The sequence below is a fragment of the Sphingobacterium olei genome (assembly GCF_005048855.1).
GTDB classification, from domain to species: Bacteria; Bacteroidota; Bacteroidia; order Sphingobacteriales; family Sphingobacteriaceae; genus Sphingobacterium; species Sphingobacterium olei.
This window is the reverse complement of the sequence record NZ_SUME01000004.1, coordinates 115,343-173,013: the sequence shown is the minus strand read 5'-3', so window position 1 is coordinate 173,013 and position 57,671 is coordinate 115,343. Positions and strand designations below refer to the sequence as shown.

The window sequence follows — 57,671 nt, the reverse complement described above, 5'->3', positions numbered from 1 at the left end:
GAACTATGCCGTCTCAAAATACGAGAGCGAGTTAGAAGTATGGAGAGGGATTACCGAAGGATTGGATGCCGTAATTGTTAATCCATCCGTAATAATGGGAATAGGATCTGGAAAAATAAGCTCCAATATCATCTTCAACCTAGTAAATAACGGAATCAAAATTTATCCCCCCGGCTCAGTAGGTATAGTAGATGTGCAAGATGTCGCGAAAATTATGATACAGCTGATGAATACATCCAAAATTACCGGTGAGCGGTTTATCCTAAATAGTGAAAATATTTCAAATCGTCATCTTTTACAACGCATAGCGAAGCTTTTGGGAAAGAAAGAACCTTCAATCGAAGCTAAACCTTTTATGCTTGATATCGCATGGCGGGTTGCAAAATTAATAGCTTTTATAAAGAACACCCGGCCTGCGTTAACCCAGGAATCTACTCGCGCCTCTGCAGCAAAACTAGCTTATTCAAATGAGAAAATAAGGAATGCTATAGGCTATACGTTTAAACCCTTAGATCAAACACTTCAAGAAATCACTGAAACACACTATAAAACAACAACCTAAACAATCAGATGAAAAACTATTATATCATCGATTTTGACAGTACATTTACGCAGGTAGAAGCATTGGACGAATTAGCACGTATTTCTCTTGACGGTCATCCTGACCAAGAGAAAATATATAATGAGATTGAACGTTACACCAATTTAGCAATGGAAGGCAAGATTTCATTTCGTGAAAGTCTTGCAGGCCGTGTCTCGCTTTTACAGGCAAATAAAACACATTTAAATAAACTCATTATCCACCTAAAGAAACGTGTTTCTAAATCTTTTGATAGAAACCGTGAATTTTTTAAACAAAATGCCGATACAGCATGGATTGTTTCAGGCGGATTTAAGGAGTTTATTACGCCGGTAGTTTCTCCCTACGGTATAAAAAAAGAAAACATTTACGCCAATACATTCAAGTTTGACGAGGAAGGCAATATCATCGGATATGATGAAACAAATCCCTTATCTGATGAAGGTGGAAAAGTAAAACTGCTGAAAGAATTAAAAATCGAAGGTACGATATATGGTATTGGAGATGGCTACTCGGATTTTCAGCTAAAAGAATCCGGCTTAATAGAAAAATTCTTCGCCTATACGGAAAACATCTCCCGTCAAAGTGTCACCGATAAAGCAGATCACGTTACGCCAAGCTTCGACGAATTTTTGTATGTCAATGACCTACCTAGAGCGATATCCTATCCAAAAAACAGAATTTTATGCCTTATCGTAGGGCAAGTACCCGAAATATCTGCCCTTATTCTAAAACGCGATGGCCTATCCATTCGCGTGAAGGAGACATTAGAAGAAAAATATGTCAAAGATGTCGGATTGCTATTATTGGGTCCGGATGTTGTAATTTCGGATGACCAACTATCTCGTGCAGATAAGCTGAAAACCATCGGATTTTTGGGAGATATTAAAGGCCATGTCAACAAAACTATTTGTAACGAGAAAGGAATTGTGGTATTTGACGACAAGAAGAATAAAATTCGCAACGCAGAATACATTCCCAGACGTATGGCAGAATTCATTAACAATGGCGATACAGATCAAAGCCGTAATTTCCCAAATCTGATCTTACCCAAGAAAATCAAAGGACATCGATTGTTGCATATCCACAAAAACGTGCCCGGTATTATGGCACAGTTAAATAACATATATGCAGAAAATAATATCAATATTATTTCACAATTTTTGATGACACGCGGTGATATTGGTTACGCTGTTACAGATATTGAAGCCGATTATGATAAAGGATTATTGAAGCAACTGAAGCAAATTGACCAAACTATAAAATTCAGGATTTTATATAAATAATATAACGACAACGAGCTGTTGATGGCAGCTCGTTGTCGTTAATAAAAGTTATAGGTTTTATCTGGAGTCACACAATATTTTAATGGAAAGTCCCATTCTTCAGTGTCTACAATTTGCTCCACTAAATCGAAATAACTTAACCCGATAGGCCGAACATCATCTCTGCATTTTGCTAAGAAACGGTCGTAAAATCCTTTTCCATAACCAATTCTATTTCCTTTTTTGTCGGCCACCAATAAAGGAACCAGTACACTATCTACCAATTCTTCACTAACAATCTCCCCTCCCACAGGCTCTAAAAGACCCCATTGATTTTGCGCGATAAATGTATGCTCATTCCATAGATAATTGATCATTGATCCGTCAGCCAGATCTGTTTTAGACATCACCAGCTTTATATGAGGATGCTGATGCCGAATCCAATGAATAAATCCTGAGGTATCTGGTTCGTTATATTTAGGCAATGACAAAAAGACATGTAGATAATTGCACTTGCTCCAGTCTAATCTAATAAGTTGATCAAAAAGTCCGCTATCTAACTGTTCACGATACCCTTCATCTAATAAAAGACGTTTTTCTCTATATACTTTACGGAGCTCCCTTTTTGTCATCATAATATATCGAACTAACAAACTTTCACAAAAAACGGCCTTGAAGCTGAGCGCTATCAAGACCGAATAATCAACCTAAACCTAAATTCTTATTATTTTACACGTTCGATATAGTCACCTGTACGTGTATCAACTTTTACTTTATCACCTTGATTAATGAAAAGAGGAACTTTAATATCTACACCTGTTTCCACAGTAGCATTTTTTAATGCATTTGTAGACGTGTCTCCTTTCACAGCAGGCTCCGTATACGTAATCTCTAACTCTACATTTGTGGGAGCTTGTGCCATGATGGGCTCATCGCTTTCGAAAGCCACTATCACGTTCATACCTTCTTTCAAGAATCGTGCCGAACTTCCGAAAAGTGCTTTAGGCACATTGAATTGCTCATATGTATTGTTATCCATGATAACAAAAAAATCAGCGTCATCATATAAATATTGATAATCATTGGTCTCCACACGTGCTATCTCCACTTCCTCATCTGTCCTGAAACGATATTCTACTAATTTTCCAGTTTTTACATTACGCATTCTCGCTTGATAAAAAGCACGTAAGTTACCTGGAGTACGGTGGATAAACTCTTCAACAGAGACTAATTCGCCATTAAAACGAAGAATGTTTCCTGATTTAACGTCTGAAGCTTTTGCCATTTTAATTTAGTTTTTTTGTATGAAGTGACAAACTTAGACAAAATTGCTTTTTTTAACAAGTAATCGTGTTCATTAATTACTTATAATCTACAATCGAAATAAATTCATCACAAAAATGATATTCCTTTTTTTGGTTAGATCCGATAATAAGCAGCCGATCGGTTGACATCGTCTTTTCAAGCAGGTCGCCGTACCAATTTTCGCCCTGCACATCCATATTACTCATAGGCTCATCCAATAATACGATATCAGAATCGGAACAACAAGCCAACACCAATTTGACGCGTTGCTTCATCCCGGAAGAAAAATGTCGAATTTCCTTATCAACCGCTTTTTCCATCATTAAAAGAGAAATGATAGACTCTTTAGTAAATCCCTTATAATAAGATTTAAATTTAAAGTGGAAATCCAATAACTCATTGAGTGTAAACTCCTCTATCAATTCAACGTAAGGAGCAGCAATAGTCAGATCGGTATATATATTTTCCACATCAATGTCTTGCCCATCTTTCTCAAAAGCAATTTTACCTTCACTAGATGTAAGATTGCCTGACAAGACTTTGATGAGGGTCGATTTTCCGGCTCCGTTAGGCCCTAGAATCGCGTATTTTTTTGAGGAAGAGAACGTATAATCAATATGTCTAAAGATCCATTCTTGGTTATACCTCCTACCAATATCAAGTAAAGTTATATTCAATAATCAATAAATTAAATTAAACACCCGTTTTACCTTGGTTGAAACCCTTTACTACCCCCCGGTTAGAATTACGGACAAAAGTTAGAATTTCATCACGTATTTCTGTAGCCTTAAACTCAGCTTCCACCAAGTCCAGCGCTTTAGATAGGTTTCTATTCTGAACGAAGAGTACCCGATAAATATTTTGTATTTCAGTAATCTGCTCTGGGGTATATCCTCTCCGACGCAATCCCACTGAGTTTATTCCGGCATAGGCAATAGGTTCCCGGGCAGCCTTAATGTAGGGAGGCACATCTTTACGAACCAATGTACCACCAGTTACAAAGGCGTGAGAACCAATTTTACAAAACTGATGTACCGCAACCAGTCCGGCTAGGACTACATAATCGCCGACTGTGATATGTCCGGCTAGTGTACTCGAGTTGGAGAAAATGCAATGATCGCCAATGATACAATCATGTGCAATATGACTATATGCTTGAATCAAGCAATTTTTTCCAATAACTGTTTTATAACGATCCTTAGTACCTCTATTGATGGTAACACACTCACGAATAGTCGTGTTGTCGCCTATCTCCGCAGTAGTGACTTCGCCTTCAAATTTTAGATCCTGAGGCTCACCCGAAATTACAGCACCGGGAAAAATCTTACAGTTTTTTCCAATTCGCGCTCCATCCATAATCGTCACGTTAGAACCTATCCAGGTTCCTTCGCCGATCACTACATCCTTATGAATAGTGCTAAAAGGCTCAACGACTACGTTTGCAGCTATTTTAGCATCCGGATGTATATATGACAACGGTTGTATCATTATTTTTAATTTATTTAACTTTAACTATTTGAGCCATCAATTCGGCTTCACTTACTATTTTATCTCCGACCATTCCAACACCTTTCATACGTGCGATACCCCTACGAATAGGTTCTAGAAGCTCACAACTAAAGATAATGGTATCACCGGGGTGAACCTGATTCTTAAAACGCGCATTTTCGATTTTCAAGAATAAAGTCAACCAATTTTCTGGATCGGGAACTGTATTAAGCACTAATATCCCCCCCGTCTGCGCCATCGCCTCGATTTGAAGAACCCCGGGAAAAACAGGAGCTCCGGGAAAATGCCCCATAAACAAATCTTCATTCATCGTCACATTTTTCAAGCCGACCACATGTGTCTCAGATAATTCCAGAATCTTATCCACCATCAAAAACGGTTGACGATGAGGCAGAATATTCATGATCTGAACGGTGTCATATACTGGTGCAACATTGGGGTCATAAGCTTTTACATTCTTACGGCCTTTATCCTTTTTTATCTGGGTTTTAATGCGTTTTGCAAAAGCCACGTTCGCAGCATGCCCCGGTCGTGCCGCCATAATATGACCTTTTAAAGGACGTCCTACTAACGCCAAATCACCTATCATATCAAGTAATTTATGTCTTGCGGGTTCGTTTTGATATCGCAATTGTATATTGTCCAGAATCCCTTCATCCGCTACAGTGACCTCTTTGTTGAAAAGTGATTTCAGCTTCGATAGTTCTTCATCACTGACCTCTTTGTCTACTATAACGATAGCATTAGACAAATCGCCACCTTTAATCAAATTTTTATTAACCAAGGTTTCCAATTCGTGTAAAAAACAAAAAGTACGTGAAGAGGAAATCTCTTTAGTGAACTCGTTGATCGTACTTACAGAGGCATGTTGGCTTCCTAATACAGATGAATTAAAATCTATCATGCAAGTAAGGCGATAACCATCCAAAGGCATCGCTACGATTTCGACCTTTCGATCCGGTTCGCCATAGTGGATATTTTCTTTTATTTCGTAAAAATCACGGTCAGCATCTTGATCAACAAACCCTGTCTCGTTTAACTTTTGAACAAAGATTGCAGAACTTCCGTCTAATATAGGCACTTCAGGTCCGTCAATATCAATCAGAATATTATCCAATTGAAGACCGATCAATGCGGCCATTAAATGTTCAATAGTACTTACAGAAGCTCCATTCTGTGAAATAGTTGTTCCGCGAGAAGTATCTGAAACATTATCGGCATCGACAGCAACAACGGGTTGATCTTCTAAATCTACTCTCCTAAATTTAAACCAATGATTTTCAGGAGCAGGTATCAGCGTCATTGTAACATATTTCCCCGTATGCAGACCAACACCCGATATGGTAATATTAGATTTAATCGTCCGTTGCTTCACGTTCATATCCATCATTTTATTGCAATATTTGGTTTTATTTATTTTTTAGTTGTTTTTCCAGCTCTGCGATGCGTTTTTCTAGTTCAGGTAATTTTGAGTACAATACTTGCGAGCGCAACTGACTTGAATAGGGTGTCGAAGGCGATCCACCCCATTTTTTATTTGCATCTTTAATACTTTTATTAATCCCTGACTGCGCCTGTACCTGAGAACCGTTTGCAATCGTGATATGCCCAACTACTCCCACTTGCCCTCCTAATACAACGTGTTCGCCTACTTTTGTACTTCCTGAAATTCCAGTTTGAGCAGCGACCACGGTATTTTTACCAATCTCTACGTTATGCGCGATCTGGATTAAATTATCCAATTTGGCTCCTTCATGAATCACAGTCGATCCCAATGTAGCCCTATCTATTACTGTATTTGCACCTACCTCCACATTGTCTTCGATGACTACATTCCCTATTTGAGGAATTTTATCGTATGTTCCATCCTCTTTTGGTGCAAATCCAAAACCATCACTGCCGATAACAGTGCCAGAATGGATGATTACATTTTTTCCAATAACACAATCGTAATATATTGTTACCCCCGGAAATAACGTTGTGTCATCACCTATCGTCACATTTTCACCAATATAAACCCGCGGATATATTTTGACATTTTTACCAATCTTCACCTGCTTATCGATATAAGAAAACCCTCCAATGTATCCTCCTTCACCAATGATCGCAGTATCATGTACAAAAATATTCTCATCCCGCCCACTACGTTCTAATCGCAAACTATTATAGAGCTTAAGCACTTCAGTAAAAGCAGTATAAGAATTCTTAACACGAATCAACGTTGTTTTAACAGGTTTCTGAAGCACCAAGTTATCATTCACAATGACAATGCTTGCATCTGTATCATAAATGTAGTGCTCGTATTTAGGATTAGACAGGAACGATAAGCTACCGTGAGTTCCTTCTTCAATCTTTGACAATTGAGAAACAACTTCATCTGGATTTCCGTCTACCTTCCCTTCTAAAAATGTGGCAATCTGTTGTGCTGTAATTTGCATCTAATTACAAATGTATCTTTTTCTTAATTAACTTTAACTTTTTTATTTTCAATATCATACTGATCCGACAATGAAATTTCCTTAGGATATGATATGGTATATTTTACGACCCGCTTTGAGAGTGCTTCCAAATTCGACAAGTCGGATGCTTCCGCAATATCCGTAAGATCCCCTTTATTATTTACGATCTTAATGGGACTACTTTCTGCACTATAAGCACTGTTTTGAATAACCTGATGGTAAAAGAAATAATCAATTTCATTATCTTTCAATCTAAAATAGCTTTTCACTTGTTTCTTAATTTCATCCAATTCGATATCCGTAAAATCATAATTACGCATTTCCGTACGGAAAAGATCACGTTGCATCAATTTACTACACAATGTCCGAAGAATAAAATCATCGTGATCACACCAGGTTTTTAAGGCCGACATAATATCTGTATCATCCAATTTTGTAAACCAAGCTAGATGAATGGGGTCTTCTTCAAAATTAACTGCTGTTATTTTATTTCTCAAAAAGTGATTCAGGGCCGGTGTGGCAAATAGTTCTCTTCCCTCATTGCTCAATTCTTTTGCTCGTGCTAATGCTTTTATAAGCATTTGTTCTGCTGCAATCACAGTCTTATGCAAGTATACTTGCCAATACATCAATCTACGTGCAATAAGAAATTTCTCTACCGAATAAATACCTTTTACCTCGACGACTAATTCATCGCCTTTTACCGTCAACATTTTTATAATACGATCAAAAGAAATTACTCCCTCGGAGACACCTGTAAAAAAACTGTCTCTGTTGAGATAATCCATCCTATCAATATCCAGTTGACCCGATACCAGCTGATGTAAGAATTTTCGGTGATATTGGTCATTAAAGATTGTAATCGCTAGATCCAGCCTGCCCCCAAATTGTGTATTCAATTTGTTCATCAATAATGCGGAAATAACCTCATGCGAAACACCTTCTATGATAGTATGTTCTAATGAATGTGAAAAAGGACCGTGACCAATATCATGTAACAGAATAGCTATCAGAACCGCTGCCTCCTCTTCCTCCGTAATCAATACCTCTTTACTTCTTAACGTATCTATGGCTAACTGCATCAAATGCATAGCACCGACCACATGTTGAAATCGTGTATGCAAAGCTCCGGGGTATACCAAATGAGTCATACTCACTTGCTTGATATACCTTAGACGTTGCAAAAAAGGATGCTGTATAAGATCAAAAATAAAACCCGACGGGATTGATACAAAACCGTAAACAGGGTCATTAATTATTTTTTTCTTATTCAAAAAGTATAAATTTTAGTAAATCTTATCTAGATTTAGACTTGCCTACTAAAATGACAGTATACAAGTAATCTAAGATAGGGCAAAGATACATAGAATGTAGTTAATTAATGTTAAAAATAAGTCTTAAAGCACCTATTATGGGTATGTTAGCGTCACTACGAAGATTTTCAAGACGTTTCATTTTTTATTTTTACAAACAGCTTACTTTCTATACAGACTAATAGAACGAAAAACACTGGAATTATGGCGAAAACACATATACTATGGGCAGATGATGAAATAGAGTTCTTAAGACCTCACATTCTTTTACTAGAGGAAAGAGGATACAAAGTAAAAACTGTAAATAATGGCAATGATGCTGTTGAAAATTTTAAAAATGAGCCCTTTGATTTGGTGTTTTTAGATGAAAACATGCCTGGACTCACTGGTTTAGAAACATTGAGCATCCTAAAAAGCATTAACCCCTCTATTCCAACTGTTTTGGTAACCAAAAATGAAGAAGAGCATCTTATGGAAGATGCTATCGGTGCCAAAATAGACGATTACCTTATAAAGCCTGTTAATCCTAAACAGATATTGTTGACCATCAAAAAATTCACTGAAAACAAAAGACTGGTCAGTGAAAAAACGTCGATGGCATACCAACAGGAATTCCGCAACTTGGGCTCGATCATGAACAATGATTTGGATTATACCGAATGGGTAGATGCATATAAGAAATTAATTTATTGGGAATTGTCTTTGGAAAAACTGGAGGACGAAAGTATGCATGAAATTCTTACTATGCAAAAATCAGAAGCCAACACACTCTTTTCCAAGTACATTGAAAAGAATTACACGTCATGGATTGCAAATCCGGATGAGGCTCCAATACTATCCCATCAGCTGTTCAAAAAGAAAGTGTTTCCTTCCCTTCAAGAAGACAAACCTACTTTCTTTTTTCTAATAGACAATTTACGCTACGATCAATGGAAGATAATCAATGATGTGATCACCGACTATTTCCGACTGGAGGAGGAAACCAGTTATTATAGTATATTGCCTACCGCGACACAGTATGCGCGAAATGCGATATTCAGTGGATTAACTCCTCTTGAAATGGAAAAAAGATTTCCTGACCTGTGGCAAAATGATGAAGATGAGGGAGGTAAAAATCTACACGAAGATAAGTTTCTTGCAGACCAAATAAAGAGATTATACAGACGGGATATCAAACACAGCTACACAAAAGTGTTGACACTGGATCAGGGCAAAGATGTTTTTGATAACATCAATAATCTCATGCAAAATAACCTGAATGTACTGGTATATAACTTTGTCGATATGCTTTCACATGCCCGTACGGATGTCGCGATGATTAGAGAATTGGCAAACGACGAAGCAGCATATCGGTCCTTAACCCTATCCTGGTTTGAACATACTCCATTATTAGACGTATTGAAATGGCTTGCACAACGTCAAGTTCGCGTAATTGTAACCACTGATCACGGAACAATCCGTGTAAAAAAACCAAGTAAAATAATCGGCGATCGCAATACAAATACGAATCTGAGGTACAAGCAGGGTAAGAACCTCAACTATGTGGGAAAAGACGTATTTATGATCAAAAACCCACATGAAGCACAACTTCCAAAACTGCATATGAGTTCGACTTTTGTTTTTGCAAAAGACGATTACTACTTTGTTTACCCTAATAACTACAATCAATTTGTCAATTACTACAACGGAACATTTCAGCATGGTGGAATATCTTTGGAAGAAATGATCATTCCGTATGCTACATATACCACAAAATAGATAATTTTGTGGTATGATCATACCTGTACATTCGCTAACCGAATTGAGCATAGCGGCTCAACAAATAATTTCCACATTTGCAGATGAAAGGATTTTTCTTTTTTATGGTCAGATGGGTGCCGGAAAAACAACTTTTATAAATGAGCTCTGTCTTGTCCTTGGTGTCCATGACCACACTTCAAGTCCAACTTTCTCCATAGTCAACGAATACCATTCAGACAATGGCCCTCTTTACCACTTCGACTTCTACCGGTTGAAAAACGAGTCAGAAGCATTCGACTTGGGGTACGAAGAATATTTTTACTCCGGGAATTACTGTTTTGTAGAATGGTCAGAAAAAATCCCCAATTTATTGCCCGAATCCTACGTTACCGTAGAAATAAAAGTTTCTGAAAATCAACATCGTACAATATATATCGAAAAAAAATAATTTTTTACTGCATACCCATGCAACCTTTTTTCCATCTTTCGCGTCTTCCTCATAAATAACTTAAAAATTGGAAAATATTAATCTAAATAAAGTGTGGGAAGATTGCAAAGTGCAAAATCGAAAAGCACAATCTCAACTTTATCACTATTTTTCAAAAAAGATGCATTTGGTGTGCATGCGATATGCACATACCACGTTGGAAGCCGACGATATCATGCAAAATGGTTTTGTAAAGGTATTTACCAAGCATCATCTTTTTGACGGGAAAGGTTCTTTAGAAGGATGGATTAAAAGAATAATGATTAATACCGCTATTGAGACGCATCGCAAAAACAAATTGAACTATGCAGAAGCGTTGGATGAAGATCAACATATGAAATTAGTCAGTCAACTGGGAGCAGATCAAACTTCTTACAAAGATTTACTCACTATCATTCAAATGCTTCCCGTAGGTTATAAGACGATCTTCAATCTGTACGCGATCGAAGGTTATACGCATAAAGAAATAGCTGACCTATTGGAGATCAGCGAGGGGAATTCAAAATCACAACTCTCAAGAGCTCGACAATGGCTTCAGCAAAAATTAATAAAACTAGAACTGAGATAACATGGAAGAAAAAGATATAGACAAATTGTTTCGAGATGCTTTCGAGCAGGCAGAATCTAATCCACCTTCCGATATGTGGAAAAGAATCGAAGCCGAATTGGATAAAGAAGATAACATCGCTATTTTATCTAAAAGGAATAAGTTCAGCTTTCTAAAGTACGTTGCAGCGGCTGTCTTACTGCTCAGTATGGGTATTGCAGTTTATTTAAACCAAGGAAAGGAGAACACAAGGTTAACAAACAACTCCAATCCAAAACAAATAGAAAAAATAGAAATTGCTCCCATGCCTGAAACTACAGAAAACGAGAAGGATACCAGAATAGCGCAAACAAGTACGGCGGAAGAACAAAATATAAAACCGTTAAAAAAAGTATTAGCGCAAGCAACTCTCAACAAAAAAGTGGTATCAGCTAAACAAGTCAGCGCACCACATACTGTAACACGGAAAACTCAAGACCATGTAGAAAATGTATATACTCCTGAAGAGACAGAAGAAAAATCCTTTCAAATAGCGACCCACGACGTCGATGTGCCGAACAAGGATATCTCCAATCAAATACCTGTCCGACAGGTAACAGAAGTAGAACAGCTAAAACCACTGATCGAGCCAGAAGAAGAAGTTGACAACATGTATGCCTCCCAACCTGTTGAAAAGAACAACACCGTCGTGACTAACATATTAAATGCGATCTCTGAAAATATCGAAATCAGTGCAAAAAAAGATGTCAGATTCCGTTCGGACGATGAAGGTTCTATTCGGATAGATTTTATAAACTCATTAGTAAAAAACCGTATTAAAAAAAGAAAATAACATGATACAAGCGATTATTAAATTTGGAATTTTTGGAGCGATCTTGTTTTCAGGCATAACAGCTTCGCGCGCTCAAGAAAAAGATAGTATCTTCTCCCTAGATACCGCTGAACATAAAACGAAGTTGAGCATCAATTTTGGAGTGGACGACAAGGACAAGAAAGAGGCTATAAAGTACCCACGATTCTTCGGTGGAATGACATTTACGAGAATAGATTGGGGGTTTTCAAGAATAATGGATGATGGCAAATTCACATTATCGGATGATAACCAATTTTTAAGCTACAAAAAAGCTTCTAACTTCGGGTTTGACATATTACAGGTCGGATTGCGATTCAGTGACAATTTCAAAACCTATCTTTCAGGTGGTTTTGAGTGGAATTACTTAAGGTTAGAAAAAAATATTCTACTAACGGAAAATAGCTCAAGCTTATCTTACCAAATAGTCGATGAAAACGATGTCAGGTACAAAAAAAATGTATTGACCTCCACCTACTTGCGACTTCCATTGGCTTTCGAATGGCGCAGTAATAAGCTTCGTAATGGCGATCGTGTAAAAGTGGCTTTTGGTGCGATGACGGGCATCTTACTGAAGGGAACACAGCGATTAAAAAGCGATGCCAATGGAAAACAAAAATTCAGAGACAACTATAATTTAAGTAGCTTCCAATATGGGCCATTTGTACGGATCGGATACGACGATTTTGGATTATTCGCAAAATACTATGTAAATGACGTATTTGAAAACAGCCCTGCACAAGCAGGTCTAAACAATTTTACATTCGGTTTTACCTTAGGATTTTAAAAGAAATACCTAATTTCCGCTATAAATAAATTTTAAAATTTATCTAAGTTTTAATGTAATTTTATGCCGAACAAAAAGTTCGGCATTTATTTTTATGAACAATAACTCGGCTTCCTGCAAATACATTCCTACAGATATTCAAAAAGAGGGTTTGCGCCTCATTCATGGAGAAAACATTTCCTGCATTTTTGAAGGCAAAGAGGATGTAGTCGCTGTAAATCATGTTGATTTTTCTATTGAAGAAAACACAATTACAGCTATCATCGGAGAATCCGGATCGGGTAAGAGTACTTTATTGAAATTAATCTACGGACTTCTGGAGCCCGATACCGGAGAAGTACGATACAGGGGCTGGCTTGTACCAACACGTAAAGACAAACTGATTCCTGGACATGACGCCATGAAATTGGTTTCACAGGGATTCGACGATCTTAATCTATATGCGAAAGTATGGGACAATATCGCATCCCAGCTTTCCAATACAGATTTGGAAAATAAAAAAAATAAAACCCAGGCTATTCTGGAAAAACTTAAAATCGACCACTTGGCACAGCACCGTGTTGCGGATCTAAGTGGTGGCGAAAAACAACGTGTCGCTATTTCCAGAGCGCTTATCAACGAACCGGAAGTTCTTTTAATGGATGAACCGTTCAATCAAGTAGATGCAGCTTTTCGTGATTCCCTTCAACATGATATCCGGCACATCGTAGAAGAAACAGGTTTAACTGTAGTTTTAGTATCGCACGACCCCGCGGAGGTACTCGGAATGGCTGACGCGCTAGTTGTAATGCGTAATGGAAAAATAGTTGATCAAGGTATTCCTAAAGATTTATATTATTCTCCTAATGATCCCTACACAGCTCTTTTATTAGCAAAAAGCAATATTTTAACACCATCCCAATCTCCTGTATTTGGCCTGAATACTTCTACGAAAGTAGCTGTCCATCAGGAATGGATAGATGTTACAGCAGACCAATCCGGCGAATTCTGGATAAAAGAGATAATATTTCGTGGATTTTATAGCGAATACCTAATCGGGAACAATAACATATCGATTAGAGCTATTGCCAAGCAGTCTATTCCATTACCGAGAAACACCCAAGTACATGTGAGCTTTAGTAACTACATTACGTTTTAAGTTCACAACTTCTCCAACCAATTTATCATGTCATCAAGCCAAGAGCGTGTGTCCGTCTTATTGACCATGCCGAAACCATGACCTCCGGTATCGTATACAAACAATTTACACGCTACCCCATTTTTCTGAAGGGCTTCTAAATATCTTTCTGCATTTTGAATAGGCACAACCTTATCATCTATTGCGTGCATCAAATAAGTAGGCGGTGTATCTTTGTTGACGTTCAGCTCGTTGGAAAAATGTGTTACATCTGATTCCAAAAAATCAGGACCGATTAAATTTGTCTTCGATCCTTTATGCGTAATATCATCGTCCAAGGATATAACAGGATATAAGAGCACCGAAAAATCGGGTCTTAACGTGGCGGAAGACAATCCCTTATCCAAATAATCCTTCTCGAAATGTGTCGATAACGTTGACGCAAGATGTCCGCCGGCAGAAAAACCCAAAACGCCCACTTTTCCCTGTTCTATACCTAACGATGTACTATGGATACGAATATAAGAAAGTGCCTGTTGAGCGTCTTGAATTGGCCCTATTCGCTTATCCAACATCTGATCCGCCTTGGGTAGTCTATAACGTAAAACAAATGCAGGATAACCCAGGTCCGAAAGGGTTTTCGCAACATCATGTCCTTCATGTTTCATTGCAACGTGGGAATAACCGCCTCCCGGAATAATCAAAAAAACAATCTTATGCTTTATTTCCGTTGGTTTATAAAAATACAATTCAGGTATATTTTCACCAAGGTCCGCCCCTTCCTTAGCATTCGGGAGATTACCTGTATATAATTCGAGCTTTTCTTGCCCTATGGCAAAAACAGTAAATATCATCATCAAAACTAAAAATAAAGAAGTACTTTTCATATGTGTATTATTTGACTTTCAATTGCCATATGGAATATTCATGTGTGTTTGTATTTTTGGAACATGAGTATTTCATATGCATTTAATTACTTGGTGAGCTCGCAAGCTCGGTTATTCATTTACACTTGTATTCAATGGAATTCATGAATGCTTCGCATTTTTTAATGCTAAGTTCATCCATTAATCGATAAAGATCAACCCAGTTCGTTGTTATTGATTTGCAACGATCATTAAATCCAAATTTTTAAAGGGTAGTTTAAATTTATCGGCCATATCCTTATTCGTTAGACTACCTTGATAAAGATATACCGCATTACGCACTCCCTGATGCGACCAAATTAGGTTGCTCAACCCTCCGCATTCGGCAATGTGTAACAAGATTGGCGTAAAGATATTTGTCAACGCATAGGTGGCAGTACGCGCTACTCTCGACGCAATATTAGGAACACAATAATGAATGACGTCGTATTTTCTAAATATAGGATGATCATGGGTCGTAATCTCAGAAGTTTCAAAACAGCCTCCTTGATCGATGCTGACGTCAATCAACACAGAATTCGGTTTCATCTTCGATACGGTATCTTCGGAAATTACACAAGAAGATCGACCATTTTTTGCGCGGAGCGCCCCAATTACCACATCACTGGCAACAACAGCCTTGTTCAAAATAATGGGTTGCATCACAGATGTAAAAACCCGGGATCCTACATTATTTTGTAATCTTCTTAATCGATAGACAGAACTGTCAAAGACTTTTACCTGAGCTCCCAAAGCAATCGCCGTACGGGCAGCAAACTCGCCTACCGTTCCAGCACCGATAATGACCATTTCCGTAGGGGGTACACCGGTCACTCCTCCCAACATCAAGCCTTTCCCTCCAAATACATTTGACAGGTATTCTGCAGCAATTAACGTAGAAGTAGCACCTACAATCTCACTCATGGCCCTCACTACTGTGAGATGTCCTCCTTCGTCTTGAAGATATTCGTACGATAAAGCTGTCACTTGTTTCTTCATTAAAGCATTTAACACCTGCTGCTGTAACAAAGAGGGTTGTTGACTGGAGAACAAGATTTGCTTATTTTTCATCAACGCGACTTCTTCTAACGTCGGACTGGCTATTTTAATAATAATATCCGCTTTAAATACAGATTCCCGATCGGATACGATCTGTGCTCCTTGCTCACTATAGTGATGGTCCAAAAAATTTGATGCTTCTCCTGCTTTAGATTCTAAAATCACCTTATGTCCGTTCTCTATTAAAAGAGCGACGGATAATGGTGTCAATGCAACTCGTTTTTCTTGAAAAACGATTTCCTTGGGAATACCAATCACCAAACTATTTTTTTTATTCCCAATAGGCATAAATGCCTCTTGAGTTTGCGAAAAAGCTTGTTGGGCTATCTTTGATAGATTACTCATTACTTTACGTGATAATTATTAAACTTAGATAAAGTATTTATAAACGAAATATATAAAATAATTAGCATTAAAAATCACTAATTTAATTTATCTTGCATATAAGTTAGAACGAAATCGCTATTTGTTTTACTTTTGTAATTTATTTACTTATTGATAATAATGAAATTATTAAAGCTAATCAATCATATTAAAATTGTTCCAAGGTGGATTATATTTTTATTAGATTTAATGGTTGCCGCTGTCGCTTTTACGGTAGCATATACCTTGTTTAATAATTTTAATTTTTCCGGTCTATCTGCTCGTGTTTTTGCCACCCAATTTTTGTATGGTATGCTTATCACAGGCATTTCATTTTGGGTATTCCGATTACATGCAGGAATTATCAGATATACAAGCGCCGTAGATTCAATCCGCATTTTGTCCACCATTCTTTTTACAATTATTATTCTATTCACACTGAAGCTGATCGCCCTAGCTTTGCAGCTGCCTACTGTTCTAGATTCAAAATTAATAATTATTTATGCCTTATTTCTATTCGCAGCATTAATTACCTATAGAACTTCTATCAAAATTTTCTTTCAATACACAAAAACATCTAGAAGAGTAAAGAGAAATGTATTAGTTTTTGGTGCGGGCGATCTAGGAATAGCGGTTAAAAGAACCTTTGATCATGACCTTTCTACAAATAAAATAATCGTTGGGTATCTAGACGACAATACATCCAAAATAGGTAAATCTATCGACGGCGTAAAAATTTACGGCACTACTGAGCTCTCCAAATGGCTCAAAAAATTGACTGTCGATGAATTAATTTTTGCTACTCATGCGGTTAGTCCGGAGAAAAAATCAGAGATCATCGATGTTTGTCTAGAAAATGATGTGCACGTACTGACCCTTCCTCCCATCAAAAATATCATGAACGGGGACTTAACTCCCAATCAGATTAAGAAAGTAAAGATTGAAGATCTACTTGAACGATCTACCATCAAAATAGACAATGACTCTATTTTAGAGAAGATAAAAGGGAAAAGGGTATTAGTAACCGGGGCTGCAGGCTCTATTGGAAGTGAGATTGCCAAACAATTAGGCAAGTACGAACCCCAATTAATTATATTATGTGATCAGGCCGAATCGCCGTTACATAATCTACAATTGGATTTGCAGGAAAACTTTAAGAATCAAGTCTATCATTCATTTATCGCAGATGTAAAAAATCTAGACCGCATGCGTGCACTTTTCGAGACGTTCAAACCACAATATGTATATCATGCTGCGGCCTATAAGCACGTCCCAATGATGGAAAACCATCCCATAGAAGGAGTTCGAACGAACGTGATAGGTACTTACAACTTGGCGAATCTCTCGGTTGAATTTGATGTTCAAAAATTTGTATTCGTATCAACCGACAAAGCCGTCAACCCAACTAATATTATGGGAGCCACCAAAAGAATTGCGGAAATTTATGTGCAGTCTTTAAACAATACTTTACAGAAAAATGGAAAAGACGGCACGAAGTTTATCACCACGCGTTTTGGAAATGTACTAGGTTCAAACGGCTCGGTAATACCTCGTTTTAGAGAACAAATTGAAAAGGGAGGCCCTCTAACTGTCACGCACCCCGAAATAACCCGTTACTTCATGACCATACCTGAAGCGTGCCAACTGGTAATCGAAGCTGGCAGTATGGGAAATGGCGGAGAAATCTTCGTCTTTGATATGGGAAAATCTGTCAAAATCGTGGATTTAGCCGTAAAGATGATAAAACTCTCAGGTTATATTCCTTATCAGGATATTGATATAAAATTCACAGGGTTGCGTCCCGGTGAAAAACTATATGAGGAGTTATTGAATGACCTCGAGAATACACTCCCCACTCACCATCAAAAGATCATGATCGCAAAAGTTAGAGAAAACAACTTTGATTCAATCAACCAACAAATTTCTATTTTATTTGAGGTAATTAAAACACAGAACAATCTGAATATTGTACGTCAAATGAAAGCAATCGTCCCTGAATTTAAAAGTCAAAACTCAATTTACGAACAATTAGACCAAGAACAGGTCATTCAATAAGTAAAAATCATATTATTAGCAATTTATGCAAATTACCCTTGTAAGTATTTGAGAAAAGTGTAATTTTGCGTTCCGTATTATATTTAAATAAAACTAATGTCAACGAACAACAATACAACAGAGAAAAAAGGTTCATTTTTTCAGGATAACCAAAAAAGTATCACCTTCATCATTGGTGGTATATTAGTCCTTATATTATTATATATTGGTTATCAAAAATTGTATCTAGCGCCACGAGCTGAAACTGCTGCAGATGCGATGTACAAAGCAGAGGAATATGCTTTAATCGATTCACTACAGAAAAAAGCTATTGACGGAGACGGTTCGTTCTTAGGTTTTAAAGAAATCGCGGACGAATATTCAAATACAAAATCTGCAAACATAGCCAACGCCTACTTAGGTGGTTTATATTTGCGCCAAGGTAATTTTCAAGAAGCGATTAAATATCTTCAAAAATATTCTGATACAGGAAGCGAGATCCTAGACCCACTGGTTACGGGTATGGTAGGTGATGCATACTCAGAAAGCCACGATTACAAGAAAGCGGCTGACTTGTATAAAAAAGCAGCCAATAAGGCTTCTAATTCTTACACAACACCGCTATTTCTGAAAAAACTAGGATTAGTGCAAGAGCAGTTAAATGAATACAAAAGTGCTGAAGAATCGTATACACGTATTCGCAACGATTTTCCTGAAAGCCAAGAAGCAGCAACTATTGACGCTTTAATTGCTCGCGCTCAGGCCAAACAATAATTTAGAAAACGTATTATAAATCAAGGCTGCTTTACGATAAGCAGCCTTTTTAATTAGCATAAATATGGCAAGTGGATTAAAAAATTTATCTGATTTTTCACACATTGAAGTAAAAAGTGCTACGGGCTTTCACTTTGGAATTGTTGTGGCACAATGGAATGCTGCAATTACCGGCGCGCTATTAAACGGAGCATTAGATGGTCTAATTAAACATGGGTCTTCTGAAGATTCCATTACAGTAATTGAAGTTCCAGGTAGTTATGAACTAATCACCGGAGCAGACATTATTCTACGCGATAGTAAATTTGATGCCGTCATCTGTTTAGGTTGTGTTATTCAAGGTGAAACAAGGCATTTTGATTTTATTTGTGACGCTGTAGCTAATGGAATCAGTAATGTTAGTATCAAATACAATAAACCTGTTATATTTGGCGTATTAACTACGGATAATCAACAGCAAGCTGTTGATCGTGCAGGGGGCATACATGGCAATAAAGGTGAAGAAGCCGCTATTACTGCTATCCAAATGGCACATATTCATAAGGCTTTTTAGGTTGGTATCATTTTTGAACTTTATTAGATATGAAGCATTTTTCACTCATTTTATTAGGACTGCTTATTGTTGGCACAACGATACTATCTTCATGTGGCTCACACGCCACTTGTGCTGCATATAATACTTACCCCAAAAAGAAGTCAAGAACACGATAATAAATTTGTATCGTGGGCTACTCACCCCCTATGGGGAATAAATTCCAAAATATGAATTATCTAAAAATCATGTTGGTATTGCTCTCATTACTGGCGGAACGTTCTACGAGCCTAATCGCTCAAGAAAACATCAGCCTGCCATCGGTATGGGAAGGCGTAGGAGGTAAATCAAAATGGGAATCTACAAAATTTATTCTTTTCACCTCTCAAGGTAACGAGATTACAAAGTACTTATCATCCGAAAGAACATTTTTGATCGATAAATCTGATGGACGCTGTAGATTTGAAGGTAAGACTAAATCTAATCACAGTATAGTTTTACTGTTCAATTATAAAAGCAAACAATTAGATAAATTGTATCTAAATGGAGTCGAAACAAAGGCGTCCTCAGCATTTAACTCATCCCATTTTCCAGAAATAATAGAACAATTTTTTCAAGACTCGAGATTATTATTTTTACCGTCGTCTTTTGACCAGAGCAATACAACGGCCGGATCACCGTCTCAAAAGATAATCAATGCGGAGAAGACCACCGTATTTCCAATATCTAGTGCACAGTTGTTTGACGGATCTACATTTAACGGAAAAATAGCATTAAACACCACTAGCCAAATCATTCGATCAGAGACTAATCAAAGTACATATATCATTAGTGGATATAAGGATGTCGGCGGCGGACTAAATCTCCCTACCGTCTTTAAACACGCCACCTCGCCTTCAAAACATTGTATATTTACCACAGTTGCCGCATTCACAGACATGGAAGAAGGCAAATTCACAACTTTATAATTTACAACAATCATGAACTGGATTACACTTTCGACAACAGATCAATTGGATACAATCTATGCGAACGACGAAACCGTGGTATTATTTAAGCACAGTACCCGGTGTCCAGTGAGCAGTATGGCAAAAAGAAGTTTAGAATTTGAAAAAGAACTCGTTCCAGCGGGCGCGAAATTCTATTACCTGGACCTAATAGCCAACCGATCGTTATCCAATAAAATAGCAGAATTATGGAACGTACAGCACGAATCTCCCCAAATATTGGTTACCAGGGGTAATGTCTGCTTATATCATGCCTCCCATCAGGATATTGAAATGAGCGAGCTGATTAAATTTCTATAAAAAGTTAAATTATTTTTTGAATATTATTATTTAAATTCTATATTTGCACACCGAAACAATAATGGCCCGTTCGTCTAGGGGTTAGGACGTTAGATTTTCATTCTAGAAACAGGGGTTCGATTCCCCTACGGGCTACTAAAGATTACAACAAAAGGTCTGCAAACCAAGCTTGCAGACCTTTTTTATTTTCTTACAGTCAAAACTCTTTTTTTTAAGCATTCTCACTCCCCCCTCTTGAGCTTGACTGGTCGACAGAAGCAGTCGCCACGTTATAAGCGTTGATTTCCCAAACACATTACGGCGCCAGGGGAATTACCATATTCCACGTCTTGTCGAACTGATAGCTTCCAGAACCACTCCCCGTCGCGGCAAAAAGATGGGTAGGCCTCCCGTCCTCGAACAAAAGAAATGGTCTTTCGAAGTTCGCCTGAACGGTTTTTGTTCCGTCGTCCCATTTGATATGTTTTGAATAAGCTTTAACCGGATCAGACAATTCCCATTTGAGCCCATCTCGCGAATAGGCATGAATCCCACCTCCCTCTTCTCCGCAGATATGTCCAAAGCGGTCTTTCATGATTAGTTCATAACGGTCCCCTGACCACCATACAAACGGATCCTCAACATCATTTTCGGCTCTATCTTCAGTATGGAAGGAAAAGATTGGTTCATTCGATAATCGTTCATAGGGACCGCTGAACGTTTTAGCTTTCGCAGCACCCAAAAGAAGCGGAGGATCATAGTTGATCGCAGAAGATTTATAGATCAGATAGACCTCCCCGTTGGGCAGGACCACGGGAGATGGATTGGAAGTTATGGAAGCATCCCACTTACCCGGCCTTGGCTGGATGATAGGTCGCTCCGTTCGCACCCACGGACCATCCAAAGATATCGCATAGGCCATCCCTACCCTCTTGGCCATCCACGCCTTCTGTGCAAGACCCGTTGACCAAACATCCTCCTCGAATGAAGGAGCGGGATCCTTATAGGTATTCCCGAAATAGTACAGGACATAGTATTTTCCGGACTTTACAATACGTGGGTTATGGGTCGTACAGCCATCGAAAAATTGTTTTCCCCTAGCCGGAAGAACAACCTCCACAAAAGAATACGGTCCTTCTGGGCGATCGGAAATTGCCCGAACAACCTCCGAATTTGTCACCCAGTTTCCGAAACCATATCGCTTGCTCCACCTAGAAGCAAACATGTGGTACTTGCCATCTGGGCCTTTGATGACCGATGGATCCCAGATCCAATAATCGTCCATTGCGAAACCTCCGCCTTTGATAGCGGGCAATAGTCGGTCAATAAACGCCCGTTTGTCGGCGATGGCCAGCTTTCGTGAGAAGCTCCTTCCGACAGAAGGGGCTACGAGAGATAGCCCGGCCACTGTTCTTATGAAATTTCTTCGATTGTGTTTATTAAAATCCATAGTTTGAGCTGATCTTGATTACTGTTAGGACAAAAGATGTTCCAAGCAAATTACAAATTGTATTTTTTCTATTCCACATTATTCAATTATATTTCCTCCGTAAATAGATTCTCAAAAGCCGAAGCGAAGAGAACCGATGTTAGGTTCGCGAATGCAAAGCTTTTTATTTAACTTTATTCTTAGTAAGATACTAAACAAAACTTCACCAATGAAAAAATATCATTATACAGAGGGTAATAATTCTTATGGACCATTTACCCTAGAAGAGTTGAGTGCTAAAAATATAGGTCCGAATACCTTGATTTGGACAGAGGATCTTGTTACATGGACGAAAGCCGGTGAGGTTCCGGAATTAAGAAGCATACTCAAAAACGATTCTATAAACCCACCTTCCATTCCTCGATCAGAGGAATTTGAATCGACAACACAGCAATATACATCCTCTCAGTCATCGGCAGCCAATTACCAAAGACCACCGAAAACCTACTTGGTCGAAACAATTTTGACGACGATCTTTTGTTGCTGGCCTTTGGGAATTCCTGCTATTATTTACGCGTCACGCGTAGAGAAAAAATTCTATGCAGGAGATATTATAGGAGCAGAAGCAGATTCAGCTAATGCGAAGAAATGGATGTTGATTAATATCGGTGCATCTGTATTACTGTGGATAGGTTATTTTGGCATATTTGGGTTAGCAATATTTACAGGCTTGTCTGATGGCTTCTAAAAGATTATACTTTTTCGTATTGATATTTTTGGGGTTAGTTGGGTTACTTTTACTCTATAAATATATTAATCCCGTTGAACATATGTTGTTTCCTAAATGTCCCGTCAAGCATATGACAGGATTAGATTGTCCTGGATGTGGAGGACAGCGTGCTGTACATTACCTCTTAAATGGACAGTTTAAACAAGCTTTCGCACAAAATCAATTGTTGTTTTTTCTGGCACCTTACATTGCTACGGGTTTTTACTTACAGCTTGTGCCCAAACCTACACTCAATGAACTGAAATTGCGTAAATTTTTATACGGACGGCGTGCCATACAGATTTTACTAGCGTTGATAATAGCCTTTACAATTATTAGAAATATGGCATAAAAAATCCTGTTCGACTAGTCGAACAGGATTTTATGATTTGAATGCTCTAATATACTACATCATTCCGCCCATGCCGCCGCCCATTGGAGGAGCACCAGCACCTGGATTTTCATCCGCTTCGTCCGCTAATACACATTCTGTGGTTAACAACATAGAAGCTACAGAAGCTGCATTTTCTAAAGCGACACGTGAAACTTTTGTAGGATCGATAACACCTGCACCAATCAAATTTTCAAATACATCAGTGCGAGCATTGTATCCATAATCACCAGTACCTTCTTTTACTTTTTGAACAATAACAGCACCTTCGATACCTGCATTGAAACAAATCTGACGTAAAGGTTCTTCAATAGCACGTCTGATAATATCAATACCGATATTTTCGTCCTCATTAGCTCCTTTAAGTTCTTTTAAAGAATCAGTAGCGCGGATGAAGGCAACACCACCTCCAGCTACAATGCCTTCTTCTACAGCTGCACGAGTTGCATGTAAAGCATCATCGACACGATCCTTTTTCTCTTTCATCTCTACTTCTGTAGTAGCACCTACATACAATACCGCGACACCACCAGAAAGTTTAGCTAAACGTTCTTGTAATTTTTCACGATCGTAGTCAGAAGTAGTTGTCTCGATTTGTGTACGAATTTGAGCAACGCGTCCTTTGATATCATCTGCATTACCAGAACCATTGATTACTGTAGTATTATCTTTATCAACCACCACTTTCTCTGCTTGGCCTAAGTATTCTAATTCTGCATTCTCCAACTTGTACCCTCTTTCTTCAGAAATAACAGTACCTCCTGTAAGAATAGCGATATCTTCTAACATTGCTTTACGACGATCTCCGAAACCAGGCGCTTTAACGGCAGCGACTTTCAATGAACCGCGGATTTTATTCACTACCAACGTTGCTAAAGCTTCTCCATCTAAATCCTCTGCTATGATCAACAACGGTTTACCTGTCTGAACCTGCTTTTCCAAAATAGGCAACAACTCTTTCATGTTGCTGATTTTCTTGTCGTAGATCAAAATGTAAGGGTTTTCCAATTCAGCTTCCATTTTATCAGAATTGGTAACGAAATATGGAGATAAATAACCACGGTCAAATTGCATACCTTCTACAGTTTTTACTTCTGTTTCTGTACCTTTTGCTTCTTCAACAGTGATTACTCCGTCGTTACCCACTTTTTGCATAGCTTCTGCAATTAATGAACCGATTACATCGTCATTATTCGCTGAAATAGAAGCAACTTGTTTGATTTTGTTATTATCTTGCCCTACTACCTGAGATTGAGATTTTAAGTTAGCCACTACTGCAGCTACTGCTTTATCAATACCACGTTTTAAGTCCATCGGATTAGCACCTGCTGCTACAGATTTGATACCCGGAGCTACGATAGCTTGCGCTAATACAGTAGCTGTAGTCGTACCATCACCTGCTTGATCGGCAGTTTTAGATGCAACTTCTTTAACCATTTGCGCACCCATGTTCTCAATAGCGTCTTTCAATTCGATTTCCTTCGCAACCGTAACACCATCCTTAGTGATCGCTGGAGAACCAAATTTCTTCTCGATAATTACGTTACGTCCTTTGGGACCTAATGTCACTTTTACTGCATTTGCTAACGTGTCAACACCTTTTTTAAGGGATTCACGCGCTTCCACATTATATTTTACTTGCTTTGCCATTTTATGTTAGTATTGAGTATAAATTGGGGAGCAAACTCCCTAATCCTTAATCTTTATTCCTTTATCCTTAATCTTTATAATACAGCGTAAATATCAGATTCACGCATAATTAAATATTCTTTTCCTTCATAAGTGATTTCTGTACCAGCATATTTACCATATAACACTTTGTCACCTACATTAACTGTAAGAGGCTCTTCGGGTTTTCCAGAACCCACTGCTACAACAATACCCTGAGATGGTTTCTCTTTCGCTGTGTCAGGAATGTACAATCCTGATGCTGTTTTTTCTTCTGCAGGAGCAGCTTCAACTACTACTCTGTCTCCGATAGGTTTAATACTTAATGCCATAATTATATTTTATTATTTTTTTACTTGATTGTACTTTTAATTATCACCAATTATGCCAACTCCATAAAAAAGCAATTTTGTTGACAATTTTTCACGAACACTGAAATTTTATGACAGCAATGCACATCGTCAATGTGTCATCCTGACAGAGACACAAGAATAACAAAACCTTCATGAATCCTATATCATCAACAGCTATAAAGATTCATGAAGGTTCTTGAGGGCTCTTGTATACAGAGACTTTCAGAAAAAAAAGGCCTCGCAAGCTATCTATGCGAGGCCTTTTAAATATTTTTTTAGTTAGTTTGCCGAATCGGGAGCTGTCGCTGGAGCCGAACCTGTAGCGGGAGCTGCATTATTCAAATTCAATGAAGGGCTACTTTGTACCGGTGCTTCAATCTGATCACTTAATCCGCCTCTATTTCCAACTGCTGATGGGCCGACAATATTAATTGCTAAACAAAAAACCATTAAAGCGATAACTAAAGTCCAAGTTCCTTTTTCTAAAAAATCGCCTGTACGTTGTACGCCCATTAAATTAGATCCTCCTGAAAACCCTGATGATAAACCGCCCCCTTTTGGATTCTGTATTAACACGAAAAATGCTAATAAAACACTTACTAAAACAATCAGGATAATGAATAAAGTCGTCATTTTTTTATTTCTATTAAATTATATATTTTTTTCTAGTTCTTTAATTCGGCTCGCAAAATACGATTTTTTTTCTGGATATTTCAAAATTAACTTCTTGAATACCTCAATCGCTTTCAAGTATAGGTTTTGATCCGCATAAACATTAGCCAATGTCTCTGTAACTAACGTATAGTTATCTTCAGCACTCCGCCGGGCTTTGTTTTCCGTATTCAATTGCTCGGGAGATGGTGGATGTATAATCGGATCCTCTCGAATAAACTTTTCAATGACTTCATCTACCTTTTTAGGTGCAGGATTATACGGCACCCTCTTCATTTTTGTTGCCTCACTAAGCTTAACCTCAGGATCCTGCAGATGGAATATGTTCTCCTTAATCTGCTGGTCTAATACAGCTTCATCGATTTTTTGAGGGTTAAAGGGGCGCTTATAAGGTTCCGGAAACATTGGACTCGCAAAGGGTTGGTAAGTGTCAGCATATTCCAATCTTGTCTTGTGCAACCACCACCTGAAACTATAGGGCAACAGCTCATCATTATACAAACTAATGTTCTCTTCTTCTTGAGCAGCAGCTTCATCCTTTTGTACAGGCAAATCTTTTTCTACGTCATTTTTGCTTTCAAAAACAAAAAAATCGGCGGAAGAAGCTCCTCCTTGAATAAGCTTCTCTAAAGTACGATCATCTGCAACCTCTTCTTCATCTTCGGTATCGCTATCTTCAACGAATTCGGAAAAACTCTTTTGCCCTTCCAATTTATCCGTATTTTGCTTTTCCTCAACGTCAACAAACGGAATGTATTCCTCTTCATTTTCTATAAGCAGATCTTCTATAAGCAAATCTTCTTCTTGCCGTACAGGACGATTCACAAAGTCCCATAGCCAATTCACATTGGATGCAAACAAAACCGCTGTAAGCTGACTATCAGAAGCGTCGGACAACAAATATCTCCTTTTTGCTAATGCAAAATGAAGAGGTTGCGAATACGGATATCTAGCAATTAACTCCTGTAAAGCAGACTCCTCGATCTGTATTGGATCTTTGAGCGCCTGAACATAGAGTGGATGATATACTGTATTAAGATTTTCCATGCATAAAATATCTTTCTACCAATTAGCAAACGCCCGATTGTAAATATCTTCCGTCAACATTTTAACAATATCTTCATTTAATGTCGCCTCTTGCGAAGTAACATCTGTTCCAGAAAACTCTTTAAATTGCGTAAAAGAATCTTCGAAGTTACTATCCCCAGTTGCGTCCAATTTATTCGTGTATTTTACTTTTACTGTAATAGATAGGCGATTTAAAGCAGCTCTGTCTAACCCACCCGCTTCCACCGCAGCTGGGGTAATGGTATAATTGGTGATGAAACCCTCAAAAATCGCATCTCCATCATCATTTACCTGGCTTAAAGAAGACTGTGTACGTATACGTTCTTTTAGGCCCTCCGTAAAATTTTGGCTCAATGTTGCGTACACCATCGGTGATATATTCTCAAAATACAATACGGTATAGGTTTTCATACCTTGGGGAATCGATCCTCCGGTAAAACTATATTTTACCCCACATCCCTGTATGCACAAAATAAGCACTGCGGCAAACAAACTCTGTAATACAATCCTAATAGTAGCTTTTGACATACAACTAAATTACTATTCTAAATTTAAATCTTTAATCTTTCTATACAATGTTCTTTCCGAAATCCCGAGCTCTTGCGCAGCAGATTTTCGCTTCCCTTTATGCTTTTTTAATGCCTTTTTGATCAAATCGGACTCTTTATCTATCAGCGAAAGAGATTCTTCTACTTCCTCCGCATCCTGCGTATCTATTGCCATGTAGGGATTATTCGTATTCGCATTAGCTGGATTATGGATAGTTAGTGTGGAAGGATGTTTATTTTCCTCTTTATATAATTGCGGTGTATTAGGCACCACTTCTTGATAGAGCTGATTAATGTAAGGTGAATTTTGATCAAAAGTAGTCGGACTAGCACCATTTTGAAGCAATTCCACGACGAGCTTTTTTAAATCCACCATATCCTTTTTCATATCAAACAGTACCTTATATAGCAGATCCCGTTCCGAAAAATCATCCTTATTTTGATCTTTCACAAACATCGGGAGGTTCGTAGCATTTGATTCGACAGGCAGATAATTCCTCAAGATTGTGCCACTCACTATACGTTCCTTTTCCAAAACGGCTATCTGCTCTGCAATATTCTTCAATTGTCGTACATTACCCGGCCAGCTATAATTTGTAAGTAGCTCCTGTGCTTCCGGTGTTAGTTGGACTCCTGGCGTCCGATATTTATCCGAAAAATCGACCACAAACTTGCGGAATAGCAAATAGATATCCTCTTTACGTTCACGCAAAGACGGTGTACGCAATGGCACAGTATTCAAACGGTAATACAGGTCCTCACGAAACTTTCCTTTTTTCACTGCCTCAAACACATCCACATTTGTCGCCGCGACCACCCGAACATTTGTCTTTTGAACCTTTGAAGACCCAACACGGATATATTCTCCAGATTCCAAAACACGTAGCAATCGAGCTTGCGTATTCATTGGGAGTTCACCTACCTCATCTAAGAAAATAGTTCCTCCATCAACCACTTCAAAGTAACCCTTACGCGCTTCATGTGCTCCTGTAAAAGACCCCTTTTCGTGACCAAACAACTCCGAATCAATCGTTCCTTCGGGAATAGCACCACAATTAACCGCAATAAAAGGCCCATGTTTACGTGCACTCAATTGATGAATGATATGCGAAAACACTTCTTTACCTGAACCACTTTCGCCTTGTATTAAAACAGATATGTCTGTCGGTGCAACTTGTTTCGCAACATCTATCGCTCTATTGAGCAGAGGGGAATTCCCTATGATACCAAATCTATTTTTTAAATCTTGATTGTCCACAGTATTCTCCTTAATGATTAGTTAATCTACAATTTTTCCGATTAAAGTAGCAGAAGTACAGCTTTGGCCCAACACATGTACATAGTCACCCACTTTGTATCTTTCATCAACGGGGAATACAACCATCGTATTTTGATCGTTACGACCACAATAATCTTTATCCGATCGTTTGGAGAATCCTTCGATCAATACTTTATGCACTTTGCCCACGAAATGTTGCAGTCTGAACAAACTGTGTTCGCGCTGTAAATTTACCACTTCCGTCAGACGACGCTTTTTGATCTCCTCCGGAATATCATCTTCATAACGCTTAGCTGCTAATGTACCCGGACGTTCCGAGTAAGCAAACATATAAGCAAAATCATATTTCACATACTCCATCATGGATAAAGTTTCCTGGTGTTCTTCTTCTGTTTCTGTACAGAATCCGGTGATTACATCTGTAGAAATTCCACATTCTGGGATAATGCGACGGATGGCATCCACACGGTCTTTATACCACTCTCGGTCGTAGGTTCGGTTCATTAATTCCAACACACGGGAATTTCCAGATTGTACCGGAAGGTGAATATAGTTACAAATATTTTCGTAACGTCCCATGGTATACAATACCTCGTCTGTTATATCCTTGGGATGAGAAGTTGAGAAACGTACGCGTAAATCAGGACTTACTTCAGCTACTAAAGCTAATAATTGTGCAAAGTTAACCGTAGAAAGTGGTTCTTCTCCTTCCGGAACATTCGGAGTATACTTATAAGAATCAACATTTTGTCCTAACAAGGTTACTTCTTTATAACCTGCATTATACAATTCACGAGCCTCACGCACAATAGAATGTGTATCCCGACTTCTTTCACGACCCCTCGTAAATGGTACCACACAAAAAGAACACATATTATCACACCCTCTCATAATAGATATGAAGGCTGAAATACCGTTGGTATTAAGCCGGACAGGGTTAATGTCAGCATAAGTTTCTTCACGGGACAATAATACATTTACAGCCTTGCTTCCATCATCTACTTTCTCAATCAGATTAGGTAAATCTCGATATGCATCAGGACCAACTACAACATCAACCAATTTTTCTTCCTCTAAGAATTTTGATTTCAGACGTTCTGCCATACACCCCAATACACCGACAATCATCCCTGGATTCTTTGCCTTTGCAGATTCAAATTCCTTCAGGCGATTGCGCACACGTTGTTCAGCATTCTCACGTATAGAACACGTATTAATAAAAACAACATCTGCCTCCTTATAATCCTTAGTCGTTTCAAATCCCTTATCCAACAAAATGGACGCAACAATCTCACTATCAGAAAAATTCATCTGACATCCATAACTCTCTATGTACAACTTTCTCCCGTTAGAAACCTTTACGGTAGATGGTAATGATAAAGCTTCACCTTGACGATCTTCATCGTGCGTTTTTGTGCTGTGTATTAAATCTAACATATCTTAATTAAAAGTCTACAAAGTTAACAAATTAAAATTAGATATAATGACACTTTGTCAGCGTAATGTCTCATTAAAATAATGAGGATTTGCGCATTGAAAAGTAGCGAATAAAGCAAACAAGGTGTTCCTCCTGCGAGCAACACCTTGTTGTTATATTAATGAAGAGGTCCGTTTATTGACCGGCTTCTGCCTTTGCTTCTTTCACCATTTGATCACCTGCTACGATAACAATCTCTACACGACGATTTTCAGCACGTCCTGCATCCGTATCATTTGAGGAAATTGGCTCAGAATAATTTTTACCTTGTGTTTTTACACGTGCTCCCGTGAGACCTTGTGATACCGCATACGATTTTACAGCAGCGGCACGCGCTTCTGAAACTTTTTGATTAGCCGATAATGAACCGATATTATCCGTATGTCCAATGACCAAAATTTCAGTTCCGGGTTCTTTATTCAACGTTGCTACTAAATTGGCAATGTTGGATCTTGCTGCAGTTTTTAGGTTCGAACTGTTAAAATCAAACAATATACCCTCATCAAATTTCACGATAATGCCTTCATCTGCTTTGATTACTTCTGCACCTGCCACCGTATTTTCGATTTCTTTAGCCTGTTTGTCCATTTTCTTACCAATCAATGTTCCAGCGGCACCCCCAATTACAGCACCGGCTATAGCACCTACAGCAGTATTACCTGCTTTACCACCGATTAATGCCCCCACGGCACCACCAGCGGCTGTACCGATTACAGCACCTTTAGTTGTACTACTTGTATTTTGAATTGTTGAACAGCTCCCCAATAACATTGCTGATGTAGCCAAAGAAAGACCATACACAGCTAATTTTTTATTCATTTTCATAACCAATAATTATTTTAAATTTCTTACGTAAAGTACTAAACAAAGCAAATGCCAAAAGTATAGCCTACTTGCTCAATCCTGATTTAAACACTAAAAAAAACACTTTTTATTTTGAAAGTGTTTGTTCTCTATGACCATCAAGAACCTTCATAAAACTATCACAGCTATGGATGTCACCATTAATCACGAAGATTTTATCTTGATTGAGGTGGAATATTCAATTTAGGTAATTTCTGAGAAGCTGGCCTACCCTGCTCATTCCACGATTTTAACGAACGATTTACATAATCCAAAAGATCATATTGTCCCCAGGCTTGTGCCATAGAAAGAGAAGGTCTATAAAGATCCATAAAGTTTTGGAGATCATCACCACTCAATCCCGTAATTTCTGCAATTTTAGCTTTACTGAAAATCCGATCCACTTGTATTTCATCAACCTCTCGATCCATAAATTTTTCAAACCTCTTCATATTCTTTGCTTCACGACCAAATAGGTTATATAACGCAGTGGCAGGACTACTTACATACGTCCCCACTTTATTCTTTCCACCATTATATATTCCTTTCTTTTCATAGTCGCGTAGGATATCTCCCATTTCCTGTTCTCGAGACTTTCGACTTACGACTACCGTCTCTAAGTGAATTCCAGACTGCATTTCCAAAAGCAAGTCTTCCATCGTGTAGATAATGGTTTTAATAGATCCGTAGCCCGTTTTTGTAAGGGACAAGCTATCTCCAACTGATGCCTCGATATAAAACACGCCGTAACTACTTGTTGTAGTACGTTTTTTTGTCCTTAGATTAACGATATTTACGTCTTCTATTCTGCTTCCATTATCTTTATCCAATACTAATCCGGAAAGCGAAGGCATTTCTATCTGTTGAGCACGCCCCTCCATCAATGCTAGTAACAGCACAAAAAGACAACATATAGTTTTTATTATTTGTTTTAACATCCGTGGCTAAAGTAAAGAAATAGTTAGACTATAAAATGTTAAAAAGTTTTAAACTATTCATCATTCTTATTTATAGGGATAAAAAACAAAGTTTGCACCTTCCGGTACGACTACAAACAGACACATAAAATTTTCAGCCTTTTTGAAATGTTTCTCGAAATAAGCTCGCTTCTCTTCTTTTATTATCCCTCTATCTACAAATTCTTCTACCGAACTCACGTTGATAGACCAATTTGTCCCCAAATCAGACTTATCGAGTAATACCTCCCCTATCCTCACTTCATGTTGATGAGCAATGAAAATAGGGTATAATGTATATCCTTCAATGATCATTTCCGTAGAAACCTCTTTTATCGAATCGCTATAAAAATCCAAATCAACTTTTAAGCTCTGTAATGGGCTACTTTCAGCGGAGGATTGACCATCTTCGTCGGACGGTTGATTATTAAGAAGATCTTCTAAGTTCATATCACCTTTTATATCTTTATTTATGCTTGTTCTCTAATCTTCAATAGCACCACATTTTCAACATGTTGTGTATGAGGAAACATATCAACGGGTTTGATCCGTACCACATCATATTTTTCAGTAAGTATCTGCAAATCCCGAGCTTGCGTCGCTGCGTTACAGCTTACATAGACTATTTTTTCTGCTTCCATTTCCAAAATACGTTGCACGACATCTGCATGCATACCTGCACGTGGCGGATCAGTAATTACCACATCGGGCTTACCATGCTGCGATACAAAGTCAGAAGTAAGTACATCTTTCATGTCTCCAGCATAAAATTTTGTATTTCCTATTCCATTGATTTCTGAATTGAGCTTAGCATCTTCAATAGCAGAGGGCACATATTCCACGCCTACGACCTCTTTAGCCGTTCGGGCAACAAAATTCGCAATCGTGCCAGCTCCCGTATATAAATCGTAAACTAATTCATGACCTTTTAGATCCGCAAACTCACGCGTGATTTTATACAATTCATACGCCTGTTGAGAATTCGTTTGATAGAATGACTTAGCACCTACCTTAAACTTCAGTCCCTCCATTTCCTCGTAGATAAAATCACGTCCTTTGTAAACCTGAATATCTTGATCAAAAATAGTATCGTTGCGTTTTTGGTTGATGATATATAATAAGGACGTGATATCTGAAAACCGGCCATCTATAAACGACATTAACTGCTTTACTTGCCCTTCTTCCGGATAAGCAAAAACAACGATAACCATCACTTCTCCCGTTGAAGAAGTACGAATAATAAGATTACGCAACGCTCCCTCATGTGCGCGTAGGTCGTAGAACGTAATACCTTCTGCTACTGCAAAAGTACGGACTGCATTACGCAAATCATTGGAGGGATCTTGCTGCAAAAAACAATGATCGATATCCAATATTTTATCAAAACGACCCGGAACATGAAAACCCAACGCATCCATATTATCTGGAGACACCTGTTCATCTACGGACGTAAGCCATCTTTTATTGGAAAACGTGAATTCCAGTTTATTTCTATAGTACGCTGTCTGTTGTGACGGAAGAATACTTTCCATGGAAGAAGTATCAACTTTTCCGATCCGCGAAAGCGCGTTATCTACAGATTGCTGTTTGAATTGCAATTGCGCATCGTAGGTCATATGTTGCCACTTACAACCGCCACATACACCAAAATGCGGGCAAAATGGATCTACACGATGTTCAGACTTTTGAATAACATTGACCACCCTGCCTTCTGCAAAATTCTTTTTCTTCCGTTGTAATTCAACATCTACTACATCCCCGGGAACTCCTTTTTCAATAAAAAGCACTAAATCATCTTGTTTAGCGACACCTTTTCCCTCTTCTGCGATATCAATAATAGTAACGTTATTCAGGATTTTTTTCTCCTGTGGTATTCTTCTTCCCATGATTTGGCAAAAATACGCTTTTTTTGGAAGTATTAAGTATTGGGTAGTTCGTATTGAGATACGCGACGTACGAATATGCAAATTCGCGTATTCAGCTAAAGCAACGTCGCTGCTACCAGATGAGGCAACATCTCCTTCTGGAAGGAGATAAAATTTTTCTTTACATCTGCATCCGTTACTGCAGTGAAGGCGAACGAAAAAACAATATTTTTACTTGTTTTGATTAGGAAAGTAAGTTTATCCTCAGAAATAGTAGATCCTATGGTTTCATTTTGGATAAAAGAACTTAGCAATAAAAATTCCAAATCATCTGAAAGTGTTTTCAAATACTCCTGTGCATTCGCAGATTCCCGAATAAATTCCCAACCAACAAATTCATTGCAGACTGTATAAGTCACACGGCTTACACGAAGAATTGTATTTGCCAAGAAAGTAGGTAGATCTTTTTCACGCACGCCTTTATTCAGGATATCCTGCACATTCTCCTGTATATACTCCATCAATACGGCATGAAGAATCAATTCCTTGGAAGCGAAATGTTTATAGAATGTCGCTTTAGAAATATGGGATTGCCTAGCTAATTCATTGACACTGGTTTTATTATAACCATATTTACGAAAAAGCTCACGAGCGGCTTTCTTAATAGCTACGGTTATTTTATCTTGCTCCATCGGTTAATTATTTCCTACAGTATATGAATTTCCAAACGAACTTACATAGTAAGGCTTAAGGGGGCATTCAGCTACATCAATCGGTGAGCCATCTTTTAAAAACCATTTCGCTCCACTCGCTGGATCTTCCACATAAAATGCATTTGAGATCACTACTTGATTCCGTTGTTCGGGGTTCACCGGACTACATCTATCATATGCGACAAACTTATACGTACCGGCGACATTTGAAATATTGTATACGATCAAACCGCTAACTCCTCCCGAAACATAGTCGCTGCCATTCGGACGAAACGCATTGCTTGCCGTGGCTTGCGAAAATGTTTGATTGAAAGCAACATTAGGAACCACATTACAGCCGCCTTTGTCACATGCAACAGCAAGTAAAGTGAACAACGAGAAGAGTATATAGTTCCTAGTGATCCACATTATATTATATTATTTCAGTTTCAAATTGAGATAAGAAACGAACATCATTTTCGGAGAAAAGACGCAAATCTTTAATTTCGTATTTCAAATTTGTAATACGCTCGATACCCATTCCAAATGCAAAACCTGAATATTTTTTACTATCTATTCCACAGTTTTCCAACACATTGGGATCGACCATACCACATCCTAAAATTTCTACCCAACCCGATCCCTTACACAACTGACATCCTTGCCCTTTACATATCGTACAGGAGATATCCATCTCTGCCGATGGTTCGGTAAAAGGAAAATAAGAGGGACGGAAACGCACCTTTGTACCCTCTCCATATAATTCCTGTACGAAGTGAAATAACGTTTGCTTTAGATCGGCGAAAGAAACGTTTTCATCGACATACAATCCTTCAACCTGATGAAAGAAACAATGTGCACGTGCCGAAATAGCCTCATTGCGGTACACTCTCCCCGGCATAATTGCACGAAACGGAGGTTTGCCAGCTTCCATAAGACGCACTTGCACTGATGAAGTATGTGTACGAAGTGCAATATCGTTTCCATCCTGTTTTTTAATAAAAAATGTATCTTGCATATCCCTAGCAGGGTGCTCAGGAGGAAAGTTTAACGCCGAGAAATTGTGCCAATCGTCTTCGATTTCAGGCCCTTCCGCCACAACAAATCCTAATTTTTTAAAGATTTCCACGATCTCTTTACGCACCAGAGAGAGCGGATGACGAGATCCCAGTTGAAATCCTTCGCCCGGCAAGGTTAGATCCACTTCATCACGTTTCGTAGCCGTGACATTGGATTTGCCAAACAGTTCTTGACCTTCTTGGTATTTATTTTCCGCTAGTTGTTTAAATTCATTCAATACTTTACCTAAAACACGTTTTTCCTCAGAAGAAACGGTTTTAAATTCCTCGAACAAACCCTTTATCACACCCTTAGAAACTAAAAATTTTAACCTATAATTTTCTACATCTGCAGCGGATGATAGCGTAATCTGCTCAATCTCTTCGGTATACTGCTTTATTTTATCTTGCAACATAACGCCAAAGATACAGCAAAATATTAAAATTCTATGTCAGGATATTCTAATTAATATGGATTAAAATGGCAAGCCATCTTCCTCATCATCATTCTCTTTAAAGTCAACAGACTGTTCTTGTTGGGTTGTCGTATTTGAACTTGTATTGGCATTAGCCTGATTCCCAGAAGGATTTTCAAAATCCGTCCGTCGTCCTAATATATTGAAACTCTCGGCTACAATTTCTGTTGTATACCGTCGAATTCCTTCTTTATCTTCATACGAACGTGTACGCAATTTACCTTCAATATATACGAGCCTCCCCTTGCTCAAATACTTTGCGGCGACATCCGCCAGTCCACGCCACATGACAATATTATGCCATTCGGTTTGTTCGATTTTCTTTCCGTCTTTATTATACGTTTCGGAGGTGGCTAAAGGAAAACTCGCTACACTAACATTTCCGTCTAAGTAACGCAACTCAGGATCTTTACCCAAGTGTCCCACTAAAATAACTTTGTTTACGCTTGACATACTATAATTTAGGGTTTATTCAGCTAATATACTTATTTAAAAAAGAAAAAATAAGTTTATGTTTAGCTAATTTATCTAAATTTTCTGACAAAAAATAATTCCATTCTTCTTTTTTTTCTTTTACCTCAGGTAAATTTTCTAACCGATAGAATCGAGCATAAATATTCTGATGACTCAAAATGTGTTTTACTTGTCCATTTATAGGCAATAGATCCGCTCCCTCAAAATGCGTCATAAATTCATCTAGTTGCATCAACCCTACCAAATCTAGATCATCCTCGGTTTCTATCAAAGGCAATTCGAATAAATTGGACCACACATCCCCATCTCCTCGCTTAGACATCAATATAGATTCGCCCTTTTCATGAACGAAGTAATGAAAAAATCTATTCCTGCTTGCTTTTCCTTTAATCTTGACCGGTAATTCAGAAACTCTGTTCTCCTTATAAGCTACACACTCCAATCTAAAAACACAAGTTTCACACAGCGGCACCTTTGGTTTACAGTGTATTGCACCAAAATCCATTATCGCATGATTATACACCCCTGGATTATTGTTGGATATTAATTCTTGTGCAAGACTTTTGAATACCTTTTTACCTTCCCCGGAATTAATGGGTATAGCGATACCAAAATAACGCGCCAACACACGAAAAACATTCCCATCCAACACGGCCTGCTTTTCATTGACTGAAAAAGAGGAAATGGCTGCTGCAGTATAATCCCCAACTCCAGGCAACTGAACGACATCGGCATATCGTGTTGGGAAATTTCCTTGAAATTCAGCGACAACAAGTTTTGCCGCCCGATGCATATTACGCGCCCGTGAATAGTAACCAAGTCCTTGCCAAAGCCTCAAAATATCCCCCTCCTCAGCATCCGCAAATTTCCGAACATCTGGATATTTTGTTACAAAAGAATCAAAATAAGGCGCGCCTTGTTCGACGCGCGTTTGCTGAAGAATAATTTCGGATAACCAGATGATGTAGGGGTCATTTGTATTGCGCCATGGCAACTTACGGCCATTTTTTGTATACCAAGAGATTATTTTTTCCGAAAAAGACATACTGCAAAAGTGCACATTTTTAACAAATTTTAACGAGTATATTCGATCGTTGGCCTCCAACGGATTGAGCATAACTCACCTATTTCATTAAATTTGCGACACACCGTGAAAAAGTATTTAAAAGTATTTACGTAATCAAGTATGTTAAAAAATAAATCTTCTGTGCGTATCGTTAGTACGGATGGCACATCAGACAAAAATCTGATGGTGCCGACAGTCCTTCTTAAACACTGGAAAAAAATCGGCATTTCTACTCTTTCATTTATCTTTATTTTATGCGGCAGTATAGTCTATTTTGCCACAATTAAAAAAGAACAAGATATTACTAACAAATATGAAGCCACTCTAGATGAGGTAAGAGCAATGAACCGACAGTTGAGTTCAGATCAAGACGAAAGTGCGCGGGATATTCATCAAGTGAAGCAATCATTCAATAAAATAGACAGCACCTTAGAACGCATTAACGCAAAAATGAAAAAAAGGGGTTTAAAAACCATTGCCTTACAAAATGCAGGAGGACCGGTAGAACTAGATGAAGAAAACATCGAACTGTTAAGCGAATTTTATGCGGATGCTTTAAAAGAACTAGACCGTAAGTTAGCCGGTATTCCAATTGGAATACCCCATCCGGGGAAAATTACATCAAAATTTGGCTACCGTCGTAACCCCTTTACAAATAGAGGTAGGGAAATGCACTCAGGAATTGATTTAAAAGGGAGAACGGGCGACCCTGTAAAAGTAACTGCAAATGGCAAAGTCATTTTTGCAGGATATGAAGGAGCATATGGGAATGTCGTAAAAGTGGACCACCCCAATGGCTTTCAAACCCGTTATGCACACCTTTCAAAGACGAAAGTAAAAAAGGGCCAAAATATCGAAGTCGGTACGGTTGTCGGATTATTGGGCAATACGGGCAGAAGTACTGGTTCACACCTTCACTACGAAATTTTACAAAACAACAAGAAGCTTAATCCTGAAAAATACTTTAATTTTTAAACTAGCAATCACATAATCCCGGAGGTCGGGTTCAAAGAAGTAGACCCTTCGCTACCTATTTGAAATTTTATTTTCTAAAATTAAGCGCGCTTCATCGTCGTCTAGTCTCTCAATTTCATCCGTTAGCTTTCTTATTAGTTTTCGCTGAACGGATCTATATTTTGGATTATTGTACACATTTTGCATCTCTTTCGGATCCCGTGCCATATCAAAAAGCTCCCAACTATCTATACGCTTATAAAAACGGATTAATTTGTATCTCCCATCGCTTACACCAAAATGTGGAGAGACAGCGTGTTCGCCATTTTCATAATAATGATAATATACCGCATCCCGTATGGATTTAGATGTTCCTTTCATTACATTCAAAAAAGATCGACCTTGGATATCTTCCGGTATCGACACTCCTGCGAGTTCGAGTATAGTAGGTGCAATATCTACGTTCATTACCTGAGCTTCAATTTTTGATCCGGGTTTTATAACATTCGGCAATCTTGCTAACATAGGGGTACGAAAAGACTCCTCATACATAAATCGTTTATCAAACCAACCGTGCTCTCCCATATAAAAGCCCTGGTCAGAAAGATATATTACCAACGTATTTTCCTCTAAGTTGTTCTCTTTAAGATAATCCAAAACTCGCCCAATATTTCTATCTAAGGATTGGGCTGTGTTTAAGTAATCTATCATATATCTTTTAAATTTCCAGATAGCCAGCGCTTCACCATTCAAATTGGCATCATCTAATTCATTTTTTATTCGGCTATAGTAAGACCAATACTTTTGAATCTGTTCTTCGTTCATCCGCTTAAAGTTTCCCTCTTTGCGCATATCGTCCAAACTGTCGTACATCTTAAGATCATACTTGAGGCGCATATCTTTCATAATACTCATTTCTTGTAACGCTGCTGCATTACGCGTCTCATGTTGATCAAAATAAGTATCAGGAAGATCAATTTGTACACTATCATACAACCCAAAATCGCTTGTATCAGGCATCCACGTCCGATGAGTCGCTTTATGACCAATTACAATACAAAAGGGGGTATCCTCTTGCTCATCTATCCAATCTAACGCTTTATCAGTCACAATATCAGACACGTAACCATTTTCCCGGGCATTGACCTCAGGACCTTCATCGGTAGCCGTAATAAAATCTGGATTATAATAATGTCCTTGTCCAGGAAGAATACTATAATAGGAAAAACCTTTTAAATTATGTCCCAAATGTAGCTTACCCACCCAAGCCGTTTGATAGCCGGACTCTTGCAAACGCTTAACAAATAAATCTTGCGTGTGATCAAAATTAGATGTTTCGTTGTCTTTAAACCCATTTTTGTGACTATATTTTCCAGTTAGTAATGCGGCTCGACTGGGACCGCATATAGAATTATTAACATATGCACGATTAAATACAGCCCCTTCATGTGCCAAACGATCAATATTTGGTGTATTACCATACGTAGCCCCATACGCCCCGATAGTTTGAAACGCGTGATCATCTGATATGATAATTATAATATTTTTTCTCGCCTGTCCATAGGTATTAAATACATAGATAAGACATATTAGACTAATAATAAATTTCATTTAATAAAAATAAACATTCACAAACATTATTCTCCCTCTTTTTGCAAAATATGCATCTTTCTATTTAAATACCATTATACAATTTCTATAATTGCGTATAAAAGCAAATATATCTAAGTTTGTGCGATGCAACAATCATTCTCGGTCCATACCCTACACAGAGGTAAATTTATGTCAAGCTTTTTGCTGATGCTCTTTTTAGCTGGCGGCTTGAGTTCTCTTATTCCGTTTCAAGAAATTGTAAAGATTATCATTATATTATTTACGATCCCAGTCATACTATTTGTAAGCGTGAGAATGAGTCAAAATCCTTCCGTATGGCTCCTTACTGAAGAGCACCTAATTATTACCTTTCGAAAAAAGGAGATTTCCTATCCTCTTGCCGAAATAGATTATATCCAAAGTCTTACCCGTTCGGGTGGAGCTTTGTACGTCATTCATTTCCATAAGAAATCACCTAGCCGGTATTGGCGCAACAAGCTGTTCCAAGAGGAAGATGACAACAAGCTTCTTCATCATGCACTTATTGACTCCGCTGTAGAATATTATAAGTTTTAAGTTACAATTCACCCAACTCGCTTCAATTTTTGTAAGTTTGACACAAAGAAACCGAGCTTAGCCACCTCCGGTAGGTCAGGCCAGCTCATGAAGTAGTTATTATATATAATATGAAATTAAATTATATCCTGTTTTTAGCTATAGTAATATATTGTTGCAATCCCTTATTTGGACAACGTAAAGGATATTGGCAACAAGGTGTAGATTATAATATGTCCATTGATGTGCATGAAAAAACCTATCAGTACGATGGAAAGATGACGTTAAAATACACCAACAATTCGGGTCAATCACTGTCAAAAGTGTATTTCCACCTCTATTTTAACGCCTTTCAACCTGGAAGTATGATGGACTATAGACTTACATCTATTTCCGATCCAGATCCGCGGATGACAACCAACCTGGGCACAAAAGAAAAACCTATTTACCAAAGTCGCATCGCGCCACTTACACCTGATCAAATAGGTTATCAGAAGATAAAATCACTTACATTCAACGGCATTAACACAACCTATAAAGTGGACGGCACCCTATTAGAAGTGACTCTTCCTTCACCTATTCTAGACGGCGCTACGGCTACATTCCAAATGGAATGGAATGCACAGGTCCCGGAGCAAATAAGACGAAGTGGCCGAAATTCGAAAGAGGGTGTTGCCTTATCGATGACACAGTGGTACCCCAAGATGGCACATTTCGACGAATTCGGGTGGCATCTTGACGAATATGTTGCACGGGAATTTATCGCACCTTTTGGTAATTTCGACGTTAAAATCAATATCCATAAAGATTACGTACTGGGCGCGTCGGGAGTACTTCAAAATCCCGCTCATGTAAAAGGTTACCAAAAGAAACCCACAGTCAAGCCAATAAACAATAAGGTACAGTGGCATTACAAAGCGGAAAACATTCATGATTTTGCTTGGGCTGCGGACCCTAAGTTTGTAGTGGACTCTGCTAAAAGCCGTGGTGGAATAAACGTATATACAGTATATCTACCCAATGATAAGCCTACGATAGCTAACTGGCGGCAAGCGCTCGGATTGGCAACTGATTTTTTTGACTTCTGTGCCGATAAATTTGGAGCTTACCCATGGCCAAGCTACACGATTATACAAGGCGGTGACGGAGGTATGGAATACGGAACAGCTACTTTGGTAACGGGAGGTAGAAATATCAAAAGTTTAGTGGGTGTTATTTTTCACGAAGCCGCCCACTCTTGGTACCAACATCTTTTTGGCATCAATGAAACAGTCGACGAATGGTTTGACGAAGGATTTACAAGCTATGTAGAAGAGTTAGCCTTCCAGCAACTTTTTGAAAAAAAGGGTGCAGTAGACACTAACCCGGTTATTGCAGCCTATCGTGCTTATTACAAGCTCGCTCTTTCAGACAAGGAAGAACCTATGAGTCTTTTGGCAGATTATTACAATTCCAACTATGCATATAGTAACGAGGCCTACAATAAAGGCGCCGTCTTAGCCCAGCAATTGGGCTATATCATAGGACAGGAAAACTTGAACAATACATTTTTAACATTTTACGAACATTGGAAATTTAAGCATCCTACACCGAATGATTTTAAACGCGTAGCAGAAGAAGTGTCAGGAATCAATCTCAAATGGTACTTTAATCTATTTATCAATACGACACGTAAGATTGACTACGCAATTACAGAAGTAACTTCGAATAGCATTGTGCTTAAAAACAAATCCGACTTTGCGATGCCGCTAGACGTACTGGTTGAATATGAAGACGGTTCCAAAGAGTTATTTTACATTCCGCTTCGAGAAATGCGCGGAGAGAAAGCAGCAGAAAACTTTGACATCTATCAAGGCATAACCCGTACAATAGTAGAAGATTGGTTCTGGACTAAGCCTGAGTATGTGATTACAACAAATAAGCCTGCAAAAAAAGTTTGGATTGATCCATCCCAACGGCTAGCAGATGTAGAGTCATCAGACAATACTTTTGAAAGATAATTGAAGGAAGGCGGATTTAAGATCCGCCTTTTATATTTGCATTAGATATCCAAATTGAATCAAAACCGTACGTTGTCGATTGATTAGAAGCTTCAATCACCAGTTCCCCTCCCGCTGCTAGCTCCTCATGCTTCATCCAGACCCTACCCAAATCCTTACCATTTAACTTGACGCTTTTTATATAACGATTTCTATCCGAAAAATTCAAGACTTTTATAACTAGCGGTTTACCATTATTAGCAAGGGTTACTTTTGAAAAAAACGGCACATTAAGGTAATAAATCGGCTCTCCTACTAACGGCTGATGAAGGCCAATAGCCGTCATCACAAACCAACCAGACATAGCACCTGCATCGTCATCCATTGTACGCACAAAAGCTTTAGGTTCATTTTTGTAGATCCGGTCAATGTGTGCGTCGATTCCTCTACTGTTATCGTTAAAATAATACTGTATCACCGTATCCAAAGCGAGTTCATGCACTAAAGATTGATATCGCCAAGGCTTTGCACTAGCGTAATATAAAGTCGGCGACTGCATATCCGGTTCATTCGCACGATTGAAATAATGATTATCAAAAAAATCGTCCAATTGCTGTGTAAAAGCCGTCTTCCCTCCTGCCAATTTCACCAATCCTGACACGTCGAATGGGACATTCCATCGATACTGCCTTATGGTCCCTTGATACATATCTCGTGCGGACATGCGATCCACGTCGTTTCTTTTTAGATCCTTAAAATGCTTTTCCCAAACCTTTTTATAGGTCATCGCACGATTAAAATAATGATCCGACTCCTCTCCCTCAAACAACTGACTCATCGTCCACATATCATAGGCAGCTTCCAGATACTTATCTGGCTTTGAGAAATCAAAACGAGATGTATCTTTGATCAATGAGTCGCGTATTTCATCCAGATGTATTTCATAACCCTTGCCTTTAGCATCCAGCAATACTACTGCAGCGTGTTCGGTTCGCACCGAATTCGCCGGTTCATGAGGCCCGGCAAAATCATATTTACCATAGCGGTACAAATCAGAAACAGAAGATACAATAGCTTGATAGTACTGAGGGAAAGTCAATTCCAAAAGAGGAAGTTGGGTTTTATAGTTGTCCCAGATGGCCCATCCATGAAATCGGGGGAGCTCATCCTGATGAATCTCACCGTCAGTACCCCGATACTTCCCATCAGCCTCGGATATCTTATACGGAGATTGCATTGTCCGATAAAAAAGCGAATAGAACAATTTTTCACGTTCAGGATCACCTTCCACTTGTATGGCAGACAGGTATCTGTCCCAATTCGCTACCGTTTTTTGTTTTAATCTAGCATAGTCTATCGTATTATGATCCTCTAGTGTTTTCCTGGCGTAAGCGATATCTACCGCAGAAAAAGCGATTCGAAATTCGCTCTTTTCTACATTGTCTGCTAAGTGCATGCGCAGTTTATCACCTTCGACAGCCATGTCTACAACATGATTTAATGAGATCGCATAGTATATGGTATATATACCTACATTACAAGTCGTCTTTGCACGAAGCGCACCCAAAATAAGACCATCTTTTATTTCATACTTATTATTAACAAATGCACCATTAAATGCATGTGCTAAATCGATAGACAATCCCTTTTTTCCTTTTGGAAAAGTATACTCATGTATACCAAAATTACCATCTACTGCGATTTTTGCGCCGATTCCCTCTTTAAATTCTATCTCGTAAGATCCGGGAGATGCCTTTTCTCCCCTTTTCTGTAGCGGAATTTTCGTATCCTTATCACCCAAAAATGGTTTGACCAAAATCAATCCGCCACTACCCTTACATCCGACGCCTTCAAACCGGTTGTGTGTAAATCCTACAATTTCTTTCGCTAAGTACTCGTACCCCATGTGCAAAGTCGGCAGAGTCTGCGGAACAATACTCAACTGATGAAAAGGCGACGACGCAGCAGGAGAGAGTTGGCCATGGTCACCTGATGAGCCAAGAAAAACATTAACTTTCTCGCTTTGCGCCCATACATTCATATGGAGATAGAGTAGTGAGAGTAAAAAAAATCCAGAAAAATAATTCTTCATAAAGGTCTTAAATAAACCGATTTAGCATTGATTAAAAACATCGCAATTTACACTTTTTCCTGCTTTTACTTCAGTTATCTAATTAATTTTTATTAATTAGATAACTGTGTCATGATCTGGAGTCTATCGATATTAAAATCTATTATCCAAAACGGGCAAAAAGAGATACACTGTAATAGCGACTAAATAACGCTTTAAATACTGTTGCGTCATCCTGACACCTCCTTTATCCAGGATTTCGAAAGATTACATAAATAAGATCAGAATCTATGTTGCTGTATACATCGGAACTTGGATCAAGAATAAATATCCCCAAATTTATTTCCATTTGGCGCCACTTTCTGGAACCACAGAAGATTTAGGCATACTTTGTTCAATTGCTTTTTCCGGTAGCAGCAAACCGTCCCTGATCTGAAAAACCTGCAGTACATCTGCTGCTACATGTGCTTTATTTCCTGAAGCAAAATCAGTATTCTCATCGGTCTCCCACAGATAATATTGCGTACACCCGATCACTAAAAGGACACACTCATCAGGTAGTTCAACGGCTATATCAACTGTGTGAAATTTAGTCGGTTTATGTGGCACTATGAATGCGGTATCGGTGGGGAAGCATTCCGTATGAAGACCATCCGTTAACGACACAACAATGACATGAAATTTTATAGCTATGCGACTTAATCGTTCGGGAAAACTCTTTAGCTTCCAATTTTTATCATCAGGAAGAGCAATACAAATATGTCCTACGTGCAACTTTAGTTCAATTTGGGGGATCCAAGGTAATAATGAATTCCAAGATCGGCTAGTATTCAACCGAAAACCACGCAATTTGGTGTACGTTGCGTACTGCTCTTTGTTTTCTGTCTCATCAGTCGACTGTGTTTTTATTTCAGTAAGCTGATTCAGCAATTTTTGGTAAATCTCTCTCTTCATCAATTTATCGGCAATTATTTTAAACTGCTGATATATCTTTGAAGCCAATTTATTACTGTGTCCGAATGTACCCGAACTCCTCTTGCTATCCTCACTCAAATGATATTCATCCCCTCTCTTACGAAACTTCTTGGCAATATATTTGTTGAACAATTCTTCCATCTTAAGTGGTCAAAATAAATGGTAATCAAAAGCAGACTAGCTCTACACACGAATTTAACAATTAATGTCCTACAAACAAAGAAACTGGATTTTAAAAAAAACAAAATCTTTCTATAAAAAGAAAACAAAATCTTGTACCTTTAGTTAAGTTATTGCAATAACCATCGCCTGTAGGTCGAAACCCTGGCTTACGCGTCTTTCTGGCAGGCTAAATTAATCAGTTCTAAAGTAAATAAAAGTCCGTTAAAGTCCGTGCAACTCCGTTAAAGTCCGTACAACTCCGTACAACTCCGTATTAGCTTCGAGATAAGCAGTACACAACTTCGTGACAACTTCGACTTAGCTTCGTCCGTCCTTCGACGCATGTTCGGTATTATTACCGGTATCTGTCGAGTCAAAATGGAACAGCAGTCGAAGAGTTATCGAAAAATTGTCGAAGAAATTGCGAATAAGGCTCGAATCTAACCAGAAGCGGATACAATGACCTGTCAAGACGAAGGCGAAAAAAACTATATTTGCATGTATGATCTATTTCCATATTCCATTTTGTAAGCAGGCATGCCATTACTGCGACTTTCACTTTAGTACTTCCTTAAAGTACAAAGAGGACATGCTGCAAGCTATGCATAAGGAGCTCCAAATACGTGCATCTTATTTGGAAGATAAAACGGTACAATCCATCTACTTTGGTGGCGGTACGCCTTCGATCTTGGAGGCCGATGAGGTTAGCCGACTGATCGATCAGGTCGGACGCTATTTCGACATTGATTCCGAAGCGGAAATTACCTTGGAGGCAAACCCAGATGACCTAGATAGCGCTAAGGTTCAAGCATTACGAAACACGCCAATCAATAGATTTAGTATCGGTATCCAATCCTTTTATGAAGAAGACCTGAAATGGATGAATCGGGCTCATAACGCATTAGAAGCCCAGTCTTCAATTATGCGCGTGCAAGATGCAGGCTTTGAAAATATAACCTGTGATCTAATTTATGGCTATCCGTTACTCACTGACGAAAAATGGAAATCTAACATGCAACGATTGATCGATTTTGAAATTCCACACATTTCTTCCTATGCAATGACTGTAGAAAATCGGACTGCTTTGGATCACTTTATCAAACAAGGAACAACGGCTCCTCTAAATGAAGACCAAAGTGCAGAACAAATGTCGATTTTGATAGAGACTTTAATTAGCAAGGGATTTGAACATTACGAAATATCCAACTTTGCAAAGCCTGGCAAATATGCTAAACACAACACTAATTATTGGAAAGGCAAGCACTATTTAGGAATTGGGCCTTCCGCTCATTCATTTAATGGTACCTCGCGCGCTTGGAACGTCGCCAACAATGCGAAATATTGTACAGGGATATTGGAAAACTCATTTCATTTGGAAACAGAGCAACTCTCATTAGAAGATCGTGTCAATGAATACATTATGACCTCTCTTCGTACCATGTGGGGAATAGACTTAGACAAAGTGAAAAACGATTTTGGAGCCGATACCGAAAACTATTTGACAAAAGAAGTACGGCAATTTGTCGAAAAGGGAGAAGTTGAATTAACGGATCATACCTTACGCCTTACCTCGGTGGGGAAATTGGTTGCTGATCATATTGCTTCGACATTATTTCTGATCGATGAAACGCAACTTTAATTAGTAGGGCTGTCTCCTACCTTTGTCCAAGACAAACATAGGAGACAACCTCTTACCCTTACTTACCTATCTTTGCATCATACAACTTTTGGTGTATATTTTTCAGATCTGATTCCGAAATTTTAATTACTTTACGGTCATACGTCATCAACCCGTTTGTTTCTACCTCTACATCCGTTGTTTGTGTATACACACCGCCAGATAGTCCAAGTGGAATAAGCTTTGCTAGATTATTTATAAGCTCTTCATATCTCTTTTTCAGTTCTTCCTTATTTTTAAATGATTGGTATCCCCAGTTATCTTTTTGCTGCCAGCTGTGTCCATCGATAGGCAGGCCTAATCCACCAAACTCTCCTAAAGTCAATATATAATCTTTACCAAATATCTGTGGATCAGGCATTGCGGCGTCCGGATAATTATGAATATCGAGCATATGGCCAGTGTGGGCGAAGTTACCTCCACTTGCACTATTGACGATACGAGAAGGATCTTGTTTTATAGTCCATTCGGTAATTTCCTTAGTTTTGAACTGCCCCCAAGCTTCGTTGAATGGCACCCATACCACTATACTTGGATAATTATGCAGTACATCCATAATAGCTTTCCACTCTTTACGGTATATTGCTTCAGAATCAGATGAACGCACCTTGTCATGAAGACCTCCAGATATCTTTCCGGGCTGCATATCCCATACGTTTCCTCCGAGGTCGCCACTTGGCATATCCTGCCATACTAATATACCGATGCTATCGCAATAGCGATACCAGTTCGCAGGTTCTACCTTGATGTGCTTCCTTATCATATTAAAGCCCATCTCCTTTGTTTTGATGATATCAAATTTCAGTGCTTCATCAGAAGGGGCTGTATGCAAGCCATCTGGCCACCAGCCCTGATCTAAAGGTCCATAATGGAACACAAACTTATCGTTTAAATACATACGCTGAATTCCCTTCTCATCTGGTTTCATCGTGATTTTTCGCATGGCAAAATAACTTGTCGCCCTGTCGATTACTTTACCTTTGCGGAGGACTTTGATCTGTAAATCATAAAGCTTTGGATTATCTGGTGACCACAATGTAGCTTGCGGTACCGCAAGTTTAAGAACAGAACCCGTAGGAGTGCTCCCTTCTGCGATTTTAGTAGGCCCGTCGTACGCTTCTACCACAATTTGATCACCCTGCAGAGCACCTTCTACTTGCGCCTCGAAATGCAGTGCTTTGTCATCCACAGCAGGTGTGTGTTTGGTACTTACGATATACGTTTTAGGCACTGACTCTATCCATACGGTCTGCCAAATACCCGTTACCGGTGTGTACCATATACCATGCGGGTTGTTAATTTGCTTACCGCGGGGCTGAGGGCCTTCGCTTGTAGGATCCCACACGCGCATGGCAATATTCTGCTTTTTACCTTTCTTCAGAAATGAGGTCACATCAAATGAAAAAGGGTCAAATCCACCTTCGTGACGCCCAACCAGTTGACCATTGACATATAAATCACATTGCCAATCAACAGCACCAAAATGAAGGATCACGTTATTTTTATCGACTTTGAGATCTAGACTAATTTCATTATTATACCAAAGTGCCTTATCTTTTCCTACCTCTTTTCCTACCCCCGATAACGCAGACTCCACCGCAAAAGGTACCAATATATTTCCTTCCCATTCGTTCGGTATTTCCTTTTGATCTTTGGTTGTAATGGCATACTTCCATAAGCCATTTAAATTTTGCCAGTTATCCTTACGTATCAACTGCGGACGCGGATACTCTTGATGTGGTTTTGTAGCGTCCAGGTTTTCTCCCCAAGAGGTCAGTATCTTTTCACCTGCAGGTTTCCACTGCTGAGAAAAACCTTCTGATAATGTAGCTGCTATGACAACAGCAACGGCAATAGTTTTTTTCATCATACTTTTTTATTGTTATTTAAGTTTAGTTTCTTTTGTCTATATAGGGCCTGATTCCCACAGGTTCGCTAAATATCCGAATAAACATAATTTCTTTTCTTGTCATCTTGAACGAGCGATCGTAAATATCACTTCTAATTATAATGTGGTTTACTACTCAATCAACGAATCTCTAAATTTATCAAATATTCACATCAACTCATTGACATTTTGTCTCATTAAATTATTAAATTGTCTCGTCAATAGTTTTATAATTATCTCCCGGATTCTCTAAACATTTTTCTAACTTTTTTTTACTACGGGTAGCTTAAACATTATGACTATTTAAAAAAAATCGATATATTCGTACAAAAAGCACCAATCTGTACTCCCTATGCATAATAACGTTACCACACGTTTCACTATACTTGTTGCAGACGATCACCAAGATATTTTAGATTTTCTTGCGGACGATCTGGGAGAGCATTACGATGTGGTCAAGGCCAATAATGGCCAAGAAGTATTAGACTTTATAGTTACACAACATGTAGACCTTATTGTCAGCGATATTATGATGCCCTACGTCGATGGATACGAATTATGCACCCGTCTAAAAGAGAATCTTAGCTATAGTCATATTCCATTTATTATGCTCACGGCGAAAAACAATCTACAATCTAAAATTGAAGGTCTAAAATACGGTGCCGATGCTTATATCGAAAAGCCGTTTTCTCCCTCTTTTCTACAGGCGCAGATCGACAGTTTGTTGCGCAATAGACAGCATGTTCGGGAACATTACAGCAAATCACCTTTAGTACCATTGAACAGTATCGCGCTGAACAAAGCAGATCAAGCATTCCTCGAGAAACTCAACACCCTCATTATTGAAAACATTTCAGAACAGGGCTTATGTGTTGATATGCTGGCTGATCATATGCATATGAGCCGACCAACATTATATCGAAAAATCAAAGGGATTTCGAACCTTTCTCCCAATGAGCTTATTAACATCACACGACTTAAAAAAGCAGCTGACCTGTTGATCGAAGGTGAATTGAAAATCTATGAAATATCTACTACGGTAGGGTTCAATTCTTCTTCTCATTTTACCCGAAATTTTCAAAAACAATTTGGCGTATCTCCAAAAGAATATGCGGATTCAAAAGTTAAATAAAAGGGGGATGTCCCCTTTTATTTAACTTTTCCTGCTAACATCTTAATGAAATATCCACCTACTACAGACCGAGCTTTAAAGCCTCTTCTTTCTGGTTTATCTGTATAAATCCAATCCGACATTGGCACTCTATCTGTTGTATTATGCATAAACTGATGCACTGGAGAGATAAATTTCTGAAAAGTTGACAAATCAGGGGCTAATGTCGCCGTCCAAAATATCCAATCTGATTTCGTATAGGCTTCACGGCTGTCAAGTGGAAGTCCATATACATTCTGTTTGGTCAGATAATACGCGATTTCGTCCTGTGCGATATCCGCATCGAAAATTCCCATATCGAATATTTTATCCCATACCAAATTATATTTTTGGCTCCACGTGTCCGGCTTATCAAAGGTAAGCTTGTAATGATCCCCATCTTTGGCCATTTGCTTCCATTCTTTGGCCATCCCTTTTGCAATATTTGTATATTTACTGGCAACATCATCTTTCCCAAGCATCTTTGCTAAGTTACCGTACGAAGCAATACCTAAAATAGCTTTGATTGAAAGGTTTGCATTATGGGCAAAATGACCAGCAAAATCGTCTGTACATAGTTGATTATCTGGATCCAAGCCATTCTCGACGAGGTAATCGACCCATGTGGTCAATACAGACCAATGTTTTTCCGCATATTTTGCGTCTCCTTCCATCTCGGCAATAGCGTTTGTCAAGATTAACATATTTCCAGATTCTTCGACTGGCATATCGCCGCCGTAAGTCTGTCCATTTGCAAGCGGGTAAGTACCAATGTCATGTGCTGCAAAGGGCTTCGTCCATTTACCACTTTCACTGTAATAGAAGATAAAATTTAAAAGTGCTTTTGCCAATTCAGGGTTATAGTACAAAAATAATGGTGCAGAAGGATAAGTAACATCCACTGTCCCGATAGAACCGTTACTATCATTTTCCTTTGACAACAATAATAAATCGCCATTGGGAGCTTTAACCAGTTTATGTGCTGCAATAGCTTGTCGATACGCCAAAGCACATAATTCTGCGTAATCTTTACCACCTTCTTTAGTAAAGTCTGACATCAGTTTATGATCAAAAGCCGTACTTTTTGCCTTGATATCTTTGTACTGTGTATATGATTTATGAAAAGCTTCCACAATAGAAGATTTACCGCCTGCGTTCCAATAAGGTCTAAGATTTTCCCCAAAATACTGGATAGAGAAAACATCATCATATCCCAACATAATCTTATCGGTATGCGTATTTTTAAGTGTAATTTTTTTTGTTAGCGACAACTGATTTTTACCCTCCCCATTTTTCACATCGGCTTCGGAATTCTTAATGAAAGATGAACGAATTACACTGCTTTCACCAATCTGATAGGTCGTATTCTGCTTATCAGCCACCATATAAAAATAGCCCCAATCAATCCGCAAATCATCGCCTTTCTTCCCTAATACATCCTGATTTTTGCTGCCGGTCTTTAAAAAAACCAAGTTATTGTCTTCAAAAGCTTCTGTCGTTGATTCTTGCAACGGAGAATCCAGCGCCCAATTGGGTGAGGCTTCAAAATAGACTTCTACCTGATGTTCTGCGTTATCACTTGCTTTAATTTCGTAAGTAAGGTAGTTAACGGGGCGTGACATTAATTCCAAATCGTCCAAGAACATAGGAGCAGTAAAAGTTACTTTTAAATCGACCGGTCCACAGGCAAATGTGTAATGCGTTTGTGTAGCCTGTACATCTGCTGACGTCTGCTTTGCTGTATTGGCAAAAAACGTTTGTCCTTCCTTCTCTTTGGACAATCCAAAATCAAAAAAGCCATTCGCTACCCTATTATGACAATATCCTGCGAGTAAATTTTTACCTTTCTTTAGTGTTTTAACGACTTCATCTGATAATTTGATTTTGGTATTCTTGCCCGTCTTATTTCCGGTATTTACCACTTCCATTCCATTTACATATAATATAGCATCATCATCATGTGTAAACTCCAGATAAACATCGTTATCTGTCAGGTCTTCGTTTAATATGATTTCCCTGCGAACCCATATCTTTTCGTCTTCCCAATTTGTAACCGTTCTGGGTTCGTTAATTTTTGTTCCGAAAGGTGCCTTTCCCGAACGCCATCCCTTGTCGTCAAAATCTAATTTATTCCAATTTGCCCCCGGGGTAGAGGTGACATAACGCGCATCCCACGCTAAATTGTCCCCCGTCGGTGACAATGGCAACAATTCTACCTCCTCTTTCCCCATAAACCGGTATAACTGTCCGTCTACTTTAATAACCCCTAGCAACGGAAAATTTTTTCCCGTCCAATGTTTAATAGATTCGTCATATAGGTTATCGGCATACGACCAAGCGCTGGTATTTGGATCAATGGTAACTAGCGGATAAGCTGGAGCTCTTAAGCTATTCTCCAAGTGAGTTTCCTCCTTTTGAGCGTTACAGTTCGACAAAAGTACTCCCACTACCGCGAAGATAATTTTGGATTTCTTTATCATTATAAAAAGTTGTTGGTTAGTGAACAAAAATACTTTGGAAAATTTCTTCGGTAAAGCCTTCTTTAAAAAGAAAGCCTCATCGAAGAGATTTTTATGTCTTTGGTAATTTATACCCATTATGATACTCGGACACCAAATACGTATTGGCTTCACGATCGGTAAATTTTCTATATTTCTTATCCCAAAATAATTTTTTCCCAGTTCGATATGCAATATTTCCCATTTGTGAAAAAGTCGCGATATGTGCTCCAGCTTCGATCGGTGCATTTAGCGTGCTGGCATCTTTTTTAATGATGGCATCCACAAAGTTAACCATGTGCTTTTCTAACCCATTATCTGATGATTTCTGTAACGGTATGGTAATCCCCTTATCTTTTTCCGAAATGACCTCCCATCCTCCTCGATCCAAGACCAAGGTACCATTATTCCCAATAAATGCGACCCCATGCGTGCGGTTATACGGCCCCAAATCCAATCCGAGCGCATGTTCCCATTGTATGTTAAAATCATCAAATTGATACACTGCAGTCAACGTATCCGGGGTTTCTGCTGCACCATTAGGATCCGCAAACTTACCTCCAGAAGCCATGATGGAGATCGGATCTGACACTTTCATCCCTAAAAGCGCATAATCGAGCATATGTACTCCCCAGTCCGTCATCAATCCACCGGCGTAATCCCAAAACCACCTAAATTCAAAATGGAACCGATTTGGGTTAAATGGTCTACTCTGTGCAGGTCCTAGCCATTTATCGTAATGTACCCCTGCAGGAATAGGTGCATCAGGTTTGTTTGAAATAGTTTTCTTCCAGCCTACATATGACCATGCTTTCACCTGTCGTATTTTGCCGAGCTTCCCAGAATGTACAAAATCGATTGCATCCCGAAAATGTTTCTGGCTGCGTTGCCATTGTCCAACCTGCACGATGCTCTTGTTACGCTGTGCAGCAGCTACCATTACTTCGCATTCTTTAATCGAATTACCGATAGGTTTCTCTACGTATACATGTTTTCCTGCATTTACCGCATCTACCATCTGTAATGTGTGCCAATGGTCGGGAGTCGCGATAATAATGGCGTCTACCACGTTGTCTCGTAACAACTCCCTGTAATCGACATACCGTTTTACGGTTATACCTCGCTGTGCGAGTTCGTCGCTTCGCTTCTGGAGAACATTCTCATCCACATCGCATAAAGCAGTACATACTACCCTATCATCCTTCAACAAAGCGTTCAAGTTAGACCAGCCCATACCGTTCACCCCAATAGCGCCTACTCTAATTTTTCCATCTTGTAACGTGAAAGCATTTACGCCCGAATACATACTGGAAGCCGCAAAAATAGCAGAAGCCTTTAAAAAATCTTTTCTATTCATTTTTTAATAAAATTTATCCTCTCGATGCTACAACGAGAGATTGTGTTAAACAAATAGTATGCGGCTTTAATTTAAGGTTTAACTGTTGGTCCGTGTACGACTAGCTTACCGTCGGGCAACACTTCCAATGCATCTAAAAAAACCAGTCTTTCATTACCAGTTTCTTTTGTTCGAGCATGGTATACGCACCATATTTTTCCATCACGGTCTTTTAGTATACTATTATGTCCCGTGCCCGACACGACACCCCCCTCATCTGTATTTTTTTCCAAAATTGGATTACTTGCAGACTTCTCAAAAGGCCCTAGCGGATGTGACGCAGTTGCATAACCCACAGCGTAGTTCTCGCCTCCAAAATGATTTGCCGAATACATCATGTAATATACATCATTTTTTTTAAAAAGATAAGAACCTTCTGTCCATCTTCTATTTACTTCGCGTGAAGTCACCGAACGACTTTCCCATTCAGATTGCTTATCCGCTAAAGATACGGGAGGACGCAGTAGCAATTTCGGCTCACCAATAACAGCAGAGAAATCGGCAGCGAGCTCCACTCCGTAAATCCAACTTTCCTCAATTTCCTGATACAAGCCCTCTTTTTTAGCCCAATCCGCGATTTCAGATTGTACAGGATGTTTATAGCAGCATCTCGAGTAATACAGATATAGTTTACCGTCTTCCCCAAAATAAACATTGCCATCTATAATCGGATATCCCGGATCAAATAAGGGAGCTCCCGTCATATCTATGAACGGACCGATAGGACTATCCGATACGGCTATACCGATCCGGTAGTTTTCCAGCTCGTTCGTCGGGTTTTCTTTCCAATGTGCACTGTAGAACATATAGAACTTACCGTCCCGTTTATACACCTCGGGAGCCCAAAAGTCCTTTGTGCCCCACGCTTTATCTTGTTTTGAAGTGTACACCGCACCCTGACTTTCCCAGTTTTTCAAATCGTCGGAAGCATAAGCCATAAATCCATTTTCTACACCTCCGGTGCCATACATATAATAGCGATCGGAGGTTTCGTCATACACGATAAATGGGTCACCAAAAGCCACTTCTAACGGATTATTGGATTGTGCAAAACCAGTGGAAATGCAACATAAGCTGCATATCAACAACATTAAAATACTCTTTTTCATCATTTTTATTTTTTTCAGTGGCTGATGAGCGCGCGATGTAAATAACCGAGCTTGCGAGCTCATCGAAGATAATCATTATTGTTTATCTGTATTATTTACATCTCGGTTTCATCATTCATTAATTTTTAAACACAGGCTTAATATCCGATTTCATTGTCGGAAATCCTTGTCCGATAACCGGCCAACCGTCTTCCCATGATACTTTATCCAACATCAATACACGTCTACTAGCTCCACCGGTTACTTTAGCCTTATCCTTCTGAATCGCATGATATAATAACCAATTGGAGCCATTGTCATCTTTAATTATTTTGCTGTGATGCCCCGGTCCTACCATCCAATCATTACCTTTCAATAAAACTGTTCCCGCACCACGTCTATTAATATTTTTACCAGATTTATCGAGATATGGCCCTTTGAGGGATGTAGCTCTGGCAACCAATACATGATATTGACTATTGGCTCCATCACAGCAGCTTCCCTTAGATCCAAAGAAGTAATAATACCCATCCCGCTTATGAATCATTGCTGCTTCCCAATCGCCAGCTGCAACCTTAAATTTCTTTTTCAAGTCCGGCACACTTGTTCCATCTACAGACAACGGAATACCATGAATCCCCTGGGATGGTCCATTTCCAAAACTTCCCCAGAAAAGAAAGCGCTGCCCATCCTCTTCATACAATGATGGATCAATTGAATTTGGCACGTCGACTTCATGACTTGTAAATAGCTTTCCTTTGTCTTCAAAAGGTCCCTCCGCCTTATCCGCTATTGCCAGGCCAATACCAGGATCACGATCTCCCCATAGCGAATAGGAGTAATATAAATAGTATTTGCCGTTGATCTTATTAATATCCGGCGCCCATAATCCACCTTGATCTTTCCATGTCGGTTTTTTATTAAATACGTTGCCGGCATAGCTCCAAGTAACCAGGTCTTTAGACCGCAGGATTGGCATCAAACGGTTTCCTTTTCCATCCCCCCAATTATCTTCGGTTCCATAGGCATAGAAAAAACCTGTGCTTTCATCTCTAATAACTGTTGGATCTGCTAAAATTGGTTCGAATACCGGATTGGTGTAAAGCGAAGTACCAGCAGTATCCAATGCTATTCCTTCTCCTTTTTGATCCAGAATCTGAAAAGACAGCAATACAGAGATAAATCCTATTAGGCTAATCACAAAAATGCTATATATATATCTATTTGCCATCATTATCTTTTATTGTTTGTTATATACCCGTTGCATGCAGTACATGCGACTTTTGGCAAATTGTAAATGTGAAAGATCATTTTGTTTATTCTATCTTTTGCTTATAATTGTAATCGGATACGAATTATGAACCACAATTGTGATATTCATTCGAAAGAATATACTATCACGCTGAATTGTCGATCAGTGAGAGCAAAGTTGAAAAATACACCTTGCAAAAAATTGTCATTTTAATTCAAAAATAACTCAAATTGTATCATCCATGAAAATTCACCGATATTTAGCACTGCTTTTTATAATCATTATTACACTGCTATTTATTCCCATTTGTCAAACCTCCGCACAGGTTTATTATTTTAACCACTATCAGGTCGAAGATGGTGTCTCTAATAATGCCATACTATGCAGTGTACAAGATAAAGACGGCTTTATGTGGTTTGGTACACGCGACGGATTG

At 38.7% G+C, this 57,671-nt stretch carries 55 protein-coding genes and 1 tRNA gene (2 of these 56 running past the window's edge); 22 read left to right on the top strand and 34 right to left on the bottom strand.

The features are described 5' to 3' along the window. Together FAZ15_RS10810 and FAZ15_RS10805 are read left to right on the top strand one after the other, a co-directional pair. On the top strand, positions 1–562 hold the 3' portion of the coding sequence (locus FAZ15_RS10810) for an NAD-dependent epimerase/dehydratase family protein (protein ID WP_136901331.1). The gene continues 416 nt to the left of window position 1, outside the view; the window shows 562 of its 978 coding nt (coding positions 417–978); its start codon lies off the left edge, out of view; the stop codon is at positions 560–562. 8 nt (positions 563–570) lie between these two features. Beyond that, entirely contained in the window at positions 571–1,866 is a 1,296-nt protein-coding gene (locus FAZ15_RS10805; protein ID WP_136901330.1) for an HAD-IB family phosphatase, read from the top strand. A 38-nt stretch (positions 1,867–1,904) separates the two neighbouring features. On the opposite strand, the gene FAZ15_RS10800 is transcribed toward FAZ15_RS10805, so the two are convergent. The 7 genes from FAZ15_RS10800 to FAZ15_RS10770 all read right to left on the bottom strand — a co-directional run bounded on the left by FAZ15_RS10800 (position 1,905) and on the right by FAZ15_RS10770 (position 8,392). Continuing rightward, positions 1,905–2,480, bottom strand: coding sequence for a 5-formyltetrahydrofolate cyclo-ligase (locus FAZ15_RS10800; RefSeq protein WP_136901329.1), 576 nt, complete (start codon positions 2,478–2,480; stop codon positions 1,905–1,907). 89 nt (positions 2,481–2,569) lie between these two features. Then, positions 2,570–3,130: an elongation factor P gene (gene efp / locus FAZ15_RS10795; protein ID WP_136901328.1), complete on the bottom strand. Its 561-nt coding sequence runs from the start codon at positions 3,128–3,130 to the stop codon at positions 2,570–2,572. A gap of 76 nt (positions 3,131–3,206) precedes the next feature. Continuing rightward, a complete protein-coding gene (locus FAZ15_RS10790) occupies positions 3,207–3,827 on the bottom strand; it encodes an ABC transporter ATP-binding protein (protein WP_136901327.1) in 621 nt (206 codons plus the stop codon). 16 nt (positions 3,828–3,843) lie between these two features. Continuing rightward, positions 3,844–4,638 (bottom strand): acyl-ACP--UDP-N-acetylglucosamine O-acyltransferase, encoded by a 795-nt coding sequence (gene lpxA, locus FAZ15_RS10785; protein WP_136901326.1) that lies wholly within the window; start codon positions 4,636–4,638, stop codon positions 3,844–3,846. 10 nt (positions 4,639–4,648) lie between these two features. Then, on the bottom strand, positions 4,649–6,040 hold the full coding sequence (locus tag FAZ15_RS10780) for a bifunctional UDP-3-O-[3-hydroxymyristoyl] N-acetylglucosamine deacetylase/3-hydroxyacyl-ACP dehydratase (protein ID WP_202912373.1): 1,392 nt from the start codon (positions 6,038–6,040) through the stop codon (positions 4,649–4,651). 28 nt (positions 6,041–6,068) lie between these two features. Further along, positions 6,069–7,097 (bottom strand): UDP-3-O-(3-hydroxymyristoyl)glucosamine N-acyltransferase, encoded by a 1,029-nt coding sequence (gene lpxD / locus FAZ15_RS10775; protein ID WP_136901324.1) that lies wholly within the window; start codon positions 7,095–7,097, stop codon positions 6,069–6,071. A 23-nt stretch (positions 7,098–7,120) separates the two neighbouring features. Beyond that, positions 7,121–8,392 carry an HD domain-containing protein gene (locus FAZ15_RS10770; RefSeq protein ID WP_136901323.1) on the bottom strand — a complete coding sequence of 424 codons (1,272 nt, stop codon included), beginning with the start codon at positions 8,390–8,392 and terminating at the stop codon, positions 7,121–7,123. Positions 8,393–8,635: 243 nt separating this feature from the next. On the opposite strand from FAZ15_RS10770, the gene porX reads away from it, so the two are divergent. The 6 genes from porX (at position 8,636) to FAZ15_RS10740 (ending at position 13,980) form a co-directional block, all read left to right on the top strand. After that, positions 8,636–10,189 carry a T9SS response regulator signal transducer PorX gene (porX, locus tag FAZ15_RS10765; protein ID WP_136901322.1) on the top strand — a complete coding sequence of 518 codons (1,554 nt, stop codon included), beginning with the start codon at positions 8,636–8,638 and terminating at the stop codon, positions 10,187–10,189. A 13-nt stretch (positions 10,190–10,202) separates the two neighbouring features. Further along, on the top strand, positions 10,203–10,619 hold the full coding sequence (gene tsaE / locus FAZ15_RS10760) for a tRNA (adenosine(37)-N6)-threonylcarbamoyltransferase complex ATPase subunit type 1 TsaE (protein ID WP_136901321.1): 417 nt from the start codon (positions 10,203–10,205) through the stop codon (positions 10,617–10,619). Positions 10,620–10,686: 67 nt separating this feature from the next. After that, on the top strand, positions 10,687–11,226 hold the full coding sequence (locus FAZ15_RS10755; protein WP_136901320.1) for an RNA polymerase sigma factor: 540 nt from the start codon (positions 10,687–10,689) through the stop codon (positions 11,224–11,226). A gap of 1 nt (position 11,227) precedes the next feature. Beyond that, positions 11,228–12,037 carry a hypothetical protein gene (locus tag FAZ15_RS10750; protein ID WP_136901319.1) on the top strand — a complete coding sequence of 270 codons (810 nt, stop codon included), beginning with the start codon at positions 11,228–11,230 and terminating at the stop codon, positions 12,035–12,037. Between the two features lies 1 nt (position 12,038). Then, positions 12,039–12,842: an outer membrane beta-barrel protein gene (locus FAZ15_RS10745; RefSeq protein ID WP_136901318.1), complete on the top strand. Its 804-nt coding sequence runs from the start codon at positions 12,039–12,041 to the stop codon at positions 12,840–12,842. Between the two features lie 94 nt (positions 12,843–12,936). Continuing rightward, a complete protein-coding gene (locus FAZ15_RS10740; protein WP_136901317.1) occupies positions 12,937–13,980 on the top strand; it encodes an ABC transporter ATP-binding protein in 1,044 nt (347 codons plus the stop codon). Positions 13,981–13,982: 2 nt separating this feature from the next. On the opposite strand, the gene FAZ15_RS10735 is transcribed toward FAZ15_RS10740, so the two are convergent. Both FAZ15_RS10735 and FAZ15_RS10730 read right to left on the bottom strand, forming a co-directional pair. Next, the gene (locus FAZ15_RS10735; protein ID WP_136901316.1) at positions 13,983–14,846 is read right to left on the bottom strand and encodes an alpha/beta hydrolase; all 864 of its coding nucleotides are present in this window, start codon (positions 14,844–14,846) and stop codon (positions 13,983–13,985) included. A gap of 210 nt (positions 14,847–15,056) precedes the next feature. Further along, positions 15,057–16,268, bottom strand: a complete 1,212-nt coding sequence (locus tag FAZ15_RS10730; protein WP_136901315.1) for an alanine dehydrogenase — start codon at positions 16,266–16,268, stop codon at positions 15,057–15,059. Positions 16,269–16,427: 159 nt separating this feature from the next. Here FAZ15_RS10730 and FAZ15_RS10725 point away from each other — a divergent pair, with 159 nt between their 5' ends. From FAZ15_RS10725 to FAZ15_RS10700, 6 genes are all read left to right on the top strand, one after another. Further along, a complete protein-coding gene (locus tag FAZ15_RS10725; RefSeq protein ID WP_136901314.1) occupies positions 16,428–18,341 on the top strand; it encodes a polysaccharide biosynthesis protein in 1,914 nt (637 codons plus the stop codon). Between the two features lie 96 nt (positions 18,342–18,437). Further along, positions 18,438–19,094 carry a tetratricopeptide repeat protein gene (locus FAZ15_RS10720; protein WP_136901313.1) on the top strand — a complete coding sequence of 219 codons (657 nt, stop codon included), beginning with the start codon at positions 18,438–18,440 and terminating at the stop codon, positions 19,092–19,094. A 64-nt stretch (positions 19,095–19,158) separates the two neighbouring features. Further along, positions 19,159–19,647, top strand: a complete 489-nt coding sequence (gene ribH, locus FAZ15_RS10715) for a 6,7-dimethyl-8-ribityllumazine synthase (RefSeq protein WP_136901312.1) — start codon at positions 19,159–19,161, stop codon at positions 19,645–19,647. Between the two features lie 209 nt (positions 19,648–19,856). Continuing rightward, positions 19,857–20,594: a hypothetical protein gene (locus FAZ15_RS10710; protein WP_136901311.1), complete on the top strand. Its 738-nt coding sequence runs from the start codon at positions 19,857–19,859 to the stop codon at positions 20,592–20,594. Positions 20,595–20,606: 12 nt separating this feature from the next. Then, complete coding sequence (ytxJ, locus tag FAZ15_RS10705; protein WP_136901310.1) at positions 20,607–20,933, top strand: bacillithiol system redox-active protein YtxJ; 327 nt, start codon at positions 20,607–20,609, stop codon at positions 20,931–20,933. Positions 20,934–20,996: 63 nt separating this feature from the next. Continuing rightward, positions 20,997–21,068, top strand: a tRNA-Glu gene (locus FAZ15_RS10700). A gap of 160 nt (positions 21,069–21,228) precedes the next feature. Here the strand turns inward: FAZ15_RS10700 and FAZ15_RS10695 are convergent. Then, positions 21,229–22,362 carry a glycoside hydrolase family protein gene (locus FAZ15_RS10695; protein ID WP_202912372.1) on the bottom strand — a complete coding sequence of 378 codons (1,134 nt, stop codon included), beginning with the start codon at positions 22,360–22,362 and terminating at the stop codon, positions 21,229–21,231. 208 nt (positions 22,363–22,570) lie between these two features. Between FAZ15_RS10695 and FAZ15_RS10690 the strand changes: the two genes are divergently transcribed. Further along, the gene (locus tag FAZ15_RS10690) at positions 22,571–23,089 is read left to right on the top strand and encodes a CD225/dispanin family protein (RefSeq protein WP_136901309.1); all 519 of its coding nucleotides are present in this window, start codon (positions 22,571–22,573) and stop codon (positions 23,087–23,089) included. Then, entirely contained in the window at positions 23,079–23,462 is a 384-nt protein-coding gene (locus FAZ15_RS10685) for a DUF2752 domain-containing protein (RefSeq protein WP_136901308.1), read from the top strand. Before FAZ15_RS10690 ends, FAZ15_RS10685 begins: the two co-directional genes overlap by 11 nt. A gap of 54 nt (positions 23,463–23,516) precedes the next feature. On the opposite strand, the gene groL is transcribed toward FAZ15_RS10685, so the two are convergent. The 16 genes from groL to mutY all read right to left on the bottom strand — a co-directional run bounded on the left by groL (position 23,517) and on the right by mutY (position 37,975). Then, positions 23,517–25,151: a chaperonin GroEL gene (gene groL, locus FAZ15_RS10680; RefSeq protein ID WP_136901307.1), complete on the bottom strand. Its 1,635-nt coding sequence runs from the start codon at positions 25,149–25,151 to the stop codon at positions 23,517–23,519. A gap of 74 nt (positions 25,152–25,225) precedes the next feature. Beyond that, a complete protein-coding gene (locus tag FAZ15_RS10675; RefSeq protein WP_136821627.1) occupies positions 25,226–25,501 on the bottom strand; it encodes a co-chaperone GroES in 276 nt (91 codons plus the stop codon). 300 nt (positions 25,502–25,801) lie between these two features. After that, the gene (gene secG / locus FAZ15_RS10670) at positions 25,802–26,155 is read right to left on the bottom strand and encodes a preprotein translocase subunit SecG (protein ID WP_136901306.1); all 354 of its coding nucleotides are present in this window, start codon (positions 26,153–26,155) and stop codon (positions 25,802–25,804) included. 18 nt (positions 26,156–26,173) lie between these two features. Next, positions 26,174–27,241 (bottom strand): hypothetical protein, encoded by a 1,068-nt coding sequence (locus FAZ15_RS10665; protein WP_136901305.1) that lies wholly within the window; start codon positions 27,239–27,241, stop codon positions 26,174–26,176. Between the two features lie 15 nt (positions 27,242–27,256). Then, a complete protein-coding gene (locus tag FAZ15_RS10660) occupies positions 27,257–27,790 on the bottom strand; it encodes an LptE family protein (protein ID WP_136901304.1) in 534 nt (177 codons plus the stop codon). Between the two features lie 12 nt (positions 27,791–27,802). Then, positions 27,803–29,068, bottom strand: coding sequence for a sigma 54-interacting transcriptional regulator (locus FAZ15_RS10655; RefSeq protein WP_136901303.1), 1,266 nt, complete (start codon positions 29,066–29,068; stop codon positions 27,803–27,805). 21 nt (positions 29,069–29,089) lie between these two features. After that, on the bottom strand, positions 29,090–30,526 hold the full coding sequence (gene miaB / locus FAZ15_RS10650) for a tRNA (N6-isopentenyl adenosine(37)-C2)-methylthiotransferase MiaB (protein ID WP_136901302.1): 1,437 nt from the start codon (positions 30,524–30,526) through the stop codon (positions 29,090–29,092). Positions 30,527–30,701: 175 nt separating this feature from the next. Continuing rightward, positions 30,702–31,397: an OmpA family protein gene (locus tag FAZ15_RS10645; RefSeq protein WP_136901301.1), complete on the bottom strand. Its 696-nt coding sequence runs from the start codon at positions 31,395–31,397 to the stop codon at positions 30,702–30,704. A gap of 188 nt (positions 31,398–31,585) precedes the next feature. Beyond that, positions 31,586–32,347, bottom strand: a complete 762-nt coding sequence (locus FAZ15_RS10640; RefSeq protein WP_136901300.1) for a hypothetical protein — start codon at positions 32,345–32,347, stop codon at positions 31,586–31,588. A gap of 66 nt (positions 32,348–32,413) precedes the next feature. Then, positions 32,414–32,815, bottom strand: a complete 402-nt coding sequence (locus tag FAZ15_RS10635; protein WP_136901299.1) for a hypothetical protein — start codon at positions 32,813–32,815, stop codon at positions 32,414–32,416. Between the two features lie 20 nt (positions 32,816–32,835). Then, positions 32,836–34,251 (bottom strand): 23S rRNA (uracil(1939)-C(5))-methyltransferase RlmD, encoded by a 1,416-nt coding sequence (rlmD, locus tag FAZ15_RS10630; protein WP_136901298.1) that lies wholly within the window; start codon positions 34,249–34,251, stop codon positions 32,836–32,838. A 95-nt stretch (positions 34,252–34,346) separates the two neighbouring features. Further along, positions 34,347–34,922, bottom strand: coding sequence for a TetR/AcrR family transcriptional regulator (locus FAZ15_RS10625; RefSeq protein ID WP_136901297.1), 576 nt, complete (start codon positions 34,920–34,922; stop codon positions 34,347–34,349). 3 nt (positions 34,923–34,925) lie between these two features. Continuing rightward, on the bottom strand, positions 34,926–35,351 hold the full coding sequence (locus FAZ15_RS10620) for a hypothetical protein (protein WP_136901296.1): 426 nt from the start codon (positions 35,349–35,351) through the stop codon (positions 34,926–34,928). A 4-nt stretch (positions 35,352–35,355) separates the two neighbouring features. Next, the gene (gene pheS, locus FAZ15_RS10615; protein ID WP_136901295.1) at positions 35,356–36,396 is read right to left on the bottom strand and encodes a phenylalanine--tRNA ligase subunit alpha; all 1,041 of its coding nucleotides are present in this window, start codon (positions 36,394–36,396) and stop codon (positions 35,356–35,358) included. Positions 36,397–36,456: 60 nt separating this feature from the next. After that, positions 36,457–36,909 carry a single-stranded DNA-binding protein gene (locus FAZ15_RS10610; protein ID WP_136901294.1) on the bottom strand — a complete coding sequence of 151 codons (453 nt, stop codon included), beginning with the start codon at positions 36,907–36,909 and terminating at the stop codon, positions 36,457–36,459. Positions 36,910–36,928: 19 nt separating this feature from the next. Beyond that, the gene (gene mutY / locus FAZ15_RS10605; protein WP_136901293.1) at positions 36,929–37,975 is read right to left on the bottom strand and encodes an A/G-specific adenine glycosylase; all 1,047 of its coding nucleotides are present in this window, start codon (positions 37,973–37,975) and stop codon (positions 36,929–36,931) included. A gap of 141 nt (positions 37,976–38,116) precedes the next feature. Between mutY and FAZ15_RS10600 the strand changes: the two genes are divergently transcribed. Continuing rightward, on the top strand, positions 38,117–38,971 hold the full coding sequence (locus tag FAZ15_RS10600) for a M23 family metallopeptidase (protein ID WP_136901292.1): 855 nt from the start codon (positions 38,117–38,119) through the stop codon (positions 38,969–38,971). 51 nt (positions 38,972–39,022) lie between these two features. On the opposite strand, the gene FAZ15_RS10595 is transcribed toward FAZ15_RS10600, so the two are convergent. Then, a complete protein-coding gene (locus FAZ15_RS10595; RefSeq protein ID WP_136901291.1) occupies positions 39,023–40,561 on the bottom strand; it encodes a sulfatase family protein in 1,539 nt (512 codons plus the stop codon). A gap of 171 nt (positions 40,562–40,732) precedes the next feature. On the opposite strand from FAZ15_RS10595, the gene FAZ15_RS10590 reads away from it, so the two are divergent. Then, entirely contained in the window at positions 40,733–41,119 is a 387-nt protein-coding gene (locus tag FAZ15_RS10590) for a hypothetical protein (protein ID WP_136901290.1), read from the top strand. Positions 41,120–41,229: 110 nt separating this feature from the next. After that, positions 41,230–43,098 (top strand): M1 family metallopeptidase, encoded by a 1,869-nt coding sequence (locus FAZ15_RS10585; protein WP_136901289.1) that lies wholly within the window; start codon positions 41,230–41,232, stop codon positions 43,096–43,098. Positions 43,099–43,114: 16 nt separating this feature from the next. Here the strand turns inward: FAZ15_RS10585 and FAZ15_RS10580 are convergent, their stop codons facing one another. Both FAZ15_RS10580 and FAZ15_RS10575 read right to left on the bottom strand, forming a co-directional pair. After that, positions 43,115–45,169, bottom strand: coding sequence for a glycoside hydrolase domain-containing protein (locus FAZ15_RS10580; RefSeq protein ID WP_136901288.1), 2,055 nt, complete (start codon positions 45,167–45,169; stop codon positions 43,115–43,117). Between the two features lie 318 nt (positions 45,170–45,487). Further along, on the bottom strand, positions 45,488–46,264 hold the full coding sequence (locus tag FAZ15_RS10575; RefSeq protein WP_136901287.1) for a hypothetical protein: 777 nt from the start codon (positions 46,262–46,264) through the stop codon (positions 45,488–45,490). A gap of 523 nt (positions 46,265–46,787) precedes the next feature. On the opposite strand from FAZ15_RS10575, the gene hemW reads away from it, so the two are divergent. After that, the gene (hemW, locus tag FAZ15_RS10570) at positions 46,788–47,924 is read left to right on the top strand and encodes a radical SAM family heme chaperone HemW (RefSeq protein WP_136901286.1); all 1,137 of its coding nucleotides are present in this window, start codon (positions 46,788–46,790) and stop codon (positions 47,922–47,924) included. 58 nt (positions 47,925–47,982) lie between these two features. On the opposite strand, the gene FAZ15_RS10565 is transcribed toward hemW, so the two are convergent. Then, positions 47,983–49,833: a glycoside hydrolase family 2 protein gene (locus tag FAZ15_RS10565; protein ID WP_238387220.1), complete on the bottom strand. Its 1,851-nt coding sequence runs from the start codon at positions 49,831–49,833 to the stop codon at positions 47,983–47,985. A 370-nt stretch (positions 49,834–50,203) separates the two neighbouring features. Between FAZ15_RS10565 and FAZ15_RS10560 the strand changes: the two genes are divergently transcribed. Next, positions 50,204–50,983 (top strand): response regulator, encoded by a 780-nt coding sequence (locus FAZ15_RS10560; RefSeq protein WP_136901285.1) that lies wholly within the window; start codon positions 50,204–50,206, stop codon positions 50,981–50,983. A gap of 17 nt (positions 50,984–51,000) precedes the next feature. Here FAZ15_RS10560 and FAZ15_RS10555 read toward each other — a convergent pair whose 3' ends face one another. From FAZ15_RS10555 to FAZ15_RS10540, 4 genes are all read right to left on the bottom strand, one after another. Further along, positions 51,001–53,481 carry a glutaminase domain-containing protein gene (locus FAZ15_RS10555; protein WP_136901284.1) on the bottom strand — a complete coding sequence of 827 codons (2,481 nt, stop codon included), beginning with the start codon at positions 53,479–53,481 and terminating at the stop codon, positions 51,001–51,003. 91 nt (positions 53,482–53,572) lie between these two features. Continuing rightward, on the bottom strand, positions 53,573–54,856 hold the full coding sequence (locus tag FAZ15_RS10550; RefSeq protein WP_136901283.1) for a Gfo/Idh/MocA family protein: 1,284 nt from the start codon (positions 54,854–54,856) through the stop codon (positions 53,573–53,575). Positions 54,857–54,927: 71 nt separating this feature from the next. Continuing rightward, positions 54,928–56,007 carry a glycoside hydrolase family 43 protein gene (locus FAZ15_RS10545; protein WP_202912371.1) on the bottom strand — a complete coding sequence of 360 codons (1,080 nt, stop codon included), beginning with the start codon at positions 56,005–56,007 and terminating at the stop codon, positions 54,928–54,930. 115 nt (positions 56,008–56,122) lie between these two features. After that, positions 56,123–57,184 (bottom strand): family 43 glycosylhydrolase, encoded by a 1,062-nt coding sequence (locus FAZ15_RS10540; RefSeq protein WP_238387219.1) that lies wholly within the window; start codon positions 57,182–57,184, stop codon positions 56,123–56,125. A 292-nt stretch (positions 57,185–57,476) separates the two neighbouring features. Between FAZ15_RS10540 and FAZ15_RS10535 the strand changes: the two genes are divergently transcribed. Beyond that, positions 57,477–57,671, top strand: the beginning of a protein-coding gene (locus tag FAZ15_RS10535; RefSeq protein WP_136901282.1) for a ligand-binding sensor domain-containing protein. Its footprint extends 2,949 nt past the window's final position; only the first 195 of its 3,144 coding nucleotides appear in the window; the start codon lies at positions 57,477–57,479; its stop codon lies beyond the right edge, outside the window.

Coding starts and splice junctions, on each gene's coding strand:
- FAZ15_RS10805 (WP_136901330.1), top strand. CDS start 571: ATGAAAAACTATTATATCATCGATTTTGACAGTACATTTACGCAGGTA.
- FAZ15_RS10800 (WP_136901329.1), bottom strand. CDS start 2,480: ATGATGACAAAAAGGGAGCTCCGTAAAGTATATAGAGAAAAACGTCTT.
- efp (WP_136901328.1), bottom strand. CDS start 3,130: ATGGCAAAAGCTTCAGACGTTAAATCAGGAAACATTCTTCGTTTTAAT.
- lpxA (WP_136901326.1), bottom strand. CDS start 4,638: ATGATACAACCGTTGTCATATATACATCCGGATGCTAAAATAGCTGCA.
- FAZ15_RS10780 (WP_202912373.1), bottom strand. CDS start 6,040: ATGAACGTGAAGCAACGGACGATTAAATCTAATATTACCATATCGGGT.
- lpxD (WP_136901324.1), bottom strand. CDS start 7,097: ATGCAAATTACAGCACAACAGATTGCCACATTTTTAGAAGGGAAGGTA.
- porX (WP_136901322.1), top strand. CDS start 8,636: ATGGCGAAAACACATATACTATGGGCAGATGATGAAATAGAGTTCTTA.
- tsaE (WP_136901321.1), top strand. CDS start 10,203: ATGATCATACCTGTACATTCGCTAACCGAATTGAGCATAGCGGCTCAA.
- FAZ15_RS10750 (WP_136901319.1), top strand. CDS start 11,228: ATGGAAGAAAAAGATATAGACAAATTGTTTCGAGATGCTTTCGAGCAG.
- FAZ15_RS10745 (WP_136901318.1), top strand. CDS start 12,039: ATGATACAAGCGATTATTAAATTTGGAATTTTTGGAGCGATCTTGTTT.
- FAZ15_RS10740 (WP_136901317.1), top strand. CDS start 12,937: ATGAACAATAACTCGGCTTCCTGCAAATACATTCCTACAGATATTCAA.
- FAZ15_RS10735 (WP_136901316.1), bottom strand. CDS start 14,846: ATGAAAAGTACTTCTTTATTTTTAGTTTTGATGATGATATTTACTGTT.
- FAZ15_RS10730 (WP_136901315.1), bottom strand. CDS start 16,268: ATGAGTAATCTATCAAAGATAGCCCAACAAGCTTTTTCGCAAACTCAA.
- FAZ15_RS10725 (WP_136901314.1), top strand. CDS start 16,428: ATGAAATTATTAAAGCTAATCAATCATATTAAAATTGTTCCAAGGTGG.
- FAZ15_RS10720 (WP_136901313.1), top strand. CDS start 18,438: ATGTCAACGAACAACAATACAACAGAGAAAAAAGGTTCATTTTTTCAG.
- ribH (WP_136901312.1), top strand. CDS start 19,159: ATGGCAAGTGGATTAAAAAATTTATCTGATTTTTCACACATTGAAGTA.
- FAZ15_RS10710 (WP_136901311.1), top strand. CDS start 19,857: ATGAATTATCTAAAAATCATGTTGGTATTGCTCTCATTACTGGCGGAA.
- ytxJ (WP_136901310.1), top strand. CDS start 20,607: ATGAACTGGATTACACTTTCGACAACAGATCAATTGGATACAATCTAT.
- FAZ15_RS10695 (WP_202912372.1), bottom strand. CDS start 22,362: ATGGATTTTAATAAACACAATCGAAGAAATTTCATAAGAACAGTGGCC.
- FAZ15_RS10690 (WP_136901309.1), top strand. CDS start 22,571: ATGAAAAAATATCATTATACAGAGGGTAATAATTCTTATGGACCATTT.
- FAZ15_RS10685 (WP_136901308.1), top strand. CDS start 23,079: ATGGCTTCTAAAAGATTATACTTTTTCGTATTGATATTTTTGGGGTTA.
- groL (WP_136901307.1), bottom strand. CDS start 25,151: ATGGCAAAGCAAGTAAAATATAATGTGGAAGCGCGTGAATCCCTTAAA.
- FAZ15_RS10675 (WP_136821627.1), bottom strand. CDS start 25,501: ATGGCATTAAGTATTAAACCTATCGGAGACAGAGTAGTAGTTGAAGCT.
- secG (WP_136901306.1), bottom strand. CDS start 26,155: ATGACGACTTTATTCATTATCCTGATTGTTTTAGTAAGTGTTTTATTA.
- FAZ15_RS10665 (WP_136901305.1), bottom strand. CDS start 27,241: ATGGAAAATCTTAATACAGTATATCATCCACTCTATGTTCAGGCGCTC.
- FAZ15_RS10660 (WP_136901304.1), bottom strand. CDS start 27,790: ATGTCAAAAGCTACTATTAGGATTGTATTACAGAGTTTGTTTGCCGCA.
- miaB (WP_136901302.1), bottom strand. CDS start 30,526: ATGTTAGATTTAATACACAGCACAAAAACGCACGATGAAGATCGTCAA.
- FAZ15_RS10640 (WP_136901300.1), bottom strand. CDS start 32,347: ATGTTAAAACAAATAATAAAAACTATATGTTGTCTTTTTGTGCTGTTA.
- FAZ15_RS10635 (WP_136901299.1), bottom strand. CDS start 32,815: ATGAACTTAGAAGATCTTCTTAATAATCAACCGTCCGACGAAGATGGT.
- rlmD (WP_136901298.1), bottom strand. CDS start 34,251: ATGGGAAGAAGAATACCACAGGAGAAAAAAATCCTGAATAACGTTACT.
- FAZ15_RS10625 (WP_136901297.1), bottom strand. CDS start 34,922: ATGGAGCAAGATAAAATAACCGTAGCTATTAAGAAAGCCGCTCGTGAG.
- FAZ15_RS10620 (WP_136901296.1), bottom strand. CDS start 35,351: ATGTGGATCACTAGGAACTATATACTCTTCTCGTTGTTCACTTTACTT.
- pheS (WP_136901295.1), bottom strand. CDS start 36,396: ATGTTGCAAGATAAAATAAAGCAGTATACCGAAGAGATTGAGCAGATT.
- FAZ15_RS10610 (WP_136901294.1), bottom strand. CDS start 36,909: ATGTCAAGCGTAAACAAAGTTATTTTAGTGGGACACTTGGGTAAAGAT.
- mutY (WP_136901293.1), bottom strand. CDS start 37,975: ATGTCTTTTTCGGAAAAAATAATCTCTTGGTATACAAAAAATGGCCGT.
- FAZ15_RS10600 (WP_136901292.1), top strand. CDS start 38,117: ATGTTAAAAAATAAATCTTCTGTGCGTATCGTTAGTACGGATGGCACA.
- FAZ15_RS10595 (WP_136901291.1), bottom strand. CDS start 40,561: ATGAAATTTATTATTAGTCTAATATGTCTTATCTATGTATTTAATACC.
- FAZ15_RS10590 (WP_136901290.1), top strand. CDS start 40,733: ATGTCAAGCTTTTTGCTGATGCTCTTTTTAGCTGGCGGCTTGAGTTCT.
- FAZ15_RS10585 (WP_136901289.1), top strand. CDS start 41,230: ATGAAATTAAATTATATCCTGTTTTTAGCTATAGTAATATATTGTTGC.
- FAZ15_RS10580 (WP_136901288.1), bottom strand. CDS start 45,169: ATGAAGAATTATTTTTCTGGATTTTTTTTACTCTCACTACTCTATCTC.
- FAZ15_RS10575 (WP_136901287.1), bottom strand. CDS start 46,264: ATGGAAGAATTGTTCAACAAATATATTGCCAAGAAGTTTCGTAAGAGA.
- hemW (WP_136901286.1), top strand. CDS start 46,788: ATGATCTATTTCCATATTCCATTTTGTAAGCAGGCATGCCATTACTGC.
- FAZ15_RS10565 (WP_238387220.1), bottom strand. CDS start 49,833: ATGATGAAAAAAACTATTGCCGTTGCTGTTGTCATAGCAGCTACATTA.
- FAZ15_RS10560 (WP_136901285.1), top strand. CDS start 50,204: ATGCATAATAACGTTACCACACGTTTCACTATACTTGTTGCAGACGAT.
- FAZ15_RS10555 (WP_136901284.1), bottom strand. CDS start 53,481: ATGATAAAGAAATCCAAAATTATCTTCGCGGTAGTGGGAGTACTTTTG.
- FAZ15_RS10550 (WP_136901283.1), bottom strand. CDS start 54,856: ATGAATAGAAAAGATTTTTTAAAGGCTTCTGCTATTTTTGCGGCTTCC.
- FAZ15_RS10545 (WP_202912371.1), bottom strand. CDS start 56,007: ATGATGAAAAAGAGTATTTTAATGTTGTTGATATGCAGCTTATGTTGC.